This is a genomic window from Bradyrhizobium sp. MI1.7 (assembly GCF_055811795.1).
The window spans coordinates 1-56,827 of the sequence record NZ_JBVVPO010000004.1 but is presented as its reverse complement, the minus strand read 5'-3'; the positions used below and the strand labels follow the sequence as shown (position 1 = coordinate 56,827).

The 56,827-nt window shown below is 65.3% G+C and carries 52 protein-coding genes, 1 tRNA gene and 1 pseudogene (1 of these 54 cut by a window edge); 24 read left to right on the top strand and 30 right to left on the bottom strand.

Annotation, left to right across the window (positions count from 1 at the left end; genetic code table 11):
• The 6 genes in view from AC0L3X_RS06180 to AC0L3X_RS06155 are tightly spaced (at most 31 nt apart) and all read right to left on the bottom strand, a layout consistent with a single transcriptional unit that may run on beyond the window.
• Nucleotides 1-300, bottom strand: partial view of a ribulose bisphosphate carboxylase small subunit gene (locus tag AC0L3X_RS06180; RefSeq protein ID WP_063984961.1) — the 5' portion only. It extends 108 nt beyond the left edge of the window; only the first 300 of its 408 coding nucleotides appear in the window; the start codon lies at nt 298-300; the stop codon falls past the left edge of the window.
• A gap of 11 nt (nt 301-311) precedes the next feature.
• The gene (locus tag AC0L3X_RS06175) at nt 312-1,772 is read right to left on the bottom strand and encodes a form I ribulose bisphosphate carboxylase large subunit (protein ID WP_063984962.1); all 1,461 of its coding nucleotides are present in this window, start codon (nt 1,770-1,772) and stop codon (nt 312-314) included.
• Between the two features lie 31 nt (nt 1,773-1,803).
• On the bottom strand, nt 1,804-2,889 hold the full coding sequence (gene fba / locus AC0L3X_RS06170) for a class II fructose-bisphosphate aldolase (protein WP_063984963.1): 1,086 nt from the start codon (nt 2,887-2,889) through the stop codon (nt 1,804-1,806).
• Nucleotides 2,890-2,903: 14 nt separating this feature from the next.
• Nucleotides 2,904-4,925: a transketolase gene (gene tkt, locus AC0L3X_RS06165; protein ID WP_063984964.1), complete on the bottom strand. Its 2,022-nt coding sequence runs from the start codon at nt 4,923-4,925 to the stop codon at nt 2,904-2,906.
• A gap of 16 nt (nt 4,926-4,941) precedes the next feature.
• Nucleotides 4,942-5,817, bottom strand: a complete 876-nt coding sequence (locus tag AC0L3X_RS06160; RefSeq protein WP_063984965.1) for a phosphoribulokinase — start codon at nt 5,815-5,817, stop codon at nt 4,942-4,944.
• A gap of 12 nt (nt 5,818-5,829) precedes the next feature.
• Nucleotides 5,830-6,867 carry a class 1 fructose-bisphosphatase gene (locus AC0L3X_RS06155; protein WP_063984966.1) on the bottom strand — a complete coding sequence of 346 codons (1,038 nt, stop codon included), beginning with the start codon at nt 6,865-6,867 and terminating at the stop codon, nt 5,830-5,832.
• 119 nt (nt 6,868-6,986) lie between these two features.
• Between AC0L3X_RS06155 and AC0L3X_RS06150 the strand changes: the two genes are divergently transcribed.
• The gene (locus AC0L3X_RS06150; RefSeq protein WP_063984967.1) at nt 6,987-7,964 is read left to right on the top strand and encodes a LysR family transcriptional regulator; all 978 of its coding nucleotides are present in this window, start codon (nt 6,987-6,989) and stop codon (nt 7,962-7,964) included.
• 386 nt (nt 7,965-8,350) lie between these two features.
• Nucleotides 8,351-10,741, top strand: a complete 2,391-nt coding sequence (locus tag AC0L3X_RS06145) for a TonB-dependent receptor (RefSeq protein ID WP_473316308.1) — start codon at nt 8,351-8,353, stop codon at nt 10,739-10,741.
• A gap of 83 nt (nt 10,742-10,824) precedes the next feature.
• Here the strand turns inward: AC0L3X_RS06145 and AC0L3X_RS06140 are convergent, their stop codons facing one another.
• From AC0L3X_RS06140 to AC0L3X_RS06115, 6 genes and pseudogenes are all read right to left on the bottom strand, one after another.
• Nucleotides 10,825-11,025 carry a hypothetical protein gene (locus AC0L3X_RS06140; RefSeq protein ID WP_014497279.1) on the bottom strand — a complete coding sequence of 67 codons (201 nt, stop codon included), beginning with the start codon at nt 11,023-11,025 and terminating at the stop codon, nt 10,825-10,827.
• Between the two features lie 139 nt (nt 11,026-11,164).
• Complete coding sequence (locus AC0L3X_RS06135; RefSeq protein ID WP_063984969.1) at nt 11,165-11,584, bottom strand: hypothetical protein; 420 nt, start codon at nt 11,582-11,584, stop codon at nt 11,165-11,167.
• Nucleotides 11,585-11,724: 140 nt separating this feature from the next.
• A complete protein-coding gene (locus AC0L3X_RS06130; RefSeq protein WP_231144373.1) occupies nt 11,725-12,918 on the bottom strand; it encodes an MFS transporter in 1,194 nt (397 codons plus the stop codon).
• 51 nt (nt 12,919-12,969) lie between these two features.
• On the bottom strand, nt 12,970-13,590 hold the full coding sequence (locus AC0L3X_RS06125) for a TetR/AcrR family transcriptional regulator (protein ID WP_063984971.1): 621 nt from the start codon (nt 13,588-13,590) through the stop codon (nt 12,970-12,972).
• A gap of 1,108 nt (nt 13,591-14,698) precedes the next feature.
• Nucleotides 14,699-14,903, bottom strand: a pseudogene (locus AC0L3X_RS06120) (SOS response-associated peptidase); the annotation flags it as partial.
• Between the two features lie 807 nt (nt 14,904-15,710).
• A complete protein-coding gene (locus AC0L3X_RS06115) occupies nt 15,711-16,040 on the bottom strand; it encodes a helix-turn-helix domain-containing protein (protein WP_063984986.1) in 330 nt (109 codons plus the stop codon).
• Nucleotides 16,041-17,025: 985 nt separating this feature from the next.
• Between AC0L3X_RS06115 and AC0L3X_RS06110 the strand changes: the two genes are divergently transcribed.
• Both AC0L3X_RS06110 and AC0L3X_RS06105 read left to right on the top strand, forming a co-directional pair.
• On the top strand, nt 17,026-17,460 hold the full coding sequence (locus AC0L3X_RS06110; RefSeq protein WP_063984987.1) for a YybH family protein: 435 nt from the start codon (nt 17,026-17,028) through the stop codon (nt 17,458-17,460).
• Between the two features lie 464 nt (nt 17,461-17,924).
• Entirely contained in the window at nt 17,925-18,104 is a 180-nt protein-coding gene (locus AC0L3X_RS06105) for a hypothetical protein (RefSeq protein WP_371496182.1), read from the top strand.
• Between the two features lie 300 nt (nt 18,105-18,404).
• On the opposite strand, the gene AC0L3X_RS06100 is transcribed toward AC0L3X_RS06105, so the two are convergent.
• The gene (locus AC0L3X_RS06100; protein WP_063984989.1) at nt 18,405-18,620 is read right to left on the bottom strand and encodes a hypothetical protein; all 216 of its coding nucleotides are present in this window, start codon (nt 18,618-18,620) and stop codon (nt 18,405-18,407) included.
• Between the two features lie 122 nt (nt 18,621-18,742).
• Here AC0L3X_RS06100 and AC0L3X_RS06095 point away from each other — a divergent pair, with 122 nt between their 5' ends.
• Complete coding sequence (locus tag AC0L3X_RS06095; protein ID WP_063984990.1) at nt 18,743-19,069, top strand: hypothetical protein; 327 nt, start codon at nt 18,743-18,745, stop codon at nt 19,067-19,069.
• Nucleotides 19,070-19,254: 185 nt separating this feature from the next.
• Here AC0L3X_RS06095 and AC0L3X_RS06090 read toward each other — a convergent pair.
• A tRNA-Pro gene (locus AC0L3X_RS06090) sits at nt 19,255-19,331 on the bottom strand.
• A gap of 68 nt (nt 19,332-19,399) precedes the next feature.
• Here AC0L3X_RS06090 and AC0L3X_RS06085 point away from each other — a divergent pair.
• From AC0L3X_RS06085 to AC0L3X_RS06060, 6 genes are all read left to right on the top strand, one after another.
• On the top strand, nt 19,400-20,389 hold the full coding sequence (locus AC0L3X_RS06085; RefSeq protein ID WP_063985075.1) for an L-threonylcarbamoyladenylate synthase: 990 nt from the start codon (nt 19,400-19,402) through the stop codon (nt 20,387-20,389).
• A 78-nt stretch (nt 20,390-20,467) separates the two neighbouring features.
• A complete protein-coding gene (locus AC0L3X_RS06080) occupies nt 20,468-21,895 on the top strand; it encodes an FAD-binding oxidoreductase (protein WP_063985076.1) in 1,428 nt (475 codons plus the stop codon).
• Nucleotides 21,892-22,332: a GNAT family acetyltransferase gene (locus AC0L3X_RS06075; protein ID WP_063985077.1), complete on the top strand. Its 441-nt coding sequence runs from the start codon at nt 21,892-21,894 to the stop codon at nt 22,330-22,332. Before AC0L3X_RS06080 ends, AC0L3X_RS06075 begins: the two co-directional genes overlap by 4 nt.
• Before the next feature lie 13 nt (nt 22,333-22,345).
• A complete protein-coding gene (locus AC0L3X_RS06070; RefSeq protein ID WP_063985078.1) occupies nt 22,346-22,927 on the top strand; it encodes an NUDIX hydrolase in 582 nt (193 codons plus the stop codon).
• Between the two features lie 280 nt (nt 22,928-23,207).
• Complete coding sequence (locus tag AC0L3X_RS06065) at nt 23,208-24,137, top strand: glycine reductase (RefSeq protein ID WP_063985080.1); 930 nt, start codon at nt 23,208-23,210, stop codon at nt 24,135-24,137.
• 36 nt (nt 24,138-24,173) lie between these two features.
• Nucleotides 24,174-25,367: a CaiB/BaiF CoA transferase family protein gene (locus AC0L3X_RS06060; protein ID WP_063985081.1), complete on the top strand. Its 1,194-nt coding sequence runs from the start codon at nt 24,174-24,176 to the stop codon at nt 25,365-25,367.
• A 108-nt stretch (nt 25,368-25,475) separates the two neighbouring features.
• Here the strand turns inward: AC0L3X_RS06060 and AC0L3X_RS06055 are convergent, their stop codons facing one another.
• Nucleotides 25,476-26,240 carry an SOS response-associated peptidase gene (locus AC0L3X_RS06055; protein ID WP_063985082.1) on the bottom strand — a complete coding sequence of 255 codons (765 nt, stop codon included), beginning with the start codon at nt 26,238-26,240 and terminating at the stop codon, nt 25,476-25,478.
• A gap of 63 nt (nt 26,241-26,303) precedes the next feature.
• On the opposite strand from AC0L3X_RS06055, the gene AC0L3X_RS06050 reads away from it, so the two are divergent.
• From AC0L3X_RS06050 to AC0L3X_RS06035, 4 genes are all read left to right on the top strand, one after another.
• Entirely contained in the window at nt 26,304-26,804 is a 501-nt protein-coding gene (locus tag AC0L3X_RS06050) for a hypothetical protein (protein WP_014497302.1), read from the top strand.
• 30 nt (nt 26,805-26,834) lie between these two features.
• Nucleotides 26,835-27,269 (top strand): NUDIX hydrolase, encoded by a 435-nt coding sequence (locus tag AC0L3X_RS06045; RefSeq protein WP_063985083.1) that lies wholly within the window; start codon nt 26,835-26,837, stop codon nt 27,267-27,269.
• Nucleotides 27,270-27,316: 47 nt separating this feature from the next.
• Nucleotides 27,317-27,694, top strand: coding sequence for a TIGR02301 family protein (locus AC0L3X_RS06040; RefSeq protein ID WP_011085347.1), 378 nt, complete (start codon nt 27,317-27,319; stop codon nt 27,692-27,694).
• 276 nt (nt 27,695-27,970) lie between these two features.
• Nucleotides 27,971-28,237: a hypothetical protein gene (locus AC0L3X_RS06035; RefSeq protein WP_014497305.1), complete on the top strand. Its 267-nt coding sequence runs from the start codon at nt 27,971-27,973 to the stop codon at nt 28,235-28,237.
• A gap of 196 nt (nt 28,238-28,433) precedes the next feature.
• On the opposite strand, the gene AC0L3X_RS06030 is transcribed toward AC0L3X_RS06035, so the two are convergent.
• The 5 genes from AC0L3X_RS06030 to AC0L3X_RS06010 form a co-directional block, all read right to left on the bottom strand.
• A complete protein-coding gene (locus tag AC0L3X_RS06030) occupies nt 28,434-28,754 on the bottom strand; it encodes a cupredoxin domain-containing protein (protein ID WP_063985084.1) in 321 nt (106 codons plus the stop codon).
• Nucleotides 28,755-28,764: 10 nt separating this feature from the next.
• The gene (locus tag AC0L3X_RS06025) at nt 28,765-29,298 is read right to left on the bottom strand and encodes a DUF4142 domain-containing protein (protein ID WP_063985085.1); all 534 of its coding nucleotides are present in this window, start codon (nt 29,296-29,298) and stop codon (nt 28,765-28,767) included.
• Nucleotides 29,299-29,386: 88 nt separating this feature from the next.
• Nucleotides 29,387-30,076: an RNA polymerase sigma factor gene (locus AC0L3X_RS06020; protein ID WP_063985086.1), complete on the bottom strand. Its 690-nt coding sequence runs from the start codon at nt 30,074-30,076 to the stop codon at nt 29,387-29,389.
• A 233-nt stretch (nt 30,077-30,309) separates the two neighbouring features.
• Entirely contained in the window at nt 30,310-31,179 is an 870-nt protein-coding gene (locus AC0L3X_RS06015; protein ID WP_063985087.1) for a sulfurtransferase, read from the bottom strand.
• A gap of 165 nt (nt 31,180-31,344) precedes the next feature.
• A complete protein-coding gene (locus tag AC0L3X_RS06010) occupies nt 31,345-32,679 on the bottom strand; it encodes a dihydroorotase (protein ID WP_063985088.1) in 1,335 nt (444 codons plus the stop codon).
• Between the two features lie 101 nt (nt 32,680-32,780).
• Here AC0L3X_RS06010 and ygfZ point away from each other — a divergent pair, with 101 nt between their 5' ends.
• The 6 genes from ygfZ to AC0L3X_RS05980 all read left to right on the top strand — a co-directional run bounded on the left by ygfZ (nt 32,781) and on the right by AC0L3X_RS05980 (nt 39,322).
• The gene (gene ygfZ / locus AC0L3X_RS06005) at nt 32,781-33,656 is read left to right on the top strand and encodes a CAF17-like 4Fe-4S cluster assembly/insertion protein YgfZ (protein WP_028158166.1); all 876 of its coding nucleotides are present in this window, start codon (nt 32,781-32,783) and stop codon (nt 33,654-33,656) included.
• Nucleotides 33,653-34,279: a DNA-3-methyladenine glycosylase I gene (locus AC0L3X_RS06000; RefSeq protein WP_063985089.1), complete on the top strand. Its 627-nt coding sequence runs from the start codon at nt 33,653-33,655 to the stop codon at nt 34,277-34,279. Before ygfZ ends, AC0L3X_RS06000 begins: the two co-directional genes overlap by 4 nt.
• The gene (locus tag AC0L3X_RS05995) at nt 34,276-34,890 is read left to right on the top strand and encodes a YfbR-like 5'-deoxynucleotidase (protein WP_063985090.1); all 615 of its coding nucleotides are present in this window, start codon (nt 34,276-34,278) and stop codon (nt 34,888-34,890) included. Before AC0L3X_RS06000 ends, AC0L3X_RS05995 begins: the two co-directional genes overlap by 4 nt.
• Before the next feature lie 144 nt (nt 34,891-35,034).
• The gene (locus tag AC0L3X_RS05990) at nt 35,035-35,541 is read left to right on the top strand and encodes a tyrosine phosphatase family protein (protein ID WP_028152156.1); all 507 of its coding nucleotides are present in this window, start codon (nt 35,035-35,037) and stop codon (nt 35,539-35,541) included.
• Between the two features lie 19 nt (nt 35,542-35,560).
• Nucleotides 35,561-36,529 (top strand): NUDIX hydrolase, encoded by a 969-nt coding sequence (locus AC0L3X_RS05985; protein ID WP_063985091.1) that lies wholly within the window; start codon nt 35,561-35,563, stop codon nt 36,527-36,529.
• Nucleotides 36,530-36,580: 51 nt separating this feature from the next.
• Nucleotides 36,581-39,322, top strand: a complete 2,742-nt coding sequence (locus AC0L3X_RS05980; RefSeq protein ID WP_231144355.1) for a DUF2339 domain-containing protein — start codon at nt 36,581-36,583, stop codon at nt 39,320-39,322.
• A 3-nt stretch (nt 39,323-39,325) separates the two neighbouring features.
• Here the strand turns inward: AC0L3X_RS05980 and AC0L3X_RS05975 are convergent, their stop codons facing one another.
• The 8 genes from AC0L3X_RS05975 to AC0L3X_RS05940 form a co-directional block, all read right to left on the bottom strand.
• Nucleotides 39,326-41,014, bottom strand: coding sequence for a methyl-accepting chemotaxis protein (locus AC0L3X_RS05975; protein WP_354131721.1), 1,689 nt, complete (start codon nt 41,012-41,014; stop codon nt 39,326-39,328).
• A 284-nt stretch (nt 41,015-41,298) separates the two neighbouring features.
• A complete protein-coding gene (locus AC0L3X_RS05970; protein WP_473316306.1) occupies nt 41,299-43,269 on the bottom strand; it encodes a methyl-accepting chemotaxis protein in 1,971 nt (656 codons plus the stop codon).
• Between the two features lie 204 nt (nt 43,270-43,473).
• Nucleotides 43,474-45,180 (bottom strand): methyl-accepting chemotaxis protein, encoded by a 1,707-nt coding sequence (locus AC0L3X_RS05965; protein ID WP_063985094.1) that lies wholly within the window; start codon nt 45,178-45,180, stop codon nt 43,474-43,476.
• Between the two features lie 179 nt (nt 45,181-45,359).
• A complete protein-coding gene (locus AC0L3X_RS05960; protein WP_063986624.1) occupies nt 45,360-47,102 on the bottom strand; it encodes a methyl-accepting chemotaxis protein in 1,743 nt (580 codons plus the stop codon).
• A gap of 224 nt (nt 47,103-47,326) precedes the next feature.
• Complete coding sequence (locus AC0L3X_RS05955; protein ID WP_028152150.1) at nt 47,327-47,560, bottom strand: DUF6894 family protein; 234 nt, start codon at nt 47,558-47,560, stop codon at nt 47,327-47,329.
• Nucleotides 47,561-47,714: 154 nt separating this feature from the next.
• A complete protein-coding gene (locus AC0L3X_RS05950) occupies nt 47,715-48,314 on the bottom strand; it encodes a hypothetical protein (protein WP_063985095.1) in 600 nt (199 codons plus the stop codon).
• Nucleotides 48,315-48,426: 112 nt separating this feature from the next.
• Nucleotides 48,427-49,413, bottom strand: coding sequence for an acrylyl-CoA reductase (NADPH) (gene acuI, locus AC0L3X_RS05945; RefSeq protein ID WP_063985096.1), 987 nt, complete (start codon nt 49,411-49,413; stop codon nt 48,427-48,429).
• Nucleotides 49,414-49,454: 41 nt separating this feature from the next.
• On the bottom strand, nt 49,455-50,708 hold the full coding sequence (locus AC0L3X_RS05940; protein WP_063985097.1) for an MFS transporter: 1,254 nt from the start codon (nt 50,706-50,708) through the stop codon (nt 49,455-49,457).
• Between the two features lie 320 nt (nt 50,709-51,028).
• Here AC0L3X_RS05940 and nadA point away from each other — a divergent pair, with 320 nt between their 5' ends.
• The 3 genes from nadA to nadC are packed head-to-tail and all read left to right on the top strand — an operon-like array spanning nt 51,029 to nt 54,642.
• Nucleotides 51,029-52,135 (top strand): quinolinate synthase NadA, encoded by a 1,107-nt coding sequence (nadA, locus tag AC0L3X_RS05935; RefSeq protein WP_063985098.1) that lies wholly within the window; start codon nt 51,029-51,031, stop codon nt 52,133-52,135.
• Between the two features lie 9 nt (nt 52,136-52,144).
• On the top strand, nt 52,145-53,752 hold the full coding sequence (locus AC0L3X_RS05930) for an L-aspartate oxidase (protein ID WP_354131718.1): 1,608 nt from the start codon (nt 52,145-52,147) through the stop codon (nt 53,750-53,752).
• A gap of 11 nt (nt 53,753-53,763) precedes the next feature.
• Complete coding sequence (gene nadC / locus AC0L3X_RS05925; protein WP_063986625.1) at nt 53,764-54,642, top strand: carboxylating nicotinate-nucleotide diphosphorylase; 879 nt, start codon at nt 53,764-53,766, stop codon at nt 54,640-54,642.
• 107 nt (nt 54,643-54,749) lie between these two features.
• Here nadC and AC0L3X_RS05920 read toward each other — a convergent pair whose 3' ends face one another.
• Together AC0L3X_RS05920 and AC0L3X_RS05915 are read right to left on the bottom strand one after the other, a co-directional pair.
• Complete coding sequence (locus tag AC0L3X_RS05920) at nt 54,750-56,204, bottom strand: cell wall hydrolase (RefSeq protein WP_063985100.1); 1,455 nt, start codon at nt 56,202-56,204, stop codon at nt 54,750-54,752.
• 415 nt (nt 56,205-56,619) lie between these two features.
• Nucleotides 56,620-56,827 (bottom strand): IS30 family transposase (locus tag AC0L3X_RS05915; protein WP_473316305.1); only part of this gene is annotated, 208 nt, incomplete at its 5' end.

Sequence of the window (56,827 nt, the reverse complement as noted above, 5' to 3'; positions counted from 1 at the left end):
GACGAGGAACGAGATCCGCACCGATTCCCAGCCATGGCTGGAGTCGAATCCACTGATGCGGATGTAGCGGTCGCCGTAAACCCTGCGGCATTCGGCGAGCTCCATCATCACGCCGGCGGCGTCCTGGAGGTCGAACATCGGCAGGCCCCACATCTCCCAATAGGTGTTGCGGGGATGCGGATCGTCGGTGAACTCGATATTCACCGCCCAGCCATTGGCCAGGCAATACTGCACCTGCTTGGTGATCTGGTCGTCGGTCAGATCAGGCAGGAACGAGAAGCAGCCCTGGGTCAGTTTCATGTCAAAACTCCTCAAACGGTTTCGAGCGCGGTCGGCACGAAGTCCGGCGTATCAGTGGATTGATAGTTGAAGCTGACGTCCTTCCAGACCTCGAGCGCGGCCTTTAGCGGGGTGCAGGTCTCGGCCGCCCTCGCCAGGATCTCGGGACCTTCATGGACGTAGTCGCGCCCCTCGTTGCGGGCGAGGATCATCGCCTCGAGCGCCACGCGGTTGGCGATCGCGCCAGCCGCAATGCCCATGGGATGGCCGATGGTGCCGCCGCCGAATTGCAGCACGACGTCCTCGCCTAGGAGATCGAGCAGCTGGTGCATCTGGCCGGCATGGATGCCGCCGGAGGCGACCGGCATCATCTTGTTCAGGCTCGCCCAGGACTGGTCGAAGAACAGGCCATGCTCGAGCTTGGTCGGGTTGAAGTCTTCGCGGCAGACATCGTAATAGCCGCGCGTGGTGTTGGGATCGCCTTCGAGCTTGCCGACCACCGTGCCGGCGTGGATGTGGTCGACGCCGGCGAGCCGCATCCACTTCGCGATGACGCGGAACGACACGCCGTGGCTCTTCTGCCGCGTATAGGTCGAGTGACCGGCGCGATGCAGATGCAGGATCATGTCGTTGCGCCGTGCCCATTTCGCCATGGACTGGATCGCGGTGTAGCCGATCACGAGATCGATCATGACGATGCACGACCCGAGCTCTTTGGCGAACTCTGCGCGCTCGTACATGTCCTCCATCGTCCCCGCGGTGATGTTTAGGTACGTGCCCTTGACCTCGCCGGACGCCGCCTGCGCGCGATTCACGGCCTCCATGCAATAGAGGAAGCGGTCACGCCAATGCATGAAGGGCTGCGAGTTGATGTTCTCGTCGTCCTTGGTGAAGTCGAGCCCGCCCTTGAGCGCCTCGTAGACCACGCGGCCATAGTTGCGCCCGGACAAGCCGAGCTTCGGCTTCACCGTCGCGCCCAGCAGCGGCCGGCCGAACTTGTCGAGCCGCTCACGCTCGACCACGATGCCGGTCGCCGGCCCCTGGAACGTCTTCACATAGGCGACCGGGAAGCGCATGTCCTCCAGACGCAGCGCCTTCAGCGGCTTGAAGCCGAACACGTTGCCGATGATCGAGGCCGACAGGTTGGCGATCGAACCCGGCTCGAACAGGTCGAGGTCGTAGGCGATGTAGGCGAAGTACGAGCCCGGCGTGCCGGGCACCGGATCGACACGGTAGCACTTTGCGCGATACTTCTCCGCAGCGGTCAGGCGATCGGTCCACACCACCGTCCAGGTCGCGGTCGAGGATTCGCCGGCAACCGCCGCTGACGCCTCGATGGGGTCCACGCCCTCCTGCGGCGTCACGCGGAACAGCGCGATGACATCGGTGTCCTTCGGCGTGTAGTCGGGCTCCCAATAGCCCATGCGCGCGTATTCCATCGTGCCCGATCGATAGCGCTCTTTGCCCCGGACGGTTCCTGCGTGTGCATTCATGGCTCTCTCCTGCTCTTCTCTCTCTGAATGATTAGGCGGCGACCGACTCGCGGGCGCCGATGCGCGGGTCGAGCTCGCCGGCGCGATAGCGCCGCGCCATCTCGCTCAAGGGAATGACCTTGATCTTGCTGGCGTGGCCCGCGGTGCCGAACTGCTCGAAGCGATCGCGGCAGAGCTCGCGCATCGCATCCATCGCAGGCTTGAGGAATTTGCGCGGATCGAACTCCGAGCGCGTTTGCGCGGCGACCTTGCGGAACACCGCGGTCATCGCGAGGCGACAGTCGGTGTCGATGTTGACCTTTCGCACACCGCTCTTGATGCCGCGGACGATCTCCTCCACCGGCACGCCCCAGGTCTGCGGCATCTCGCCGCCGAACTGATTGAACATGTCCTGGAGCGGCTGCGGCACCGAGGAGGAGCCGTGCATCACGAGATGCGTATTCGGCAGGCGGCGGTGAATCTCCTCGACCACCCGCATCGCCAGGATGTCGCCATCAGGCTTGCGGCTGAACTTGTAGGCGCCGTGGGACGTGCCCATCGCGATCGCGAGCGCATCGACCTTGGTGGCGCGGACGAAGTCGACGGCTTGGTCGGGATCGGTGAGGAGCTGGTCGTGGCTGACCTTGCCCTCGACGCCGTGGCCGTCCTCCTGCTCGCCGCCGCCATGCTCGAGCGAGCCGAGCACGCCGAGCTCGCCTTCGACGGAGGCGCCCACCCAATGCGCGAGATCGACGACGCGGCGGGTGATGTCGACATTGTAGTCGTAATCGGCGGCGGTCTTGGCGTCGGCCTTGAGCGAGCCGTCCATCATGACGGAGGTGAAGCCGTGGGCGATGGCGGAGGCGCAGGTCGCCTCGTCATTGCCGTGGTCCTGGTGCATGCAGAGCGGAATGTCCGGATAGGTCCGCTCCAGCGCGTCGATCATGTGCGAGAGCATGAGATCGCCGGCATAGCTGCGCGCGCCGCGCGAGGCCTGGATGATCACGGGCGCATCGACCTCGGCCGCGGCCTGCATGATCGCAATACCCTGCTCCATGTTGTTGATGTTGAACGCCGGCACCGCGTAGCCGTGGTTGGCGGCGTGATCGAGCAGCTGACGAAGGGTGATACGGGCCACGAAAGTTCCTCCTGTTATGGCTTGCCGGCGCGGGTGATCGTCCGCCGGGCGGCTTCGGCAACGCTTTGCGGCGTGATGCCGAATTCGCGGTAGAGCACGGGCGCCGGCGCAGAGGCGCCGAAGCCGCGCATGCCGACGAACTCGCCGTCAGTGCCGATCCAGCGATGCCAATCGCCGGCGACTGCGGCCTCGATGCCGACGCGCGGGGCAGTGCCGAGCACACAGGCGCGGTAGTCCTCCGGCTGCTCCTCGAACAGCGCGAAGCATGGCGCGGAGACCACGGCGGCGCGGATATGTTCCGTCGCGAGCAGGCGAGCGGCTTCCAGCGCGATCGAGACTTCGGAGCCGGTCGCCATCAACGTGACGTCGCGACCGCCGTCCGGCGAGACGATGAGGTAGGCGCCGCGCGCGACACGGTTCCTGCCGCGCACGTCGCTGCGGAATGTCGGCAGCGCCTGACGCGACAGACACAGCACGGAGGGGCGATCTTCCGCCTCGAGCGCGCAGTCCCAGGCTTCCAGCGTCTCGACCGCGTCGGCGGGGCGGAACACCAGAAGATTCGGGATGACGCGCAGCGCCGCGAGATGCTCGACGGGCTGATGCGTGGGACCGTCCTCGCCAAGACCGATGGAGTCGTGGGTCATCACATGGATGACGCGCAGCCGCATCAGGGCCGCAAGACGGATCGCCGGCCGGCTGTAGTCGGAGAAGGCGAGAAAGGTGCCGCCATAGGGGATGAATCCGCCATGCAACGCGAGGCCATTCATCGCGGCGGCCATGCCGTGCTCGCGGATGCCGTAGTGGATGTAGCCGCCGGCGAACGCCCCACGCGTCACCGGAGTCTGCGCTTTGGCGTGCGTGAGGTTCGAATGCGTCAGGTCCGCCGAGCCGCCGACCAGTCCGGGAATTGTCCCGGCAATGCCGTCGAGCACCTGTTGCGAGGCTTGCCGCGTCGCCAGCTTCGGACGCTCGCTGGCAAAGCGCTCGCGCAATTTCGCCGAGGCCTGGGCATAGGCCTCCGGCAGGGCAACGGCCTTGCCCTCGATGAACAGCTCGCGCTGCGCGGCCGTCGCGCATTCGTAGCGGTCGAGCCAGGCAAGACGCTCGACCTGCCCGCGCTGTCCGATCATCCGCCATGCCTTGAGGATCGGGATCGGGACCACGAAAGGCTGATAGTCCCAGCCGAGCGTCCGCCGCGCCGCCGCTGTTTGCTCGGTGCCGAGCGGCGCACCATGCGCCTTCTCGGTGCCCTGACGGTCCGGCGCGCCATAGCCGATGATGGTACGGCAGGCGATCAGCGACGGTCTTGTGCTCTCACGCTCTTCGGCAATCGCCTGCGCAACCGCTTCGGGGTCATGGCCGTCGACACGGCGGACCGACCAGCCGGACGCCGCAAAGCGCGCGAGCTGATCATCGGAAGTGGCCAGCGAGGTCGGCCCGTCGATGGAGATGCCGTTGTCGTCGAACAGCACAATCAAACGGCCGAGCTGGAGATGACCGGCGAGCGAGATCGCCTCCTGGCTGATGCCTTCCATCAGGCAGCCGTCGCCCGCGATCACATAGGTGAAGTGATCGACCAGGCCGTCGCCGTGCCGTGCATTGGCCATGCGCTCGGCGAGCGCCATGCCGACAGCGGTCGCAATCCCCTGCCCCAGCGGCCCGGTCGTGGTCTCGACACCCGGCGTGTGGCCGTATTCCGGATGCCCCGGCGTCTTCGAGCCCCACTGCCGGAACGCCTTGATGTCGTCCAGGCTGACGTCGCCGCCGGTGAGATGCAGCAGCGCATAGAGCAGCATCGAACCGTGGCCCGCCGACAGCACGAAGCGGTCGCGATCCGGCCAATTCGGGTGAGCCGAGTCGAATTTCAGGAACCGCGAGAACAGCACGGTTGCGACGTCGGCCATGCCCATGGGCAGGCCGGGATGGCCGGACTGCGAGGTCTCGATCGCATCGACCGCGAGGAAGCGGACGGCATTGGCGAGATCGTTGTGCGCGACTGCCGTGATGTCGGCTTCAGCGTGGACGGAGATGTTCATCGGATTCTCTCCCTGTTCACTTCAGATTTCGCTTGCGCTCGATCAGCTGCATGATCAGCGGCGTCAGGATCAGCTGCATCGCCAGATCGAGCTTCGCGCCTGGACACACGATGGAGTTCGCGCGGGACATCCAGCTGTGGGGAAGCATCGACAGCAGATAGGGGAAGTCGATGCCGCGCGGATTCTTGAAGCGGATCACGACCATCGATTCGTCCGGCGTCGGGATCCAGCGCGCGATGAACGGATTGGAGGTGTCCACCGTCGGCACGCGCTGGAAGTTGATGTCGGTCTCGGTGAATTGCGGGCAGATGTAGTGGATGTAGTCGGGCATCCGCCGCAGGATGGTGTCGGTGACGGCCTCGGTCGAATAGCCGCGGGCGCTGCGGTCGCGGTGCAGCTTCTGGATCCATTCGAGATTGATGACCGGCACGACGCCGATCTTGAGATCGGCGTAGCGCGCGACATTGACCTTGTCGGTGACGACGGCGCCGTGCAGGCCCTCGTAGAACAACAGGTCCGAATTTTCCGGCAGCCGCTCCCACTCGGTGAAGGTCCCGGGCGCCGTACCATGCAGTGCGGACTCCTCGGCATCATGGACATAGTGCCGCGTCGTCGCGGTGCCGGTCTCGCCATAGTCGCGGAAGGCACGCTCCAGCTCCTCGAACAGGTTGGTCTCGGGGCTGAAATGGCTGAAATGCTTGTTGCCGCGTTCGGCCTCCTGCGCCATCTGCGTGCGCATCTCGGCACGATCATAGCGATGGAAGGCGTCGCCCTCGATGTAGACGGCGTTGACCTTCTCGCGGAAGAAGATCTGCTCGAACGTCTTCTTGACCGAGGTGGTGCCGGCGCCGGAGGAGCCGGTGATGGAGATGATCGGATGCTTCCTGGACATGGGTCGCCTCGCTCACAGCCGGAAGAAGCCGCGCCGCGCGAACAGCGGTGCGGAGATGCTGGCGACCAGCAGCGGATCGCAATGCAGTTCCTCGACGCGCTGCACCTCGTTGCTCGAGCCCATGATCAGCGGCACGCGCTGGTGCAGGCTCTGCGCCGATAGCTCGAGGATGCGCTCGCGCCCGGTCGTGGCGGAGCCGCCGGCCTGTTCGATGATCATGGCCATCGGGTGCGCCTCGTAGGTGAGGCGCAAGCGGCCGTCGCCATAGCCGGGGCGCGCGTCCGAGGGATAGAGGAACACGCCGCCGCGGGTGAGTATTCGGTAGGCCTCCGCAACCAGCGAGCCGATCCAGCGCATGTTGAAATTGTGGTTGGCGGGCCCTTCGACGCCGGCAAGACATTCGTCGACGAAGGCGCGGACCGGCGTATCCCAGTGGCGGCGGTTCGACGCATTGATCGCGAATTCTTCGCACGTCTCGGAGATCTGCACGGCGCTGCGCGCGAGGCGGAAGCAGCCCGCCCTGCGGTCGAGCGTGAAGATGTCGACGCCGTCGCCGAGCGTCAGCACCAGTGAGGTCTGCGGCCCATAGGTGACGAACCCCGCGGCAAGCTGCGCCGAGCCGCGCTGATGGAAGGCGAGAGCCAGGTCATCCGGGGCAGGCAGGATCGAGAAGATCGTGCCGACGGTCATGTTGATGTCGATGTTGGAGGAGCCGTCGAGCGGATCGATCGCGACGCAGATTTTTGCCTCGCGGTCGCCGATTTGCGGCTCGCGCATCTCCTCCGACGCGAGCGCCGCGATCGGCAGTCTGCTGAGACAGCGGCGCAGGATCGCATCGGCCTGGAGGTCGAGGTCGCGCTGGAGATCGCCGTCGCTGTTGCGGCCGGTGGTCAGGCCCGATGCGTCCGCGGAATCGCCGGTGGCGATGAGGTCGGCGATCTCGATCGCCGCCGCCGCGATGGCATCGACTGCGGCTGCCACGGCCAGCGCATGCGGCGCCGTCTCGGAATACCGTTGAAGGTGGTCGTCCAACCTGAGTTGCCCGGTCATCTGCGTCCATCCCCTTGCGGGCGCCGCTTCCAGTTCCCTCCCCGCTGGAGGTCGGTGCGGTCGGTCCCAACACGAGGAGATTGACAGGGGCGGCTTAATAAGGAAAATTTCTATTCATAATGAGTGCCAAAGAATTTTCTTATAATGGCCCCGGCCACGCAGCGGCCCAGCTCCGGCATCTGACGATCCGGCAGCTGCGCTCGCTTGCGGCGCTCTCGGCGAAGGGCAGCGTCACTGCGGCCTCGAGCCAGCTCGGCCTGACCCAGCCAGCCGTCACCCAGCAGCTCCGGCAGCTCCAGGACCTCGCCGGCCTGCCGCTGGTGCAGCGGACCGGCGACGGCATGCTGCTGACGGAGGCAGGCAAGGAGGTGCTGACGCTCGCCGAACGCGTCGAGGCCGCGATCATGGACTGCCAGGGCGCGCTCGATCTGCTCGCTGGACGGACCGGCGGCACGGTGCATCTCGGCGCGGTCTCGACCGCGAAATACTTCGTGCCGCATGCGATCGCGGCGTTCTCGAAGCGGCATCCGAAGATCGAGATCAAGCTCACGATCGGCAATCGCGAGGAGATCCGCGAGGCCATGCACGGCTACGATCTCGATTTCGCCGTGATGGGTCGGCCACCGGCCGACGTCAGCGTCGACGTGCGTCAGCTCGGGCGCAATCCGCACATCATCGTCGCGCGCAAGGGGCACTGGCTGGGGAAGGATTCCGGCCTCAACCTGACCGACCTCGTGCACGAGACCTTCCTCACCCGCGAGCCGGGATCAGGGACGCGCACGCTGATGGAAGGCATGTTCCAGAGATCGGATCTCGAGCCGATCATCGGCATGGAGATGAGCAGCAACGAGACCATCAAGCAGGCCGTCATCGCCGGGCTCGGCATCGCCTTCATCTCGGCCCACACGGTGGCGCATGAGCTCGCCGAAGGTCGTCTCATCGTGCTCGATGTCGCGGGCCTTCCGATCGTCCGGCAATGGTACGTGATCCGCCGCAGCGACAAGGTGCTGCTGCCACCGGCGCAGGCGATGTTCGATTTCCTGGGCTCCGAGGGCTCGAACTATTTGCCCGACGTGCCCGAGTTCGGCGGGCAATAGCCTGCCGATACTCACCCCATCAGCTTCATCGCGATCGTCGCGGCCAGAACGACGATGATCTGGAGCAGACGCTCCGTCGTGAAGATGCGGTTGAAGGTGGTCATCGCTTGGCCCGGCCGACGTAGGAGATCTCGATCGGCGTGTTGCTAGCACACGCGGGCGCCGAGATAACTCCGTAGTCGCCACGGATCCTGCCGGTGCGCCGAAACATGTGATCGCCTGGAACCCGACAAGTTTCGAACGATTCAAATCATCCTGCGCGGAATGGCCGCGCGGTCACTTTGTTCATGCACACAGTGACTTCGCGTGCACGGATGCGCCTTGCCCCGCATCCGGCCGTGCAATGGGGAATCCGGGCGAGTTTTGAAAGAGTCGGGGAGGGCGCGATGAGCCACATCGCCGCCGCGGGAGAGCTTTTGTCTGCCGCAAGCTACATGTCCAAGCGCAATTTTTCGGGTATCGGAGGCGTGTTGACCGCGCTGATGACGTCAGCTGCGTTCTTCGCCAGTCCGCAGGCCTTTGCGCAATCCACGCCCGCGCAAGGCGTGACGATTCCATCCGTCACCGTGACCGCGCCGGACGCACAGCGCCGTACCAATCCCGCTTCGGCCGCACGCCGGTCGAGCGGCACGCGGAGCCGCCGGACGCAAACGGCACGGCGGCCGGGGACGACCGCCGCGCCACAACCCTTCCTGCCATCGCAGGACGCGCGCACCGGCACCGTCGGCTATTTCGCCAACAGCACCTCCGTCGCCACCAAGTCGAACACGCCCATCGTCAACATCCCGCAATCGCTTTCCGTCATCACCCAGCAGCAAATCCGCGACCAGAATTATCAGGGCTTGACCGATGTCACGCGCTACGTCCCGAGCGTCGCCGTCCACCAGGGCGAAGGCAATCGCGACGAGCTCGTCATCCGCGGCGTCGATTCCAGCGCCAACTTCTTCGTCAACGGCTTTCGTGACGACGTGCAATATTTCCGCGACCTGTACAACGCGCAAAGCATCGAGGTGCTGAAGGGCCCGAGCGCCCTGACCTTCGGCCGCGGCGCCGGCGGCGGCGTGCTCAACCGCACCCTCAAGGAGGCCGATGGCACCCGCATCTACCAGGCGACGGGGCAAACGGGCTCGTGGGGCGACCGGCGCGTCACGCTCGACGCGGGCCAAGCCGTCAACGACAACGTGGCGGCACGGCTGAACGTGTTCTACGAGGGCAGCGATGCCTTCCGCGACTTCAATCATCTCGAGCGCTACGGCATCAACCCGACCGTCACGCTGAAGCCCGACGACTTCACCAAGATCAAGCTGTCCTACGAATATTACCACGACGGCCGCACCGCCGATCGCGGCAATCCCTCGCAGGGCCTTCCCGGCGGCGTCACGCGATTCAATCCGACGACACCGTTCGCGCCGAACGGCAATCTTCAGACCTTCTTCGGCAGCCCCAGCCTCAACACCGCGCAGGCGACCGTGCAGACCGGCATGGCGATCATCGAGCACGACTTCCAGAACGGACTGTCGGTGCGCAACGGCACGATGGCGGCCGACTACCAGAAGTTCTACCAGAACGTCTATCCCACCGGCGGGCCGCTCGCCGGTGCCGTCAACGCAGCCGACACCGCGGTCAACCTTGGCGCCTATCAGCACACGACCAACCGCGACAACGTCTTCAACCAGACCGACTTCACCTACAAGGGCTGGACTGGGCCGATCGCGCACACGGTGGGCTTCGGCACCGAGTTCGGCCGCCAGACCGGTGTCGACATCCGCAACACCGGCGTCTTCCCGAACGGCACCAACACCATCGTGCAGAACCCGTTCGCTCCGACCTATTTCGGACCGGTCACCTTCGTCCACCACTTCACCGGCACCAACACCGATGGCGTCACGACACCGGATTCGAACAGTAAATATGCGCTCAACGTCGAGTCCGGTTACCTGCGCGACACCATCGAATTCTCACGCGCGCTCCAGCTCATCGTGGGCACGCGGTTCGACCGCCTCGAGATGTCGGCGCTGGACATGAACACCAACCTCAACCGCAACCGCACCGACAATCTGGTGTCGCCGCAAGCGGCCGTCCTCCTCAAGCCGATGGAGACGATGTCGGTCTACACCGCCTACAGCATCTCCTATTTGCCCGCGTCCGGCGACCAGTTCTCCTCGCTCAACGACGGCACGCTGATCCTCCAGCCGCAGAAGTTCGAGAACACCGAGGTCGGCATGAAGTGGAACATCAATCCGAGGCTGCTGTTCTCGACCGCGATCTACAACCTCAACCGCACCAACCAGCCGATCGCGGACGGCAACAATCCCGGCTTCTTCCTGCCCTCCGGCAGCACGCTGACGCGCGGCTTCGAGGCGAGCCTCGTCGGCTACGTCACCGAGCAATGGCAGTCCACGCTCGGTTATGCCTATACCGATGCGAAGATCACCAGCGCGACGTCGGCGACCGTGGTGCCGGGCAATCGCGTGCAGCTGGTGCCGTACAATCAGTTCGCCTGGTGGAACAAGTACCAGTTCACGCCGATGTGGGCGGCCGCGCTCGGCATCATCTATTTCGGCGATTCCTTTGCATCGTCGGATGACACGGTGAGACTGCCGAGCTTCGTGCGCTTCGATGCCGGCGTCTACGCCACGATCGATGCCAACTGGCGAGCGCAGCTCACGGTCGAGAACATCTTCAACCGCGGCTATTGGGCGTCCGCCGACGGCAACAAAAACATCTCGCCCGGCCAGGGCCGCACCGTGAGGGTCCAGGCGAGCTACCGGTTCTGACGGCTATGGCGCGAACGTCTGCGTCCCATCGCGTGTCGTTCGCGCCGTTCGTCATCGATACGAATACCTGTCATGGTTAACGATCAGGCAGCGCGCTGGACGGCGGCGTAATCCGCGCGCGCGGCGAAATAGGCTTCCAGCTCCGACAGCGCCCGCGCTTCCCACTCGCTCGCCTGCTCCAGAAGCGACCAGCTCTGGCCCGGGCGGAATGCAGCGGTCTGGCGATAGAGCGATGCGATGCCGCGATAGCGGCGCACGTTCTCAAAGATGGCGTGACCGTTCATGTTCAAAAACTCCCTCGTCATTCCCGGGGGAGAAATTGCGGCCAAATCTTTTTCGAAAAGTTAGCGGCGCGCACCAAGCTCGCGGATGGTTGCCGGACTGTTGCGCCGGCGCAACGCGCCCCTTCCGCACGAGGCGGATTTATTGCGAATTCGTTGCCGTGCTCTCGCCCGAGGGCTTCAGCCCGCCGCGGCTGATCATTGCCATCATCTCGCGGCAGAGATCGGCAAGGCCGATCAAGAGCACCGCGAGCAGGCAGAACAGGTTGATGGAATCCGCGCCCGCGCTGGAGAGCGGCATGAACTGGAAGAACGGCGGGATGAACGCCCACCACACCAGCGGAACGGTGAGCAGCGCGGCGAACACCGCCGCCGGCGCGCCCGCGACGATTCCGAGCACGAACAGGCTAGGCAGGAACGCCGCGAAATAGAGCTTGGCGCCGAGTGCGACGCAGACGCCTTGAAGCGCGGCCGACACGGCGACGACGATAAATCCGAGCAGAAACGCCTGCCACGACCATGGCCGTACCCGCGGTACGCCAACCAGTCCCGCACGCCTCATCAGCCTCCCCCTGCCGCCCGTTAACCGGGCTCGCTTGCGACCAAAGTACTACAGCCGCAGGGAAACCGCGAGACGGAAATCGCACGGTGCCGGGCTGCGTATCCAGGGCTTGGTAAACGGCCGCGGGCACGATCGTACCGCTACTCTGTCGCCGCATAGAGCAGGCCCGCGACGGGCAGAGCAAGGCCAATGGCCGACGCCAGCGTCCAGCCGCCTTGCGCGAAGGCCCAGGCGCCAACCGCAGAGCCGGCAGCGCCGGCGGCGAAGAACGTCGCCATATAGAGGCCGTTGAGACGGCTGCGGTGCTCATGCCCGAGCGCGAAGATGGCGCGGAAGCCCAGCACGACGTTCCCCTGGACACCGATATCGATAGCGATCGCGGCCACGACCAGGCAGGCGAGATTCAGCGTCGAGCCGGCCGCACCGACATAGGTCACCAGGAAGCCGGCGGCCGCGAGCAGCATGGCGACCAGCGTCGCGATGCGGCTATGGCCGCGATCGGCGAGCCGTCCCGCGATTGGCGCGGCGAACACGCCGGCGACGCCGGCGAGCGCGAACAGCGCGATGCCGCGCTGGGAGAAGCCGAATTCACTGGCGAGCTGGAGTGGCGCCACCGTCCAGAACAGGGTGAAGGCACCGAACAGGCTCGCCTGATAGAGCGCGCGGCGCCGGAGCAGCGGCGTGGTCCGCGCCAGATGCGGCATCGACAGCAGCAGCGTGCCGTAATGCATGCGCGCGACCGGCTTGCGCTTGGGCAACGTCGTCCACAACACCGCCGCGAGCACGATCATCAGCGCGGCGGACATGAAGAACACCGCGTGCCATGACAGCGCTGCCGTGACAAAGCTCGACACCGGCCGCGCCAGCATGATGCCCAGCATCAATCCGGTCGAGACATTGCCGACGACGCGGCCGCGAATGGCTTCCGGCGCAAGGTGTGCAGCGTAGGGAATGATGATCTGCACGGCGACCGAGCCGAGGCCGATGAACAGCGCGGCGATCAGGAACGGCAGCGCGTGGGTGGCGAACGCGGCGGCCAGAAGCGCCGCGGCGCCGAGCGTGATGACAGAGCAGATCAGCGCGCGGTTCTCGACGAGGTCGCCGAGCGGCACGATGAAGAGAAGCCCCACGCCGTAGCCGATCTGCGTCATGGTGACGATCAGCCCGGCCGCCGCATGCGAGAGGCCGAGCGCGGCGCTGATCGGGGCGATCAGCGGCTGGGCGTAGTAGATGTTGGCGGCGACCATGCCGCAGGCCGCGGCAAGCACGAAGGTCAGTCGCTGCGACACCGCATCCGGCCCGGGTGCGGTCTCGATCGTGGCATTCATCGTCATTCCAACAGACTCCAGATATCGGGAATGATCATTCCCTAATATGACACAAATTCAGTCGAGCAGTTTCATCGCGACGCCGACCAGGCGCTCGCCGTCGAGCGGCAGGCGCGCCTTGCCGACGACGCGCATTCCCTGCGTGATGCAGATCATCAGCCGCGCGGTGTCGTCGGTCGCAACATGGGCGGGAATCGAGCCATCGGCCTGGCCCTCGCGAATGAGGCCGGCGATGAAGGCCTCGTTGGTCTCGAGCTGGGCGTTGACGCGGGCACGGACGTCCGGATCGAGCGCGGCGAGCTCGACCGCGCCGCCGACCACGATGCAGCCGCGACGGCCCTCGATCCCCTGGGAGTGCTCGACATAGGACAGCAACATATGGCGCAGTCGCTCGCGACCGTTGGCGCCGCGCGCCGCCGCGCTGCGGGTCTGCTCCCGGCGCACCGCGGCATAGCGCTCGAAAGCGGCCAGGAACACGGCCTGCTTGTCGCGAAACGCCTTGTAGACACTGCCGGTGGCAAGCCGCATCGCGGCTGTCAGGTCGCCGATCGAGGTGGCATGATAGCCCCGCTCGCAAAATACGCGTACGGCGCGGTCGAGCGCGGTGTCCATGTCGAATTCCCGGGGACGGCCGGGTGGACGGGCAGCAGGCTGGGGACGGCGCGCGGCTTTTTGCATTGCGGGATAATAGGGAATGATTGTTCCCGAATCAAGGCACGGAGTTGTGAATGGGGGGTGGATGGAAGGCACGCTCTCTCCGCATCGTCATTGCGAGCGTAGCGACTTGTCCGCCGAAGCTTCAGCGAAGGCGGAAGCAATCCAGAATCCCTCCGCGGAAAGGCTCTGGATTGCTTCGCTGCGCCCGCAATGACGGAGCAAGGGGCATCGGCGTCGTCCTCCAAGTACCCCTGTCGTTCCCCGCGACCCGGCTACGCCAAGGCTTCGCCGGGGCTGAGGTCCAGGGCCGCCGAAGCTTTAGCGTAGGCGGCAAGCGGGGGAATCCTGTACGCCGCGGCCTCTCGGCTCAATCACAGCCGTCTCTGGAATACTGGATCGCCCGGTCAAGCCGGGCGACGACAGCGAGTGCCTGGTCGCAGACACGCCTTCGCATCCTCGCGGCATGTTTCGCCCGAGTTTTGCCTGGTCACTCCACCCTCGAAGCCAAGAGGGCGCAGGGAAGGCCGGGTGCTGACCTCGCACCCGCGGTCCGCTGCGCGAAGATGGTGCGCAGGGAAACCGCACAGCAGCAGGTGGTGCCAATCACTCGGCCTTCCCTGCGCGATGGTTGGACGGCTTATGCCGTGCTCTCCCGGGAGCCGAATTCCTTCTGGCCTCCCTCACGCCTGCGAAAGTCACCAGCACCGCGCCGGTTGACGCGACTGCCGCATTCGCAAAGCACTTGACCGTAGCAACGACGGCCAGGACCACACGGTTTTGCCGTACGCACGGCCCGCCATTTCGCCGCAGTTTTTCCAGCCCTGTCGACGGAGCCGGAAACTTACAGACGAGACGAACCTGACAGCGCCGCTCATCCGGCACGAAGTTTTGGGCTCACGGAGAGCAATCCGCCCTGCCCTTGACCTCTCGCGCCCGACGCTGTCGCGTCCACCGCAAGCCCGACTCGCGACAGTGACGACACAAGATCGCCCCTCTTGGTGAGCCGGGATGGGCGACACATACGCCAATTCCGAATTTCGGTAAAGTGGAATATTCTTGCAAGCGCAACTTGACACCGGCGCAGATCGGAATGACCCGGTGTTTTGCCCGACGGCCGGGGTCAGCGGGGCGTGACTGGCAGCACGCCTGTGCGAAGTGGCGGCGGCATGCCCCACCGCATCAACACCATCCTGCGTCTGTGTTGCGGACGACCGGCGCAGGATAGTCGGGAAACACGCCGGGCATCGGTGCGAGGTTGCCGACGTATCGGTTGGCGACGCGAAACAGTGCGGCGACGCAGCTTGGTTCGTCGCGATGCTGTAGAGGTTGCACATGCGGTTCGCGGGCTAACGCTTTTTAAAGTCCGTTAGCTTGCGCAGGTAGTAGCCTTGTCGCTGAACGGCGAGCTTAATGTTCTCACTGACGCTCGCTACTTTTTTCTTCTTATGCCATCTGCCTGACGCGTCGGGAAGCGGAATTGGCAAACCATTTCGCACAACCAACAGATCTCGCCTGGTGTTAAGATACACATCGAACATTCTAAGGCCCCCAGCCGATTGTCAGAGTATCGCGGGGAGCAGAAATAGCAAACAACTCCGCCCGGCCTACGATGGACTAGCACGCCGCTACAGATTGCGGTGGATGGCGTGCCGGCACGCCGGCACAACGGAGGCGACGTAGGACCTGTGTCGCGACTTGAGCGGCGGTCATCATGTGTCGTCATCCAGTGGCGGCTCACCTCACTTGTCGGCCATCTCCTGTTAGACCTTGGCAATCTCTGTGCGCACCTCGAACACACATGCTCGATGGCGCGCCGGGCCGCAAGATCGCTACGTCGCGCACCGTGCAGGATAGATGCCATCAAAACGGTGCCAGCAATGCCGCTTTAGCCACACTTACCGGTGAGGACCTGATCTTGAAACGTAGGAGAGTACGTCATTCCGCTGACCGATCAGTCGCGAAATTATGTTGGCGAACTGAACGAGAGAAAAAATTGCGAGGAATTCCAAAATCATTTCGAAAAGCCTCCGGGTTCGAAAATTCGCTGTCGTAAAACACGCCCCAGCCCGGAGACCGCAAATCTAAAACTGTTTGTTGCGGCGTAAACGCAAAATGGAACAGTTCAACGAAGAAACAATAAATCAGTTGCCTTTCGGCAACAGCATGAGGAGATTGCAGCGTTCTCGAAAACACGCTGTCATTGCCGCGCCGTGCGCAGCATCGGCTTCACTGCGCGACGATTGCCGCCGCTCGCGCCGCAGGTATCGCAGATAAGCGACGCGGCTCTGATCGAGCGGGAAGCCGTCACCTTGCCGCTGGATTACGCCTTCGGCTTCGAGCTTGCCGATGTAGGTCCGGCTGCAATCGAGGTGCTGCGCCAGCGCCGACGCGCTGACGGTCTCGGCGCTTCTGGATCGCGGTCGAGGAACAGGCTTGGCGACGGGCGCGACGGTTTCGGTCATCAGCGTCATTCCTGCTGCATCGCAGCGGGATAGCTCACTTTCGCTTCCGGCGGCAGAGCGGACCATATCCAGATTTGCTGCTGGTCGACCTTGGGCGCGATTGCGCCTAACCGGACCTTGCCATGCGGTCTTGAACTCATTCGTTGACGAGGGCGTGTATTGCCCCGTGACCCAAATCCCTTATGTTTATTCGTAGCAGTGATCGGAGCCGGCCCATGTTTCCGTTAATTGTTGCTGCAATCCTTTATCTCAGCCTCATCTCTGCGTGCGGGCACTATACTGCGAACTATGCCGAACAGAGGGGACGCTCTAGGGCCGCCTGGTTACATCTGGGGCGGATTGCTTTATCCACTCCCCTACATTGCGTTGGCACTCTTACCGCCAGTCCGCCGGGAGACGCCGGTCTAAGTCCGCCTCGCTTGGCGGCTTTTCTTGAGTGTCGCCTTTGGGCCCATCGCGTCATTTCGCTGCAAAGCGCTCGCTGCTCGCTATCGGCGCATAGCGAACGTTCCGGCGTCCCCTGCAACTGCAACCACGCATTTTCTCGCACCAGATATTCTCAATAGGTGCGGTGGCGCGGTCCCCGCGTTTCTTTTTGCCCTCTGAAGAACCCTGACGACCGATTGCGGAGGGACCGCCCATCCTTCGACGGTCGCCGCCAGCCATTGCGGGCATCACGTCATCACCACGACACGGTGCGAGCCATCGACGATGCCGCGTTCGGGGCCGACATTCGCTGGCTTTCTGACCCAAAACAACCGTAGGCATTATTCCGAGAACCGTGTAGCCTCCCCGCACCGTCACGCTCTTTGCTTGCCGGAAGCTGCTGCCCACAAAACGGAGAAACGCCGAACTCTCCGCTTCTCTTCAAATTGCAGCCTTGGTGCCATTGGCAGGCGCGATCTTCAGAACCAGCCATTCACAGATCACCAGCGTGCGCGTCGCATAGGCGCGCCCGACTGGCGGACACGATCAGATCAAAGAGGGCAAAGTCATGAGCAAAAGCTTATCGCTGCTGCTGGTGCTGTTGTTCGTCACTATCGGCCATGCGCGGGCGGACCCGCTCAATGAGGACATGACGAAACTCAATGCGCAATGGGATGCAGCGATCAACGATCCAAATTTCGATGCCTTGCTGCCAATGTATGCCACCGATGCCAGTCTAATCCCGCCCGGCGCACCGCCCGTTTCGGGTGCGACTGCGATACGCGACTTCTTTGCCAAAAGGGGAACGAGCGTCAGAAATCACAAGCTTGAACTTGTTGAGGTTTTGCCAATGGGGAACTACGCATACGTGACCTCCCGCTTCAAAGCTTCCTTGGTCAAAGGCGAGGAAACGACCAAGCTGTCCGGAAGCACCGTTAAGCTTTACGAACACCAGTCCAACGGCGAATGGAAGGTTAAGTCCCACATTTTCGTTCGGGAATAGCCAGCCAAACATTACGAGCCGAATGAGCCGGGATGGGCTACACATACGCCATTTCCGAAATTCGGTAAAGTGGAATATTTGGCGCGATTGGGTTGACAGCAAAGCGAAACACCCGGGCATGCCACCGTCATTCCGGAGCGCGGCGAAGCGGCGAGCTATGATGCGCAATTGCGCATCTGAGATCCCATGTCGCCGCGCAACTGCGGCCCGATGGATTCCGGGCTCAATGCTGCACATCGCCCCGGAATGACGAAGGGGAGAGTGTCACCGCTTCGGCCGCCCGGCAGGCCTTCGCCCTCAGCCGACGCGCTGGCACTCTCCTTGCTGCTCGCCCGCCAATCCCTCAGACCCGCAGTGGGTCTGTTTCATAGTGAGGCGATCCCATGCAATCGACGTCCCGTTTCGAAGCGACCATCCCGACACAGCTCCACGTCCTGATCTCCGATCTGCGTTGGCGCACGCAAATGCTCGACGCCGACATTCAGGAGGAAGAGCGGAGGGCCGGAATCTCCGATCCAAACAATCTCGCCTACCCGATGCTCGCGCAGAACCTGAGAGCCCGGCGCGACAATCTCCAGGTGAGCATCGCGATCCTGGAAAGCCGCATCGAAAAGCGATCAACCGAGTGGCCGAGCGCCGCCTGACGCGGATCGTGCCGGGCCCGACCAGGCACCGCGACGGCATCTACAGAAGGGCGCGGGCGATGGGCGATAGCCCTGTCCGCGCCGGTCAACGCGCAGGAACCCGCGTTGCCCTTTTGCAACGGTTCCCCGCCGTCTGAAGCCGGACAAAAGAAACTCCCATTCCAGCCACGAACCCCGCTCACAACGCCGTGAGACTAGCAGGGGAACTACGATGCGTGCACAGCGCGTTTGGAAAGTGAATGGGGCCGCCAGCATCGGGCAGCTCCAATCGAGACTGGATGACCTGAACAAGCGTCTCGGTCAGCTCGAAAGCCAGCATCCGGCGAACTGGAGGCTCGAAGAACTGAGATCCAGCGCGCTGAGCCTGTCGCGCGAGATCGACGACATCCGCTGCGCCGAGGCGACGGCGGCCTTGAGCGAGCTCTTGCGGAAGTAGAGCTTCGGGCGATTCGAGCGACGCGCAAGGAACCAACCTTCCTCGACGCCATTGCCATGCTGAGCATGGAGCAGAATCATGACCAGGCACCTGACGCGAGCCCATCTCGCGCGCGGGGTGGCCGGCGCGGTGTCCACGCTGGTCCTGTGCGCGACGGCAGCATTCACCATCGCGCACCACTTCGCGCTGTGAGGGATTTTGCATGACATCCGATCCCGAGGAGTCGGTGAGGCTGCAAGGTTTTGGTGAGATGACGTTGCGCACTGCTGTCGCGACGCTGATGGCGCTGGCGCCGCGCGAGCGATCCGACGCCGCCATCTTCCGTGTCCGCGACGACGTGCGTTTGGCCTCGAGCGAGATCGCCGAACTTGCCTCGGACTGGGGCATGACACCGATGGCTGAAGTCAGGTCTCCAAGCCTCGTCCCGGAGCAGCACTGGCCGGACATCGTTCGCGGCATGGTGCGCGAGGCGCCACTGCCGGCACTGATGGTGGCGTTCCTGGTGGGCGTGCTGGTGGCGCGGCGGTAGTCTACTGACCTACTGTCCAGCATCGGACCATCGGCCGGCGAATGTAGAGCCATGCCGCCGCGGCAGATGCCCCTGCCCAACCAAATCGGCCGTGGACCCGCCCCGAAAATCGTTGCAAAAAGGCACTCCCGAGGCGCTGGCGGCCGGTCCGCCAAGCCTCTGGAAAACGTCGACTTTTGGAAGAATGGTCGGAGTGGCAGGATTCGAACCTGCGACCCCTGCGTCCCGAACGCAGTGCTCTACCGGGCTGAGCCACACTCCGACAAGAAGGCGGCTTATAGCGTCGGGTTTGACGCACCGCAAGCGGCCGGCATGAGGAATTTTGTCCCTGTGAAAACGGGTCTTGAAACGCTGATTTTACCGGCCGGCGCGGCCGGCGCGGAAGCTGCCGCCCGGATTTTGGCCGCCGGCGGGCTGGTCGCGTTTCCGACCGAGACGGTCTACGGGCTCGGGGCGGACGCCGCCAATGCCACCGCGATCGCCCATCTTTACGCCGCCAAGGGGCGGCCGGCCTTCAACCCGCTGATCGCCCATGTCGCCGATCTCGCCGCCGCGCGCCGGATCGGGCGGTTCGACGCGCGTGCGTTGAGGCTTGCGGAAGCGTTCTGGCCGGGGCCCCTGACGCTCGTGGTCCCGAAAACGGACGACTGTCCGGTGGCCGAGTTGGCCACCGCCGGGCTCGACACGGTCGCGATCCGCATTCCCGCCCATCCGGTGGCGGAGGCGATCCTGCGCGCCTTCGGCGGGGCCGTGGTGGCGCCGTCGGCCAACATCTCCGGCCATGTCTCGCCGACACTGGCAGCCCATGTCGAAAGCGACCTTGCCGGGCGGATCGACCTGATCGTCGACGGCGGACCTGTTACGGTCGGCGTCGAATCGACCATCGTCGGCTGTTTCGACGCCCCGATGCTGCTGCGCCCCGGCGGGCTGTCGCGCGAGCGGATCGAGGCCGTGCTCGGCGCGCCGCTGGCGCGGCCGCCTGTAGAGGCCGAGAGCGACGACAGCCAGCCGCTGGCGCCGGGCATGCTGGCCTCGCACTACGCGCCGCGCGCCAGCGTGCGGCTCAATGCGCGTGATGTGGCCGCGGGCGAAGCGCTGCTCGCGTTCGGCCCCGATCGCCTGCCGGGCCTGGAGGCCGCCGCCGCTGTCATGAATTTGTCGCCCGCGGCTGATCTCGATGAAGCCGCCACCAATCTGTTCGGCTATCTTCGCGCCCTCGATGCGACGAGCCCGCGAGCGATCGCGGTGATGGCGGTGCCGGAAGAAGGACTTGGCGAGGCCATCAACGACCGGCTGCGCCGGGCCGCGGTCGCCCGATAGCGCATGATCCGGAAAAGTATGCAGCGGTTTTCCGATAAGATCATGCGCAAGAGATAAGAGCGAAGAAGAGACAAGAGCATGAACGTCAATAAATCTGCCACCCCGCCGCTTGCGCCAGAGCTGATCGAACAATTCCGCAAGATCGTCGGCGACCGACATGCCATCACCGACGCGGCCGACATCGAGGCCTACGTTACCGAGGAGCGCAACCTGTTTCACGGCCGCTCGCCGCTGGTCCTGCGCCCGGGCTCGACGGCGGAGGTCTCGGCGATCTGCAAGCTCGCCTCCGCGCACGGAATCGCGCTGGTGCCGCAGGGCGGCAACACCGGGCTCGTCGGCGGCCAGACGCCCCACAACGGCGAAGTGGTGGTGTCGCTGCGCCGGCTCGACAAGATCCGCGAGGTCGACACCGCCTCCAACACCATGACCTGCGAGGCCGGCGTCGTGCTCCAGGTCGCGCAGCAGAAGGCGGCCGACGTGGACCGGCTGTTTCCACTCTCGCTCGGCGCCGAAGGAAGCTGCACCATCGGCGGCAATCTCTCGACCAATGCCGGCGGCACCGCCGCGCTCGCCTATGGCGTGGCGCGCGAGATGGCGCTGGGGCTCGAGGTGGTGCTCGCCGACGGTCGCGTGCTCAACGTGTTGTCGAAGCTGAAGAAGGACAACACCGGCTACAATCTGCACAACCTCTTCATCGGCGCGGAAGGCACGCTCGGCATCATCACCGCGGCCACGCTCAAGCTGTTTCCGAAGCCGCGGGCGGTCGAGACCGCGTTCGTCGGGCTAAAATCGCCGGCGGCGGCGCTGAAGCTGCTGACCATCGCGCAAGGCGAAGCTGCGAACGCGCTGACGAGCTTCGAGTTGCTGTCGGAGATGGCGGTCGACTTCTCGGTCCGCCACGGCATCGACGTGCGCGATCCGCTCGAAGCAAAACATCCCTGGTACGTGCTGATGGAATTGTCCTCGCCCGGCGATGATGCCCGCACGCCGCTGGAGACGATCCTGACGCGCGCCATGGAAGACGAGATCGTCGACGACGCCGTGATCGCGGCCAACCTCACCCAGCGCAACGGCTTCTGGAAGCTGCGCGAGGAAATGTCGTCGGCGCAGAAGCCGGAGGGCGGCTCGATCAAGCATGACATCTCCGTGCCGGTCGCCGCCGTGCCCGCCTTCATCGACGAAGCCAATGCCGCCGTCGTGAAACTGATCCCCGGCGCACGGCCGGTGCCGTTCGGCCATCTCGGCGACGGCAATCTGCATTACAATGTCAGCGAGCCCATCGGCGCCAACACCGCGGACTATCTGGCGCGCTGGCATGAGATGAATGCGGTCGTGTTCGAGATCGTGCTGCGCATGGGCGGCTCGATCTCGGCCGAGCACGGCATCGGCGTGCTCAAGCGCGACGAACTGCCCGAGGTGAAGGACAAGACCGCGATCGAGCTGATGCGCGCGATCAAGGCGATGCTGGATCCGCAGGGCATCATGAATCCGGGGAAGGTGCTGTGAGCGTCTCCCTTACGATCGATGCGATCGATGATGCCGATGTCGAGCCCGTCGTCGCGCTGTGGCAACGCTGCGGCCTGACGCGCCCCTGGAACGATCCGCATGCCGACATCGCGCTGGCGCGGCGGCGCGACAATTCGACCGTTCTGATCGGCCGCGATGGCGGCACGATCGTCGCCACCGCCATGGTCGGCCATGACGGCCATCGCGGCTGGGTCTATTACGTCGCGGTCGATCCCGATGGGCGCAAACGCGGTTATGGCCGCGTCATCATGGCCGCGGCCGAGGACTGGCTGCGCCAGGCCGGCATTTTGAAGCTGCAGCTGCTGGTCCGCCGCGAGAACGCGCAAGCCAATGCGTTCTACCAGTCGCTGGGTTTCGAGGAATCGACCTCGGTGATGTTCCAGAAGTGGCTCGACGGCCGCGCTTCCACAACGTAGCCGGAAAACAGCAATGACCGTATCCGACCGCGTCCGCATCAAGGACGTCCGCGTGCTCTCGGACGGCTGGACCACGCTGAAGACCACGACGTTCGAGTACCGGCGCGCCAATGGCGAGTGGCAGACGCAGCACCGGGAAACCTATGAGCGCGACAACGCCGCCGCCGTGCTGCCGTATAATCGCGCACGGCGTACGGTGATCCTGGTACGCCAGTTCCGCCTGCCGGCCTTTATCCGCGGCTACGACGATCTCCTGATCGAAGCGGCCGCCGGCGTGCTGGACGATGCCTCCCCCGAGGTGCGCATCCGCGCCGAGGCCGAGGAGGAGACCGGCTATCGCCTGCACCACGTCCACAAAGTGTTCGAGGCCTTCATGAGCCCCGGCGCCATCACCGAGAAGCTGCATTTCTTCGTCGCCGAATACGAGCCGGAGATGCGGGTCAGCGACGGCGGCGGCCTCGAGCACGAAGGCGAGGACATCGAGGTGCTGGAGCTCTCGATCGACGAGGCCTTGGCAATGATCGCGGACGGCCGCATCATCGACGCCAAGGCGATCATGCTGCTGCAGTACGCGGCGCTGCATATTTTCAGGTGAGTTACGCTTTCTTCCTTCTCCCCCTGTGGGAGAAGGTGGCGCGAAGCGCCGGATGAGGGGTACGCGTCCGCAAATTCAGAAAGAGCGGACTCGCGGAGAGATACCCCTCACCCGTCTCGCCGCCCCGCGGCGAGCCACCCTCTCCCGCAAGGGGAGAGGGGAAGACAGCGCAATCGGCTCCACTAAGCCTGCAATTCTGCCCTGCGCCGCCCCGCCCCGGTTGAGCAACACCAAAACTATCTCTAGTCTGGCGCGAACCAAGAACCAGGAGACGCGCCCCATGTCCGCTTCGCGCGACGACGAATTCGGCTTTGCGCCCGACTACGACTCCCCCGTCCCCTATATGCAGCGCACGCGCGAATATTACACCGCGATCGGCTACACCACGCCGTATCGCTGGGCGCATTACACGCAGGCGCCGTTCCAGCCGCTGAAGAAACCGTTGGCAAAATCGCGCGTGACGATCATCACCACGGCCGCGCCTTACGATCCCACCAAGGGCGACCAGGGGCCGGGCGCGGCGTATAATGGCGGGGCGAAATTCTACCAGGTCTATGACGGCGACACCTCGAAGCAGCACGATCTGCGCATCTCGCACATCGGCTACGACCGCAAGCACACCACGGCGACCGACAACGGCACCTGGTTTCCGCTGCCGCAGCTCTTGAAGGCATCTGCCGTAGGCCGCATCGGCGAGGTGAGCCAGCGTTTCTTCGGCGCGCCGACCAACCGGAGCCATCGCGTCACGCTCGACACCGACGCGCCGGAAATCCTGGCGCGCTGCCTCGCTGACAAGGTCGATGTCGCCGTGCTGGTGCCGAACTGCCCGGTCTGCCACCAGACCACCGCACTGGTGGCGCGGCATCTCGAGGCCAACGGCATTCCGACCGTGGTGATGGGCTGCGCCAAGGACATCATCGAGCATGCCGCCGTGCCGCGCTTCTTGTTCTCGGATTTCCCGCTCGGCAATTCCGCCGGCAAGCCACACGACGTCGCCTCGCAGGCACAGACGCTGGAGCTCGCGCTGACGCTGCTGGAAAGCGCGAGCGGTCCGCAAACCACGATGCAGTCGCCGCTGCGCTGGAGCGAGGACGCCTCCTGGAAGCTCGACTACAACAACGTCGCACAGCTCTCGCCTGAAGAGCTGGCGCGCCGCCGCGCCGAATTCGACAAGCAGAAGGAGATCGCGCGCGGCAACCGCGCCGCCTGACGTCCTCCGACAACAACAAACTAAGGGGAGAGCGACGTGACGCGACCGTTCGAGGGCGTGAAGATCCTGGACTTCACGCAGGTGCTGGCCGGCCCCTATGCGAGCTACCAGCTCGCGCTTCTGGGGGCCGACGTGATCAAGGTCGAACGGCGCGAGGGCGAGGACATGCGCCGCACACCGCTCAGCCGCGAATGGGCCGAGCGCGGACTCGCGCCGGCGTTCCAGGCCATCAACGGCAACAAGCGCAGCCTGACGCTCGATTTGCAAAAGCCCGACGCGATCGCGATCGTGAAGAAGCTCGTGGCGCAAGTCGACGTCGTCATGGAGAACTTTCGCCCGGGCGTGATGGACAAGCTCGGCATCGGCTACGAGGCACTCTCCGCGATCAATCCAAAGCTGATCTATTGCGCCGTGTCCGGCTTCGGCCAGACCGGCCCGGACCGCCTGAGGCCCGGCTATGACGGCAAGATGCAGGCGCTGTCGGGCATCATGGCGATCACGGGACATCCCGAGACGGGGCCAACGCGCGCGGGTTTTGCGGTGTGCGACGTGCTGTCGGGCGCGACGGCCGCGTTCGGCGTGTCGAGCGCGCTGTACCAGCGCGACCGTACCGGCAAGGGACAGCTGATTGACGTCTCGATGCTTGAGGCGACGATGGCGTTTCTCTCGGGGCAGATCGCGGACTGGTCGGTCGCCGGCCATCGCCAGCAGCTGTCGGGCAACCAGGCCGTCAGCCGTCGGACCACGGCAAATCTGTTCAGATGCGGCGACGGCCACATCCTGCTCGCCGTCAACAACGAGAAGCAGTACCGCGCGCTGATGTCCGCGCTCGGCCGCGAGGACACGCTGTCAGACCCGCGCTTCGCCGACTGGTTCGCGCGCAACGAGAACGAGGGCGCATTGCGCGCCATCATCGAGGAGGCGCTGGCGGCCAGGCCTGCGCGCGAGTGGGAGACAATCCTGGAAGATGCCGGCGCGCCCTGCGCCAGCATCTGGAAGGTCGAGGAGGTCATCGATCATCCGCAAATCAAGGCGCGCGGCGCGATCCAGGAGCTGGATACGCCCTACGGCCGCCTGCGCTTTGCCGGCAGCGGCTTCAAGCTCGGCCATGGCGGCGGCCGGCTGGACCGGATGGCGCCGGAATTGGGTGCGGATACGGATGCGGTGCTGGGCGAGCTGGGGTTCGATGCAGCGGAGATCGCGGCGCTCAGGGCAAAAGAGATCGTGTAGATTGCGTAGGGTGGGCAAAGGCGCAACGCGCCGTGCCCACCGTCTACCCACTTGCTTGAAACACGATGGTGGGCACGCTTCGCTTTGCCCACCCTACGGCACCGCCGCCTAAAACAACGACCCCTGCCCGTCATCTGACGAGCTAGCAGCGACCTTCCGGGCCGCCTTCTTCGGTTTCGCCGCCTCAGCTTCCGCCTCCATCTCCTCCGCGCTGATCGGCAACACGAGCTGATCGTCGTCATTGGCGACGCGGTTGACGCGGGTGGAGACCGGGTGCCAGGCGAATTCACCGATGCGCGGGGTGGACATCAGCGGCAACACGGCATCGACATCGTCGCCGCGGCTGTCGAGCCAGCGCTCGAAATCGCGCGGGCTGATGGTGACGGGCACGCGGTCATGCAGCGCGGCGAGATCCTCGCCCGCCGCCGCCGTGACGATCGCGACGGTGTCGAGCTCCTCACCGTTCGGCCCGACCCAGGTCTCGAATACCGCAGCAAAGCCGAGCGGCTCGCTATCGGCGCGGTGGATGAAGAAGGGCTGCTTGCGGCCACCCTCCGCCTTCCATTCATAATAGCCGTCGGCCGGGATCAGGCCGCGGCGCCTCCGAATCGCGTTCTTGAAGGCGGGCTTTTCCAGCACCGTCTCGGAGCGCGCGTTGATCAGGAGCGTAAATCCCTTGGGATCCTTGACCCAGCTCGGCAACAATCCCCAGCGCATCAAGCGGAAATGGCGCGCGCCATTCTCGAGCAGCACGACCGGAATCGGTTGTGTCGGCGCGACGTTGTACCGTGACGGGAAATTCGGCTGCTCGATGTAGCCGAACAGTTGCCGTAAAGCCGCGGGGGCCGAAGTTATGACGAAGCGTCCACACATCCTTGGGGGCCTATATAGGGTCCGTTCAGGTCCTTTTAACCCCGAACGTTAACACTGCGGCAGATGAGCTCAACGGCCTCCCAACCCGCGCGGACGCATGTACAGACGGGCCCCGAGGCCGCCGCCTGGGCCGAGCGGCTGCGCGTGGCCAACATCAACCCGCGAACCGGGCTTGCCACCGACTATCTCAACCATTTCAATGAAGCCGTGATGCTGCTGGAAATGGTCCCGGACATGCCGGAATGCGCCGAAGATTTTTTGACCTGGTCGCCGCTGTCCTATGCCGAGCATTTCACCGCGTCGAATTTCAAGGCACGGGATCTGGCCATCGAAGCCTATGAGAAGGCCGATCCGAATGTGCGCGCCCAGTTCGACCACATCACTGATACCATGACCTCGATCCTGACAGCGGTCGGCTCGGCCATGCGCGAGGTCGAGAAGGACACGACCCGCGTCCGCCTCGCCGAGCAGGCCACGCTCTGGGTCAAGCCGCTGATCGCGGCCTGCGGCGGCATCATCAATGGCGGCGCGGAAGCCGACGTCGACACCATCATGGCGAATTGAGCCAAGGGCTGTTGAAGGGTTGTTGAAGATATGTCTGCGGTCATCCAGCCCACCCACCCCCAGATCGCGGTCAGCGCCGCCATCTTCCGCGACGGCAAGGTACTTCTGACCCGCCGCGCCCGCTCGCCCGCCAAGGGGTTCTATTCGCTGCCCGGCGGCCGGGTCGAGTTCGGCGAATCGCTGCACCAGGCGCTGGCGCGCGAGGTCGACGAGGAGACCGGGCTCGCCATCGAGATCATTGGCCTCGCCGGCTGGCGCGAGGTGTTGCCGGCCGCAGCCGGCGCCGGCCATTACCTGATCATGTCCTTTGCCGCCCGCTGGGTGGCCAAGGAGCCGGCTCTCAACGACGAGCTCGACGATTACCGCTGGATCGCCCCCGACGCCCTGGCGAGCCTCGGCGACCTCAAGCTGACCGGGGGGCTGGAGGAGGTCATCCTGTCGGCCGCCGGGCTGATCGGGCCCTGACCGCCCCGTCTTGCGTCCTCCGCTCCGAGGGGGCATACACCCCGCCGATGTCCACGCGATTTCTGGCCATTTTTGCCCTGATTCTCGCCTGCGCCTCCGTGCCCACAAGGGCCCAGGACGTGGCGGCGCCGTTTGACGCCGATTTGCAGCGGCTGGCGGAGATTTTGGGCGGCCTGCACTATCTGCGCGGCATCTGCGGGTCCAACGAGGGCAACAAATGGCGCAGCGAGATGCAGGCGCTGATCGATGCCGAAACCCCCTCGGGCGAGCGCCGCACCCGTATGATCGCCGGCTTCAACCGCGGCTATAACGGCTTCCAGCAGACCTATCGGAGCTGCACGCCGGCCGCGACGGTGGCGATCCGCCGCTATATCGAGGAAGGCTCGAAGATCTCGCGCGATCTCACGGCGCGTTACGCGAACTGAGCGCATCTCCTCATCCTGAGGAGCGCGCTCTTCGCGCGCGTCTCGAAGGATGCAAGGCCCCGCTGCCGCAGCACGGCCTCTATGGTTCGAGACGGCGCTAACGCGCCTCCTCACATGAGGGTTTGGCTGTCGAACGCGCATCTGGAACCCTGTCATCGACTTTGTTCACAGCCGTTAACCGTTCCTAAAGATGTGGCCTAGCGGGCGTTAATACGCGTGCTACACCTTTCGTACAGCGCATCGCCGTGGATCGCGCCCCAGCCCTGATCGAGTTTCATGAGCCATTCAGTGTCCTACGCCCCCGCCCGCGCGCCGCTGCCCGATCACGAGCAGAAACAGGCCGCGCTGAGCTATCTCAACGAGGCCTGGGCCGAAGCGCGCCATGATGGCGTCGACGGCGACTGCCTGGCGCAGGCGAGCCTGTTTGCGGCATTCGCCGAGCTCGTCGGTACCTACGGCGAGGATGCGGTGGCGAAATTCGTCGAGGGCTTTCCGGGCCGCATCCGCAACGGCGAATTCTCGGTCACTCTCGCAAGGCAGTAAGCTTCTTGCGAAAAATGACCCCGCCACACGGGCGGGGCCAGTCTACGGATGAATGACTTGGCGAACGGGATCTGGCGAACAGGTTCGCGAAGTCTGCCGCGTTTATCGCACGGAAGCCGCCTCCCCCAGACAAGCATTAGTCTCGCGATGACCGGGAGATATTCCCACTACGATCGGGAATGCACTCCCTCCTCCCTCACGGCGCGACCTTGAGCGTCGCTTTCATGTTGGGATGATAGCGGCAGTAATAGTCGACAATTCCCGCCTTCTTCAGAACAAACGTTGCCGACTTCTTCGGTGGCAGCATCACGTCGAAATCGCCGCTCTTCGCCGTGGCGGTGTGCGCGAACACGTCCTTGTTGATCCATTCGATGGTATCGCCGACCTTCGCGGACGTTTCGGCCGGTGAAACCACGAGATTGTCCATTATGATCTGCATGGTCGCGGCGCGCGCCGGGACGACGATCGACAGCAAGACGACCGCAAGCGCGATCGAAGCGAGGTGTCGCGGCTTCATCCCACACCCCCTATTTCAGCTCGGCCGCGACATGCTCGGCGTGCTGCTGGTGGCCCTGAAAAATCTTCAGGCCGGTCTGCAACAGGCTCTTGAGCTCGGCATTGCCGGCGGACGGGATGAGCTGGGTTTCCAGCGCGCCGTTGACCGCCTTGTGGTAGGCGACCTCGTTCGCGACATAGGCCTTGTCGAAGGCCGCGCCGCTCAGCTTGTCGAGCTCAGCCAGCTTGTCGCTCGCCTGCTTCGACAGCGTCTTGCTGGTATCGTTGTCTTCAGGCGTAACGTTCAGCTTCTTGACCAGCGCCAGCGCCTGCTTGTTGACCGCCTCGTGGTCGCGCAGCATGTCCTCGGCAAACGCCTTGACGTCCTTGTTCTTGGCCTTTTTCTGCGCCTGCTTGGCCGCGTTGATGTCGATCACGCCCGCGGTGTAGGCGATGTGAGCGATCTGCGGATCGGTGGGCTTGTCGGCTGCGCTCGCGCCTTGCAGTAGCGCCGGGCTCGACAACAGAATTGCCGCGGCGATCGCCGCGCTCCATCGGGTGAACATGTTTGAAACTCCTGTGCTGCCGGAGGGTTTGCCGGCGTTGCTTCACAGGCATTGGATGGGATTTTCGCGCAAACGTTCCCGAAAAACTTCAGCCGCCGCTGCCGAGCCGCTTCAGCACCGATACGGTCAGCCGCTCGCAGCGCCACCCGGCAAACGGGAACGCATCCATCATAACCGGACCGATCTCCTTCTCGACGTTCTCGCGCAACATGGTGCGCGCACGGTGCAGCCGCGTCTTCACGGTCTCGGGCTTGACGCCGAGCAGATCGGCGGTCTCCTCGATGTTCATCCCCTCCATGACGCGCGCGACGAAGACCATGCGGAACACATCCGGCAGTTCGTCGATTGCGCGTTCGACGACGCGCTGGATTTCACGTTGGGCCATGGTCCTTTCCGGATCGCCTGCGGGAGAAACGGGAAATTTTATGATCTGCGCGTCGAGCGCCCCTTCCGGCAGCGCGCTGAGCTCGACATGCGGCTTGCGGCTTCGCGCCCGGCCAAGCGCCTCGTTGATGGCAATGCGCGACAGCCAGGTCGACAGCCCGGACTCGCCGCGAAAGTCGTCCAGATGGGTAAAGGCCCGGACATAGGTTTCCTGCACCACGTCCTCGGCTTCGCTGTCGCTGCGCAGGATACCGCGCGCTAGACGGTAGAGCCTGCGGTTGTTGGCCTGCATGATCTCGCGCAACGCGGCCTCGTCACGGCCCCGCGCGCGATCGACCAGTTCGGCTTCCGATGCTCTAGCGCCGGCGGACAGGCCGGCTGCGGTCCGCTGCATGGTGGTCACCTGTTTCCATTCGTTCCGGACATTGGATGCAGGCCAGCGATAAAGGTTCCCGACTTTCTTACCCTCCCCTGGAGGGGGAGGGTCGATCGCGCGCAGCGCGAGCGGGGTGGGGTGACAGTCTATACCTTTGAGGCGGTGCCCGAGTGGAGAGATCACCCCACCCCGCTTCACCTCTCGCTTCGCTCGACGTGAAGCGACCCTCCCCCTTCAGGGGAGGGTAAGAGCTAATCCGTCTCGATCGGCAGTGCCGGATCCCTCGCCCATTCGCCCATGGAGGCATCGTACAGCGTCAGCTTGTCGTAGCCGAGCTGTGTCAGCATGAGCAGGTCGATCGTCGCCGAGATGCCGCCGCCGCAATAGCAGATCACATTCTTGTCGCGCGTAACGCCCTGGGCCGCGAACTTCGCTTCGGCGTCGGCAAGCGTCGTCAGTGTCTTGTCGGCCTTGGCAAGCGTGGCCGCGGGCACGTTGACGCTGCCGGGCACGCGGCCGGGCCGGCCGTAGCGGCTCGGCTCGAGGCCCTGATGAAATTGCGGCCCGAGCGCGTTGACGATCACGGTCGAGGGATCGCAGATCCGCGCCTTCACGGTGGTCTTGTCGACGAAGAAGCCCGCGTGCGACGCGGCCTTGAAGGTCGTGGCGGGATAGCCCTTCGGCGCGCCCGTCTCGACCGGCCGCCCCTCGTCCTTCCATTTGTCAAAACCGCCGTCGAGCACGCGCGCATCGACGCCGAGCGAGCGCAGCATCCACCAGAACCGCGTCGACCACATCATGGTGCCGATGCTGTAGAGCACGATGGTCTTGGATGCGTCAGCGCCGTGGCGACCGAAGGCGGCCTCTAGCTGGGGCACGCCAGCCATCATGAAGAGCTGTTGCGCGGAGGTGTCGGAGAACTCGCCTTGCAGGTCGAGGAAATCCGCGCCGGGGATGTGGCCGGCCGCGAACGTCTTGTCGCCGGGCACCGCGCGATAGGGCACATCGCTACCGGGCGGCACCGGCTCGTTATAGGTCGTGCAGTCGTAGAGGCGGAGGTTGGGATCGCCGAGAATCGCGGCGAGTTGCACAGTGGTGATGAGGGGCGTCGGTTGGGACATTGCTCTCTCCCAATTTGAGTCTACGCTTCCTGGCACTCTGTCATTGCCCGCGAAGGCGGGCAATCCAGTATTCCAGAGGCGGCGGTGATCGAACCGAGAAGCCGCGGCGTACTGGATGCCCCGCCTCCGCGGGGCATGACAGCGGAGCGAGAAGCGGGCCGCCCTCTACTGCTTCAGCGTCTCCAGAAACCGCACCGGCTCGCCCTGCGAGGCCGTCACCAGTTCGCCCTGCCACATCACGCGGCGGCCGCGGATGAAGGTGCCGACGGGCCAGCCGGTGACGCGGACGCCGTCATAAGGCGTCCAGCCGGCTTTGGACGCCACCCATTTGTTGGTGATGGTCTCGCTGCGCTTGAGATCTACGATCGTGAAATCGGCGTCGTAGCCTGCGGCAATGCGGCCCTTGCAGGCCATGTTGTAGAGACGCGCGGGGCCGGCGCTGGTGAGGTCGACGAAGCGCGCCAGCGACAGGCGGCCGGCGTTGACGTGGTCGAGCATGAGCGGCACCAGCGTTTGCACGCCGGTCATGCCGGAGGGCGAGGCCGGATAGGTCTTCGACTTCTCTTCCAGCGTATGCGGGGCATGGTCGGAGCCGAGCACGTCGATGATGCCCTGCTCGATGCCGCGCCAGATGCCGGCGCGGTGATCGGCCCCGCGCACCGGCGGGTTCATCTGCGCCAGCGTGCCGAGCCGCTCGTAGCATTCGGGTGCGACCAACGTCAGATGATGCGGCGTCGCCTCGCAGGAAGCGACGTCCTTGTGGTCGCGCAGGAACTCGATCTCTTCCTTGGTCGATATGTGCAGCACGTGGATGCGCTTGCCGGTCTCGTGCGCGAGCTTGACCAATCGCTGCGTCGCCATCAGCGCCGCGGTCTCGTCGCGCCAGACCGGATGCGAACGCGGATCGCCCTCGATGCGCAGCGACTTGCGGTCGTTGAGGCGGTATTCGTCTTCGGCGTGGAAGGCGGCGCGGCGGCGGATCACCTGGAAGATGCGGCGCAGGCTCTCGTCGTCCTCCACCAGCAGCGCGCCGGTCGACGAGCCGATGAACACCTTGACGCCCGCACAGCCGGGCGCGCGCTCCAGCACCGGCAGATCCTGCACGTTCTCGCGGGTGCCGCCGATGAAGAAGGCGAAATCGCAGTGCATGCGATGATGGGCACGCTTCACCTTGTCGGTGAAGGTAGCCTCCGTCACGGTCAACGGCGCCGTGTTCGGCATCTCGAACACGGCGGTGACGCCGCCCATCACGGCGCTGCGCGACCCTGTCTCGAGGTCTTCCTTCTGCTCCAGCCCGGGCTCGCGGAAATGCACCTGGGTGTCCATCACGCCCGGCAGGATGTGGAGGCCCTTGCAGTCGATCACCTCAGCGGCGGAGGCCTGCGAGAGCGGGCCCAGCTCCGCGATGCGGCCGTTGGTGATGCCGATATCGCGAACACCCTCGCCGTCCTGGTTGACGACGGTGCCGCCTTTGAGGATCACATCGAAGCGCTGGGTCATGGCTGAAGGCCTCTCTCATCCCCAAGCGCGGGGCTTGAGGTCTTGTCGTTTATGCCTTGCGGGCTTACGTTCCGGAGCAACATGTCGCAAGAGATTTTCACATGAAATCAGCGTTTCTTCCCGACCGGAGCGTGGTCAAGGTCGCGGGCGAGGACGCGCGCAACTTCCTCAACGGCCTGATCACGACCGATCTCGACAGGCTGAAGCCGGGCCTGGGGCGATTCGGTGCGCTGCTGACGCCGCAGGGCAAGATCATCGTGGATTTCCTGATCACAGAGGTGCCCGCAGGCCATGGCGGCGGGTTCCTGATCGACTGTCCGAAGGCGCTGGCCGAGGGCCTCGCCACCAAGCTGAAATTCTACAAGCTGCGCGCCAAGGTCACGGTGGAAAACCTCGATCTCGGCGTGCTCGCGGCCTGGGACGGCCAGCTTGCGGCGCAGCCGGACCTTGCGTTCGCCGATCCGCGCAATGATGCGCTCGGCACTCGCATCCTGATCCCCGAAGATCTCAAACAGAAGCTGTCCGATCTCATCGGCGCCGAGCTGGTCGATGCCGCCGAATACGAGGCCCATCGCATCGCGCTCGGCGTGCCGCGCGGCGGGCTCGATTTCATGTACAGCGATGCGTTCCCGCACGAGACCAACATGGACCGTCTTGCCGGCGTCGATTTCGACAAGGGCTGCTATGTCGGCCAGGAGGTCGTCTCGCGCATGCAGCATCGCGGCACCGCGCGCACCCGCAGCGTCAAGGTGCTGCTCGACGACCTCTCGCCGGAGGCCGGCGTCAGTGTTATGGCCGGCGACAAGCCGGTCGGCACGATGGGCTCGTCCGCACAGGGCAAGGGCATCGCGCTGGTACGCATCGACCGCGTTGCGGACGCGCTCGATGCCGGCCAGCCGCTCACCGCCGGCGGCCTCGCCGTGAGGCTCGCCGAACCCGACGTCGTCCGCATTCCCCTGAAGCAGCCCATCGCATGAGCCGAGCCCCCCGCCTGCATCCCGACGGAAAGACCCGCTGCCCCTGGCCCGGCGAAGACCCGCTCTATGTCGCCTATCACGACACCGAATGGGGCGTGCCGGAATATGACGACCGTGCGCTCTACGAAAAGCTGATCCTCGACGGCTTCCAGGCCGGCCTCTCCTGGATCACGATCCTGCGCAAGCGGGACAATTTCCGCAAAGCCTTCGATGATTTTCAGCCGGAGAAGATCGCGCGCTACAACGACAAGAAGGTGCACGCGCTGATGAACGATGCCGGCATCGTGCGCAACCGCGCCAAGATCGACGGCGCGATCCTGAGCGCGAAATCATATCTCGACATCATGGAGAAGGGCCCGGGCTTCTCGAAGCTGTTGTGGGACTTCATGGACGGCCGGCCCAAGGTCAACAATTTCAAGACCACTGCGAGCGTGCCGGCCTCGACGCCGCTGTCGACGCAGATCTCCAAGGAACTGTCCTCGCGCGGTTTCAAATTCGTCGGTCCGACCATCGTCTACGCCTTCATGGAGGCGACCGGCATGGTCAACGACCATCTCGTCGACTGCCATTGTCACGCGAGCTGCGGCAAGACGCAGCGCAAGCCGCGCCTCAAGGCCAAATGACCGCGAAGAAAACGGCACGCGACGTGGCATCCCGCGCCTGGCAACGCATGCTGTCGGGCCGGCGGCTCGATCTGCTCGATCCCTCTCCGCTCGATGTCGAGATCGCCGACATCGCGCATGGGCTGGCGCGCGTGGCGCGCTGGAACGGGCAGACCACCGGCGCGCACATCTTCTCGGTCGCGCAGCATACGCTTCTGGTGGAGACCGTGATGCGGCACGAGATGCCGCGCGTCGACGAGCGCATGCGGCTCGCCGCCCTGCTGCACGATGCGCCCGAATACGTGATCGGCGACATGATCTCGCCGTTCAAGGCCGTGCTCGACGGCCACTACAAGGCGGTGGAGAAGCGCCTGCTCGGCGCCATCCACATCCGCTTCGGCCTGCCGCCGGCGCTGCCCGAGGAGATCACGCAAGCCATCAAGGCCGCCGATCGCGGGGCGGCCTATCTGGAGGCAACCGAGCTTGCCGGCTTCAGCGAAAGCGAGGCGAAGCGCCTGTTCGGCAGGGACCCCAGCCTCTCCGACAGCGTCCGGCGCGACTACCTCACGCCCTGGACCGCGGCGCGGGCCGAGAAGCAGTTTCTGGAGCGGTTCAACGCGGTGTTCGCGTAGCATCATCCCTTCGTAGGGTGGGCAAAGCGAAGCGTGCCCACCAAACTAGCCGCGGTGTGCGCGGTGCGAAACGGTGGGCACGGCGCGATGCGCCTTTGCCCACCCTACGAGCGCTCGCTATAATCAGCGGCAAAAAGGTCCGCCATGATCCACGTCTGTTCCCTCGCCGCCCTTCCCGAAACCGTCCGCCTCACCAGGGCCAGCCATGTGCTGACCGTCATGGCCAATGTCGAGCAGGTGGCACGTCCGGTGTCGGTGCTGCCGGCCAACCATCTCAAGGTGTCGATGGACGACATCACCGAGGAGATGGACGGCTTCACCGCACCATCCGAAGCTCATATCGACCAGGTGCTGAATTTCGTACGCGGCTGGGACCGCAGCGCGCCGCTGGTGGTGCATTGCTATGCCGGCATCAGCCGCTCCACTGCGAGCGCCTTTGCGGCCGTCTGCGCCCTCAATCCGGATCGCGACGAGATCGAGATCGCCAAGAAGATCCGCGCGGCCTCCCCGATCGCCTCGCCGAACCGCCGCATCGTCGGTCTTGCCGACCGCGCGCTCGGACGCAACGGCCGCATGCTGCGCGCGCTCGACGAGATGGGCCCGGGCGCCATGATGGTCGAGGGCCGCCCCTTCGTGATCGAGCTCGAATGACAACTGCGACATCAGCCGCATGAGCGACACGCAGCTGACGCCGATCGAGATCGGCCTGACCGCGGCGATCGTCGCGATCGAGGATCATGAGCCGCTGATCCTCACCGCGCACAGCAGTGATGGGCTGGCGGGCCTGCCGTTCGGGCCGTTCGATGCGCCCAGCCATCGCACGTTCGAGATCGGCCTGCGCGCCTGGGTCGAGGCGCAGGCGGGCTTGCGGCTCGGCTATGTCGAGCAGCTCTACACGTTCGGCGATCGTGGCCGTCATGCCGAGGCCGGCGACACCGGTGCGCATATGGTGTCGATCGGCTATCTGGCGCTGACGCGCGCGGTGGGCGGCGAGCTCGCAGCGACCGGCGCGAGCTTCGAACCGTGGTATCGCTTCCTCCCCTGGGAAGACTGGCGCGAGGAGCCGCCTGCGATCATCGCCCGTGACATCATTCCGGCGCTGACGCTATGGGCCGAGGAGGAGACGCCGGAGACCACACGCGCGCTGCCGCGCCGGGATCGCGTGCGGTTCTATTTCGGCCTCGACGGCGCGCCCTGGGACGAGGAGCGCGTGCTCGACCGCTACGAGCTCTTGTACGAGGCCGGGCTGATCGAGGAGGCGCGGCGCGACGGCCGTCCTGCGGCATTGGCGCGCAAGCAGCTTCCCGCGCTCGGCACCTCCATGCGGTTCGATCACCGCCGGATTCTCGCGACAGCGATCGCGCGGCTGCGTGCAAAACTGAAGTATCGTCCTGTGGTGTTTGAACTTTTGACCGCGGAGTTCACACTCACTGAACTGCAGTACACGGTGGAGGCGATCTCCGGCCGGCACCTGCACAAACAAAATTTCCGCCGCCTGGTCGAAACCGAAGCCTTGGTCGAACCGACCGGGGTGATGTCGACACAGACCGGCGGACGGCCGGCGGCGCTCTACCGCTTCCGCCGCGACGTGCTCCAGGAACGACCCGCGCCGGGCTTGCGCGTACGCTCCCGGCGCTAGATCCTAGGATTTGCGTGACCGGCCCCTGCCCGCCGGTTGCCTGGAGGCTTCATGTCCGACGGCCCGTTTGACGTCTTTGCGCTGATCATTGCGATCATCGCTGTCCTGATCGCGATCAAGGCCTCCAGCCAGGCGGCCGAGCTGCGCCGCCGGCTGGCCTCGCTCGAAGAGATGTTTTACGCGCAGCGGCAGGTGCAGCCGCCGCCGCTGATGCCCACGCAGGTGCAGGCCGAGGCGCCCGCGACGACGGCCGCCGAGCCGCCGCCGCTCGCGCCCGAAGTCGAGGCAGCACCGCCTCCGCTCGTCACCGAAGAGGTTTCACCGCGGCCGCTCGCAGCGAGCACCGAAGCCGATGCACCGCCGCCGCTTGCGGCGAACACCGAGGCCTACGCACCGCCGCCTTTGCCCGCGCCGGCACCCGGCTTCGAGGAACGGCTCGGCACGCGCTGGGTGGTCTGGATCGGCGGCCTCGCGCTCGCGCTCGGCGGCTTCTTCATGGTGCGCTATTCGATCGAGGCAGGTCTCGTCGGCCCCGGCGTGCGCGTGTTCCTCGGCGGGCTGTTCGCAGCCGCGCTGCTGGGCGCCGGCGAATGGTCGCGGCGCAAGGAGAGCATCTCCAACATCGCGGCGCTGCCTATCGCCAACATCCCCGCGATCCTCACCGCGGCCGGAACGGCCGTGGCGTTCGCGACCATCTACGCGGCCTATGCGCTCTATGGCTTCCTCGTGCCCGCCACCGCTTTCGTGCTGCTCGGCATCGTCGCGATGGGCACGCTCGCCGCGGCACTGTTGCATGGGCCCGCACTCGCGGGCCTCGGCGTGGTCGGCGCGTTCGTGACGCCGATCCTCGTCTCCAGCGGCAAGCCGGATTATTGGGCGCTCTATATTTATCTTGCGATCGTCACCGCCGCGAGCTTCGGCCTCGCGCGCATCCGGCTGTGGCGCTGGCTCGCGGTGACCACCATCGCCTTCGCCGTGCTCTGGATCTTCCCGGGTCTCGATACCAGCGAGCTGCAGGTCGCGCCGCACACCTTCCATGCGATCGCGGGCTTCGTGCTCGCCGCCCTCCTCGTGGTCTGCGGCTTCATGTTCGGCCCGACCATCGAGGACGGCGAGATCGAGCCGGTGTCGTCGAGCTCGCTTGGCGCCTATCTGTTCGGCGCGATGCTGATCGTGCTGTCGAGCGCGCATGCGGACCTTGCGCTGATCGCGTTCACGCTTCTCGTCGGCGCGACGCTGTTCGTCGCCTGGCGTGCGCCGGCGGCGACCGGCGCACTGGGCGCGGCCGCGGCAACCGTCTTCATCGTGTTCGCCGAATGGGCGGTGCGCGCCAATCCCGACATGCTGGTGCTGCCGGGCGGCCCGATCCCCGGCGTCGGACCGGTCGCCACCGACGGTTCGGTGACGCTGCATCTGGTGATGGCCGCGATCTTCGCTGCCGGCTTCGGCATCGCAGGCTTCCTCGCGCAGGGCCGCTCGAACTCGGCGGTCATTCCGGTGGTGTGGTCTGCGGCCGCCGTCGCGACGCCGATCGCGATCCTCGTTGCGCTCTACGCGCGCGTCGCCCATCTCGACCGCTCGATCCCGTTCGCGATCCTCGCGGTGCTGCTCGCCGCCGCCTTTGGCGCTGCGACCGAAGCGCTGGCGCGCCGCGAAGATCGGCCGGGCACTGCGACCTCTGTCGCGCTGTTCGCGACCGGCACGCTCGGCGCGCTGGCGCTGGCGCTGACCTTCGCCCTCGAAAAGGGCTGGCTCACCATCGCGCTGGCGCTGATGTCGCTCGGCACGGCCTGGATCTCGCTGCAGCGGCCGATCCCGGTCCTGCGCCGGCTCGCCGCCATCTTTGCCGCGATCGTGACCGCGCGCATCGGCTATGATCCGCGCATCGTCGGCGATGCCGTCGGCACCACGCCGATCTTCAATTGGCTGTTGTGGGGCTACGGCCTGCCGGCGGCCTCGTTCTGGGGCGCGAGCATCTTCCTGCGCCGCCGCGGTGACGATCCGCCGCTGCGCATCGTGGAGGCCGCCGCGATCCTGTTCACCGCGCTGCTCGCCTTCATGGAGATCCGGCATCTCGCCACCGGCGGCCGCATGACGTCGCCGCCCTCGCTGCTCGAATTTGCCCTGCAAGTCTGCGTCGCGCTCGCCATGGCGATCGGGCTGGAGCGGCTGCGGCTGAGGAGCCACAGCATCGTTCACAATGTCGGCGCGGTCGCGCTCACCGCGATCGCCGGGCTCATCAGCGTGTTCGGCCTGCTGATCCTGGAGAATCCGTGGCTGCTCTCCAGCGTCGATGTCGGCGGTCTCGTCTTCAACCTGCTGCTGCTCGGCTACGCTCTCCCGGCGGTGCTGATGCTGCTGCTGTCCTATGCGGTGGCCGGACATCGCCCCGTCGCCTATGCGAACACGATTGCCGGCGCTGCGCTGGTGTTCGCGCTCACCTATTTGACGCTGGAGATCCGCCGCTTCTATCACGGCCCGGTCCTGCTCTACGGCGCCACCACGGGCGCGGAGCAATACACCTATTCGATCGGCTGGCTCGGCTTCGGTGTGGTGCTGCTCGGCGTCGGCATTCTCGTCAACTCCGAGCGGGCACGGCTGGCGTCGGCCGCGGTGATCGCGCTGACGATCCTGAAGGCCTTCGTGATCGACATGTCGACGCTGACAGGCGTCTACCGCGCGCTGTCGTTCATGTGCCTCGGCATCGTGCTGGTCGCGATCGGGTGGCTCTACCAGCGCATCCTGTTCCGGCGGCAGATAGCACCGCCGCCGGCTCCGCAGGCGAGCACTTGAGGATCAAGCCGCGCGGACCGACTCCAGGAACTGCGCGACCTCGACTTTGAGCCGCGTGCTGTCGGTCGCCAGCGATTTCGCCGCCGACAGCACCTCCGTCGACGCCGAGCCGGTCTCGATCGCACCACGCTGCACGTCCGTGATGTTCATCGAGACCTCCTGCGTACCGACCGAAGCCTGCTGCACGTTGCGCGAGATCTCCTGCGTGGCCGCGCCCTGTTCCTCGACGGCGGCTGCGATGGCCGCCGCCACCTCGGACAGCCGCTCGATGGTGCCGCCGATCTCCTGGATGGCGCTGACAGATTCCTGCGTCGCGGACTGGATCCCGGAGACCTGCGCCCCGATCTCGCCGGTCGCTTTCGCGGTCTGCTCGGCCAGCGCCTTGACCTCGGAGGCGACGACCGCGAAGCCGCGGCCGGCTTCACCGGCACGCGCCGCCTCGATGGTGGCGTTGAGCGCCAGCAGGTTGGTCTGACCGGCGATGGTGTTGATCAGCTCGACCACGGCGCCGATACGCGATGCCGCCTGAGACAGCGCATTGACGCGGTCGTTGGTCCGCGTGGCCTGCTCGACGGCCTCTGCGGCCATCCGCGCCGAATCCTGCACGCGGCGGCTGATCTCGGTGATGGAGGACGACAGCTCCTCCGATGCGGACGCAACCGCCTGGACGTTGGTCGAGGCTTCCTCGGACGCCGCGGCGACCACGGTCGCAAGCTCCTGCCCGCGCTGCGCGGTGCTGCTCAGCGTGGTCGCGGAGGCCTCGAGCTCGGTCGAGGCCGACGACACGGTGCCGACGACCTCGCCGATCATGGCCTCGAACTTGCGGGTGATGGCGTCGACGCGGCGGCCGCGTTCGATCTTGGCCTCGGCGTCGGCCGCGGCGACTTCGTCGGCGGCCTTCTTGGCGATCAACGCCTCCTTGAAGATCTGGAGCGCATCCGCCATCGAGCCGATCTCGGTCTTCTCGCCGCGATGCGGCACCTCGGCGGAGAGGTCGCCTTCGCCAAGCGACTGCATCGGATGGATGATCGAGGCAATCCCGCGAGAAAAGTCACGCACGAGATAATAGGCGGCACCGATCGCGATCACGACCGAGAACACGATGATGCCGACCAACACGCGGAAGATCGTGGCGTAGCTGTCGGCCGCCTGCTTCGTCTCCAGCTCGGCGCCCCGGTTGTTCATCTCGATGCCCTTCTGGAGCAGCGGGTCGGCGGCCTGGGCCATCTTCGCGACCTTGGTCTGCAACAGCTCGTTGGCATCGGCCGGGAAGCGACCGACGCCCTTGCGCGACAGCGCCATGACGTCCTGCACCCCGTTCAGGTACTCGGCCCATGCCTTGCTCCACTGCTCATAGAGCGAACGCTCCTCGGCTGAGGTGATCAGCGGCTCGTAGACCTTGCGGGTCTGGTCGATGCGCGCCTGCAGCGAGGCGAGGCGCTTCTCGGCGGCTTCCTTGCCCTCGGCGGTGTCCTGCATCAGGTGCAGGCGCAGCGCGACGCGCAGCTCGTTGATATCGGCGCGAAGCGAGCCGAGCGCACGCACGCTCGGCAGCCAGCTCTCCGCGATCTCGACGGTGTGGGAATTGATACTCTGCATGGTGCCGATCGCCATCACGCCGACGCCGGCGAGCGACAGCACGAGGACCGACAACACGGTCAGAAGCTTGAACACGATCGACAACTTCGACATCACAGCAAATCCCGATGAGACCTAGCAACGCGCAAATCACCTGCGCCGCCATCGTCACGACGGACGACAGGGCGGAAGTCAGTTCAACAATGCTGGCTGATTTTTATCCCGTAAGATTGCGCTCATAGTTGCAAACAGGCGTTAACAGGAACCTACGTGAAACTACGGAATTCGCTGTCGCCGCCGTTATATGTTCCGCAATTATTGGTTGCAGCGCAGCAGACATCGCGCGACGCCACACCGGCGCACCGCGATGCGCGGCTCGAACGGAGCAACTGACGACCTCAGGCCGCCCGGACCGACTCCAGGAAGCGCGCGACCTCGCTCTTAAGCCGGTTGCTCTCCTGAGACAGCGATTGTGCTGCCGAATGCACCTGGGCCGACGCAGCCCCGGTCTCGCCTGCGCCGCGCTGGACGTTGCCGATATTGGCGGAGACCTCCGAGGTGCCGTGCGCGGCATGCTGGATGTTGCGGGAGATCTCCTGCGTCGCGGCGCCCTGCTCCTCCACCGCTGCGGCGATGGCCGAGGAAATTTCCGACATCCGCGCGATGGTGTCGCCGATCTCCTTGATCGCACCGACCGAATCCTGCGTCGCGGTCTGGATCGCGCCGATGTGCTGGCTGATCTCGCCCGTGGCCTTCGCGGTCTGCTCAGCGAGCGCCTTCACTTCGGTCGCGACCACCGCGAAGCCCTTGCCGGCCTCGCCCGCACGTGCCGCCTCGATCGTGGCATTCAGCGCCAGCAGATTGGTCTGGCTGGCGATCGTGTTGATCAGCTCGACCACGTCGCCGATACGCCCTGCCGCCTTGGTCAGCTCCGCGACGCGCGCGTTGGTGCGCTGGGCCTGCTCCACCGCGACGTCGGCGACGCGGGCCGATTCCTGCACCTGGCGGCTGATCTCCGAGATCGATGTGGTCATCTCCTCGCTCGCGGACGACACCGACTGCACGTTCGCGGACGCCTCCTCCGAGGCCGCCGCCACCGCCGTGGCGAGCCCGTTGCCGCGCTCGGCGGCCTGGGTCAGCGTATTGGAGGACGCCTCGAGCTCGGTTGCCGCCGACGACACCGTGTCGATGATCTCGCCGACCGCGCCTTCAAACCCGTCGGCGAGGCGGTGCATGTCCGCCTTGCGCCGTTCGCGCCCGCGCGCGTCAGCCTCGGCCTGCTCCGCACGCAGCCGCTCGGCCTCCGCCATGTTGGTCCTGAACACCTCGACCGCACCGGCCATCTCGCCAATCTCGTCCTTGCGCCCGACGCCGGGGACGGAGATCGAAAGCTCGCCGCGCGCCAGCCGCGTCATCGCGCCGACCATGCCGGACAATGCCTTCGAGATCGAGCGCTCCAGCACGAAGCCGACCACGGCGAGCACGACGACGGTGAGCGCGAAGGCGATCATCATCCACAGGCGCACGGCATCGCGCGTTGCGGCTTCCGCGGCGTCGGCCTGCTTGTACATGGCGTCGACGGCGGTTCGCACCTCGACCATGGAGGGTTCGAGCTCGCGGAACGTCTTCATCATGCTGGCGTCCAGCGCAGCGCTCTGCTGCGCGGTCTCGGCCCAGGCCGCGAACTCGGACTGGTACTTCTGGAGCTTGGCCGTGATGTCGTTCATCACCGCCGTCGGGACTGCGACCACCTCGATCGCCTTGGAGAATTCGATCGCGGCCTTCTTCACCTCGGCGATGTATTTGGGGTCGCGCCGCAGCATGAAGTCCTTCTCGTGCCGGCGCATCATCAGCATCCAGCTCGTCGTCCTGGGATCGTCGATCTCCTTGAGCTTCACCTCGATGTCGTGCACGGCGGCGCGGAGCGAGCCGGACAGGCCAAGCGTCTCGTTCAGCCCGAGTCTGGTCTCGGCCACGACAAGCGCCTTGAAATCCTCGGCATAGCGTTTGAAGCCGTCATGTGCCTGCCTGGTCTTGTCGGACAGCGCGCTCATGCCGCCGGCCGCCATCAACCGCTCGACCTGGTCGAAATCGCGGTTGATCGGTCCCATCAGCTCGGCATGGGCCTTGGCGTAGCTTTCGTTGCGACGCTGCTGAAAATTCTTCTCGTTGCGGCGCGCCTCCAGCATCTCGATCGTGAGCTGCTTGTTGAGGTCAGCGATCGCGCGGGCGCGGTTGGCAACGGTGCGGGAGGCGTCCTGAGAGAGGCTGCCGATCTCGTAGATCGCGCCGAAGACGACGAGGCCGACAAGGCCGAAGAGTCCGATCGCCATGACCTTGTGGGTGAGGCGAATGGAGAAGCCGCTCATTGAATGTGCTCCGATACGTTCGATACGCAATACAGGGAGGGCGACTCGGCACCCGAATATTGCGAGATCATGACTGCATCGGTTTTCCGGAAGGTTAACCGTGCAGACCTTCTCACCGCGGCATCGGCTGTGGACGCATGCGAACCGCCACGCGTCCTCGCGCGGCGGTTGCAATCGGCGAATGATGGGTGAGGACGGGCGCCCTCAGGCGGCGCGCACCGTGGTGAGGAACTTGCCGACCTCGAGCTTGAGGCGGTTGCTGTCGCCGGACAGCGACTGCGCAGCCGAAAGCACCTGCGACGACGCCGAGCCGGTCTCGCTCGCGCCGCGCTGCACGTCGGTGATGTTGGACGACACTTGATGGGTGCCTTCCGCCGCCTGTTGCACGTTGCGGGAGATTTCCTGCGTCGCCGCGCCCTGCTCCTCCACCGCCGCCGCGATCGCCGAAGAGATCTCCGACAGGCGTTCGATGGTGTCGCTGATGTCCTTGATGGCGCCGACCGACTCCTGGGTAGCAGACTGGATGCCGGAAATCTGCTGGCCGATCTCGCCGGTCGCCTTCGCGGTCTGCTCGGCAAGCGCCTTCACTTCGGAAGCGACGACGGCGAAGCCACGGCCAGCTTCGCCGGCACGCGCAGCCTCGATCGTGGCGTTGAGCGCCAGCAGGTTGGTCTGGCCGGCGATGGTGTTGATCAGCTCGACGACGTCGCCGATCCGCGTTGCCGCCTTCGACAGTTCGCTGACACGTTCGGTCGTGGTGCGGGCCTGGCCGACGGCTTCGCTCGCCACGCGCGCGGATTCCTGCACCTGGCGGCTGATCTCGGTGATCGACGACGACAGCTCTTCCGTTGCCGAGGCCACCGACTGCACGTTGGCGGAGGCTTCCTCAGAGGCCGAAGCGACCACGGTCGCGAGCTGCTGCGCGTGCTCCGCGGTCGAGGTCAGCGTCGTCGCGGAAGCCTCGAGCTCGGTCGAGGCCGAGCTCACGGTCTCGATCACCTCGCCGACCGCGGTTTCAAACTGATCGGCAAGCCGGAGCATGTCCTGGCGACGCTGCGCCGCGCTGCGCTGCTCCATCTCCTTCTGCTCGGCTTCCATCCGAATCTTGGCAAGGCCGTTCTCCCGGAACACTTCCGCGGTCTTGGCGACTTCGCCGACCTCGTCCTTGCGATCAAGGCCGGCGATCTCGACCTGATAGCGGCCGGCGGCAAGCTCCTGGAGCACACCGACGATCATGCGGATCGGCCGCGCGATGCCGTACTGACCGATGATGAAGCCCAACGCGCCGCCGATGACGACACCGAGGCCTGCGAGGATGATCAGGAAGCGTGACGTCGATTCATACTGCTCGCGCGCTTCCTTGCTCTTCTCCTCGACGCGCGTATTCAGCCGATCGGCGAGTTCGCGGATCTTGCCTTGAAGGTTCTCCGCAGCGGTCCTGCTCTTCATCGCGATGTCGCGCAGCTTGTCTGCGCTGTCGCTGAGCTTCGCCGACTTCTCGGCATCGACGGCCGCGAGCGTCGTGTCCATCTGGCTCTTGTAGGCCGAGAACGCCTCGCGCACGCCCGGGAGCAGCGTCTTGGCCTTCTCGTCCGGGGTCTGGCTGACCTCGTCGAAACGCTCCTGATACTGCTTGAGCTGGGCGTTGATGACATCACGCGCGGCGAGGCGATTGTCGTCACGCGGATCGAGCGCACTGCGGAATTCAGCGCGGTTCAGCGCGATGACGTTCTGGTTGGCGCGCGCGGCGAGCAAGGCCCGCTTGGCCGCGGTCGACATCACGTCGGCCTTTTCGCTGAGATCGCTGAGGGCGGAGACGCCAATCCAGGCGATCGCGGCACCGATCCCGCACAGCAGGAGGACGATCCCGAGGATCTTGCTCAGGATGCGGAAGCGGCCGAGAAAATGCATGACTGGAACCCTTTATGGACGTTGCCGCTCAAGCGGCTGAATTCCCATGAACTTCGTCCAAAACCATTCCGCTTCCCTTAACCACGTTTGCCGTAGAAACACGGAGCTTTCACCGCGATCGACGCCGCTCTTGCATTCCGAGAGTTGCGCAGGGAGCAAGGCTCTCCCTGCGGTTTTGGTCAGGCCGCGCGAACGGTACCCAGGAACTTGCCGACTTCGAGCTTGAGGCGATTGCTGTCGCCGGACAGCGACTGCGCCGCCGCCAACACCTGCGAGGACGCCGAGCCGGTCTCGCTTGCGCCGCGCTGCACGTCGGTGATGTTGGACGACACTTGATGGGTGCCTTCCGCGGCCTGCTGCACGTTGCGAGAGATTTCCTGCGTCGCGGCGCCCTGCTCTTCGACCGCAGCCGCGATCGCCGAGGAGATCTCCGACAGCTTCTCGATGGTGTCGCTGATGTCCCTGATGGCGCCGACCGAATGCTCGGTCGCGGCCTGAATGCTGGCGATCTGCTGGCCGATCTCGCCGGTCGCCTTCGCGGTCTGCTCGGCGAGCGCCTTGACTTCGGAGGCGACCACGGCAAATCCGCGGCCCGCTTCGCCGGCGCGCGCGGCCTCGATCGTGGCGTTGAGCGCCAGCAGATTAGTCTGGCCGGCGATGGTGTTGATCAGTTCCACGACGTCGCCGATCCGCGTCGCCGCCTTCGACAGTTCGCTGACACGGTCGGTCGTGGTGCGGGCCTGGCCGACCGCCTCGCTGGCGACGCGCGCAGATTCCTGCACCTGGCGGCTGATCTCGGTGATCGACGACGACAGCTCCTCCGTTGCCGACGCCACCGACTGCACGTTGGTGGAGGCCTCTTCGGAAGCCGCCGCGACCACGGTGGTGAGCTGCTGCGTGCGCTCCGCGGTCGAGGTGAGCGTGGTGGCGGATGCTTCAAGCTCCGTGGAAGCCGACGACACCGTACCGACGATCTCGCCGACGGCGCCTTCGAAGCTGTCGGCGAGCTTGCGCATCTCGGACTTGCGCTGCTCGGCCGCGAGCTGATCCTGCCGCGACTTGGCTTCCGCGTCCTCCCGCGCCTTCTGTTCGGACACGATCTTGAATTTTTCGACGGCACCGGCGACTTCGCCGACCTCGTCCTTGCGGCCGAGGCCCGGCAGCACCACGGAGAAATCGCCGCCGGCGAGCTTCTCCATCGCCGCCGTCAATGCGCGCATGGGCCGCGCAATGCTGAAGACGGAGAAGATGCACGCCCCGATCAGAACCAGCGCGACCAGCACGCCGGCGACGAACGAGGTCCGCGCGACGGACGCGGCCTCAGCTTCGGCTTCGGCGCGGGCTTCGGAACTCTTCTGCTTGGCAAAGTTGATGATCTCGTTGGTCAGCTCCGATATCTCTTCGTTGATCGGCGCCAGCATCTCCTTGCGGATGCGGTCGACCTCGGCCACGAGCTTTGCGAGCGGTGCTGCCGCCTCGCCGTCCTTCTTCGCGCTCAGGGCGAGCTCCTGCTTGCGGATCGCTTCGATCTGCTGTTGCCCCTTGCTGAAATTGCCGACCAACACGACCAGGCGGTCGATCCGCTTGTGATTCTCCGGCGAGCGCGACAGCTTCGCCATCTCGTCCGCGAATTTCAGGGCCGCGGTCTGCCGATCGTTGAAATAGGTGACGGCCTTCTGCAACTCGGCCGGCGACGTGGAGCTCAGGATGTCACGAATGCCGATCTGCATCCCGCGGACCGACGCTTTGGCTTCCGCGGCGCTTTGCGCGATCGACTGCTGCCCCGATGCCCCATTGCTGAGCTTCTGAACCGCAGCGTCGCCGTTCATCTGGAGGACGATCATCAGCGCGACGAGCGCGATGGTGAGTGCCGAGGTCACAGCGAGCTTGGTGCCAATTCGCAGGTTCTGAATGAACATCATCGACATAATCCCCGGATACGCATTGCCGCGCCGACGCGCGTGAACAGTCCGGGAAGGCTAACCGCGAGGTTACTCATTAACGTTAAGGGTGGCCGCGGCAGCCTGGGTAGAAATACTGAAATCGTGCTTAAACTACTGCAGTTGCGCACTTTTCACGTGCAATGAAACGGAACTCGCGGATTTGCACGCGCTGGCGTCCGTTAACGGTTGCCCGTTCGCGGTCATCAGCACACGGTCTCACCGACCAGGCTGACGCGGAAGACCGGCTTCTTGTTCTCGTCGAGCAGCTCCATGCTCCACTTCGCGTTCGGCTTCAGGTTGCGCGCGATGCTGCCGAGCAGGTTGGCGCAGACCTCGCTCATCTCGGCCCAGGCGGCGGCGCGATCCTCGAACTCGTACGGCTGGTCGGCGGCGCCGGAATAACGACCGGTGCTGATGCGAAAGAAATACAACGACATCGTAGAATCCTTGCACCCCCCGGCCCTGCGCAAACTGGGACGCGAGTCGCTACCAAGGCATGAAAGCCGCCGTCCGTATGACTACGGCGCGGCGGCTTGGTGACCGATGAATATTTTCAACGACAAAATGCGCGGGCGGTCCCGCGCAGCCAGCTCACTGGGTCGAGCGGCGCAATTCCAGCGGAGCGTCGTTCCTGGCTGGCTCCGATTTGGCTTCGGACTTCACCGGCTCGAGCCGGCTGCTCTCGACACGCGGCGTCTCGACGCGCGCGGCGACTTCAGTGTTGGACGCAGCGACCGAACCGGTGCGCTCCGAAGAGCGCAGCGAACGCGGACGCGCCACGGCGCGGGCCATCAGCATCTGATTGCCGCCCTGGTGGTGGAAGTCGCAATAGGCGAAGCCCATGCCCGACACCGAGCCCCGGAAGCTGCGATCGTCGGTCTTTTCCAGGTTGAAACAGGGCTCGAACGGAATGCCCTTGATCGAGGCGCAAACGTTCTGCCCACGGATCTGGAGCGTGTTGCCGGGCAGGCGGAGATGCTTCACCGGGCCTGCGCCCGAGAACTGCACCGCGCCGGCGGCGCCGAGATCGTCCAGGATGCGGCCTGCGCCGCGGGTGCCGTCGAAACAAGTGAAGGCGAACACCTTACCGGCAACGAAGCGGCGCGCCTCGTCGGCGTTCATGCTTCCTGCAATGGCCGGCGCAAACGTCGCTGCCGCCGTGACAGCCCCCAACACAATACGCGCAAGCATGCTCAACTCCGAACCAACCCCAGCGCGGGCGATGCCTTATCTCTTTACCCGCTGCTTACCATACTAACCAAGGCAACATTGAAGCAGCTTGGTTGGTAAAGTCTGAACGCCGTTAGACAATTTTTACCACGATGCGGCCGCGGACCTGGCCGGCAAGGATTTTCGCGCCCCATTCCGAAACTTCCTCGAGCGGAATTTCATGAGTAATTTCAGATAGTTTTGTCCGATCCAGATCCGAGGCCAGACGCTGCCAGGCGGCTTTCCGCGGCTCGATCGGGCACATCACGGAATCGATGCCGAGAAGGCACACCCCGCGCAAAATGAAGGGTGCGACAGAAGACGGCAGGTCCATGCCGGCCGCCAGGCCGCACGCCGCGACCGCGCCGCCATACTTCGTCATCGACAGGAGATTCGCGAGCGTGGTCGAGCCGACGCTGTCGACGCCGCCGGCCCAGCGCTCCTTGGCGAGGGGCTTGGCCGCCGCCGACAATTCATTGCGGTCGATGATCTCGGCCGCACCGATCTCTTTCAAATAGTCGGCTTCCGAGGCGCGGCCGGTCGAGGCGATGACGTGATAACCGAGCTTCGAGAGCACGGCGGTGGCGACCGAGCCGACGCCGCCGGCCGCGCCCGTCACCACCACAGGGCCGCTCTTCGGCGACAGGCCGTGCTTCTCCAGCGCCAGCACAGACAGCATCGCGGTGAAGCCGGCGGTGCCGATCGCCATGGCGTCACGCGCCGACAGGCCCTGCGGCAAGGCGACCAGCCAGTCGCCCTTGACCCGCGCCTTCTCGGCATAGGCGCCGAGATGGGTCTCGCCCATGCCCCAACCGGTGCAGACGACCTTGTCGCCCGCCTTCCATTGCGGATGGGCGGAGGTTTCAACCGTGCCGGCGAAATCGATGCCGGCGATCATCGGGAAGCGGCGCACCACCGGCGCCTTGCCGGTGAGCGCGAGGCCGTCCTTGTAGTTCAGCGTCGACCATTCCACGCGGACCGTGACATCACCGTCCATCAGTTCGGCGTCGTCGAACTGCGTGAGTGCGGCGGTGGTGCCCTTGTCCGCCTTGTCGATCCGGATCGCCTTGAATGTGGCCACGACTGAACTCCCTGGACTTGTTTCAGGGGATGTTTAGCCGATCAGGCAGGCTGCGCAACCGCTCGCTGAACCGGTTTCTCCACGATCGGAAGATTGATCAGCGCGGAGAGCACGCCGAACAGGATCGAGAGCCACCAGATCGGCGTATAGGAACCGAACTTTTCGAACACGATGCCGCCGAGCCAGACGCCGAGGAAGCCGCCGACCTGATGGCTGACGAAGGCAAAGCCATAGAGCGTGGCGAGCCAGCGCGTGCCGAACATCAGCGCCACTAGCGCCGAGGTCGGCGGCACCGTCGACAGCCAGGTCAGACCGGAGACCGCGCCGAATGCGATCGCCGAGAACGGCGTGATCGGGAACGAGATGAAGGCGAGCGTCGCAAGCGCGCGCGTGAAATAGATCGCGGAGAGGATGTAGCGCTTCGGCAGCGAGTTCTGGAGATAGCCGACGCTCAGCGATCCCATGATGTTGAACAGGCCGATCGCCGCGATCACCCAGCCGCCGGTTTGAGTCGAGATGCCGCGATCGACCAGGAACGCCGGCAGATGCACGGTGATGAAGGCGAGCTGGAAGCCGCAGGTGAAGAAGCCGAGCACCAGCAACACATAGGAGCGATGGCCGAAGGCTTCGGCGAGCGCTTTCGTAAAGGTCTGCTCATCCGCCGGCGCCGCGTTGGCCGTGGTTGCGACCGGCGGCGTCGAGAGCGCCAGCGACAACGGGATGATCAGCAGCATCAGGAAGCCGAACACGGTGAGCGCCTGCTGCCAGCCGAAATTGTCGATCAGTGCGACGCCGATCGGCGCGAACAGGAATTGGCCGAACGAGCCCGCCGCAGTGCCGGCACCGAGCGCAAGGCCGCGCTTCTCCGCCGGCAACAGCTTGGTGAAGGCCGACAGCACCAAGTTGAACGAACAGCCGGCGAGACCGAAGCCGACCATGACGCCCGCGCCGAGATTCAGCGACAGCGGCGTCGAGGAATAGCGCATCAGCAATAGGCCGCCGGCGTAAAGCAGCGCGCCGACGCACATCACCCGGAATAGGCCGAAGCGATCGGCGACGGCGCCGGCAAGGGGCTGGCCCAATCCCCACAGCAAATTCTGGAAAGCGATCGCGAGACCGAACACGTCGCGGCCCCAGGCGAATTCGTGGCTCATCGGCTGCACGAAGAACCCGAGCGCCGAGCGCGGCCCGAAGCCGAGCATGCCGATCGCACAGCCGCAGAGAATGATGATCGCCGGGGTGCGCCAGGAGGAGGAACGCGAGTCCGGACCGAGTTCGCCCGCTTGAGTGGACATGGGTTCCTCATCAGTCACTGGCGGATCCGGGATAGGCAACCGCGAGTCACGCGTTTAATGCAGATGCATGAAGATCCCAAGTCAAAAATGATTGCGTTCCACGAAGGGCTGCCCATCGCGGCCCTCTCCGACGCGCCGAGCGCGATTTGACGGGAATGTGTGCGGCCGGGGCTAGCGGCCAGCTCGGGCGCGTGTTATCTTTGATTTACTCAGATTGAGTATATGTGAGCTCTAGCGAAACCCACCGGCCCTCTCGGCCGGATTTCTCAGACCCTATATATACTCGCATTGAGCATAATTAGCATTCACGGGAGGCTTCGATGCCCATCACTGGAATTTACGGCCCCGACGACTTTGCCAACCGGCCGCAGGGCCAAGTCCCCGCCCCTCCGCGCGCCATAGCAGCGCGAACCGGCCCCGCGCTGCCGAAGCCCTCACTGGAATGGACTGCGGACGTCGAGCGGGCCACTGCGCCGCTCTATGAGCGCGTGAAGCACGTGATCCCCCCGATCGAGTGGCCGCTGATGGCGCCGACGATCAAGGCAATCAACGAGCTGAAGCAGGCCCGGGGCGCGGTCATCCTCGCGCACAACTATCAGGCGCCGGAGATCTTTCATTGCGTCGCCGACATCGGCGGCGACTCGCTTCAGCTCGCGGTCGAAGCAACCAAGGTGAAGGCCGACATCATCGTGCAATGCGGCGTGCACTTCATGGCGGAGACGTCAAAGCTGCTCAACCCGGACAAGATGGTGCTGATCCCGGATAGCCGCGCCGGCTGCTCGCTCGCGGACAGCATCACGGGCGCGGACGTTCGCCTGCTCCGCGAAAAATTTCCGGGCGTACCGGTCGTCGCCTATGTCAACACCTCCGCAGAGGTGAAGGCGGAGGTCGACATCTGCTGCACCTCGTCGAACGCGGTGCAAGTGGTCGAGAGCCTGAACGCACCGACCGTGATCTTCCTGCCCGATCGCTACCTTGCAACGTATGTCGCCTCGAAGACCGACGTGAAGATCATCGCCTGGAAGGGTGCCTGCGAGGTGCACGAACGCTTTACCGGCGAGGAGCTGCGCGCCTATCGCGAGGCCGACCCGTCGGTGCAGATCATCGCGCATCCCGAATGTCCGCCTGATGTGCTGGCGGAAGCCGACTTCACCGGCTCGACCGCGCACATGATCAACTGGGTGCGCGAGCGGCGGCCGCGGCGACTCGTCATGATCACGGAATGCTCGATGGCCGACAATGTCCGCGCCGAGCTGCCTGATGTGGAGATGCTTCGCCCCTGCAATCTCTGCCCGCACATGAAGCGCATCACGCTCGCCAACATTCTGGACAGCCTGCTCACGCTTGGCGAGCAGGTCACGATCGACCCCGCGCTCGCGGAACGCGCGCGGCGCTCGGTCGAGCGGATGATCAATCTGAAGAATTGAGAGTGAAGCATGCAAGACAACATCCACAATCTCACCCGCAGCACCGATGACGTCGTCATCGTCGGCGGTGGCCTCGCCGGACTCTTTTGTGCACTGAAGCTCGCGCCGCGGCCGGTAACGCTGATCTCGGCCGCCCCGCTCGGACAGGGCGCGTCGTCCGCATGGGCGCAAGGCGGCATCGCAGCGGCCGTGGCTGAAGGCGATAGCCCGGAGGCGCACGCCGCTGACACCATCGCCGTCGGCGGCGGTCTTGTCGACGAGGCGGTCGCACTCGGGATCGCGCGCGAGGCCGCGCCACGAATCCATGACCTGCTCGCCTATGGCGTGCCGTTCGACCGCGACCTCGAAGGCCAGCTCGCGGTCGGCCGCGAGGCCGCGCATTCGGCGCGGCGCATCGTGCATGTGCGCGGCGACGGGGCCGGAGCCGCGATCATTGCGGCGCTGAGCGAGGCCGTGCGCCGCACGCCGTCGATCCGACTGATCGAAGGTCTCGTCGCCGAAGCGCTGTTGACCGAGGACGGCGCGGTCACGGGTATTCAATTGCGCGAGGCCGGCAATCCCGCTGCACGTCCGCTCCTGCTTGCCTCTCGCGCGGTGGTGCTGGCGACCGGTGGCCTCGGCCATCTCTATGCCGTCACCACCAACCCGACTGAGGCCAGCGGCTCCGGCCTTGCGATCGCCGCGCGCGCCGGCGCCGTGATCGCCGATCCCGAGTTCGTGCAGTTCCACCCCACCGCCATCATGGTCGGCCGCGATCCGGCGCCGCTGGCAACGGAGGCGCTGCGCGGCGAAGGCGCGACGCTGATCAACGGCGATGGCGAACGTTTCATGACGGCGCTCCATCCGCTCGCAGAGCTCGCGCCGCGCGACATCGTGGCGCGCGGCGTATTCGCCGAGATCGCGGCCGGCCGCGGCGCCTTCCTCGATGCCCGGCAGGCGCTCGGCACACGCTTCGCCGACAAATTTCCGACCGTGCATGCAAGCTGCATCGCGGCCGGCATCGATCCCGCCACGCAGGCCATCCCGATCGCGCCGGCCGCGCATTACCACATGGGCGGTATCGCGGTGGACGAGCGCGGCCGCAGCTCGATCGACGGGCTCTGGGCCGGCGGCGAAGTGTCCTCCACTGGCGCGCATGGCGCCAACCGGCTGGCGTCGAATTCGCTGCTGGAGGCCGTGGCCTACGCCGCCCGCATCGCCGACGACATCGCCGGCCGCGCGATCCCCTCACCTGCCCGCCTTCCCGATGCGTTGGTGACGTCGCGCGGCGGCACGCCGGACGCTGCCGACGTGAAGCGGTTGCGAACGATGATGAGCGCGCATGTCGGCGTGATCCGCAACAGTGATGGGCTTGCGGAGGCCGTGCGCAACTTCGCCGCAGTCGAACGCGGGCCCGCAAGCATCGCTCTCCGCAACATGGCGGCATCAGCCCTGCTCGTCGCGGCTTCCGCGTGGAGGCGGCGCGAAAGCCGCGGCGCGCATTTCCGCTCCGACCATCCGGCGGATGTCCCCACGCTGGCACAGAGAACGATGACGACGCTCACGGAGGCACGTGAGATCGCGGAGCGCCTGAGCGAGCGTCCGCTGCCACGCACCGCCCGACCGATGATCGCCTGATGGAGTTCCCCATGATCACCCCGACGTCACTGCTCTATCCCGACGCCTTCCTGTCGCCGCTTGCGATCGACGAGGCCGTGCATCGCGCGCTCGACGAGGATCTCGGCCGCGCCGGCGACATCACCTCGCTTGCGACGATCCCGGAGGCGACCAAGGCGCAGGCCGTCCTGGTCGCCCGCCAGTCCGGCGTGATCGCCGGCCTGCCGCTGGCGCTGGCGACGCTGCAAAAGCTCTCGCCCGACATCGACGTGCGCGCGCATGTCCGCGACGCCGCACGGGTTGCCCGCGGCCAGCACGTGCTGACGATCACGGGCCCGGCGCGCGCCATCCTCACGGCGGAGCGGACCGCGTTGAATTTCGTCGGCCGGCTGTCGGGCGTCGCGACGCTCACGGCCGACTACGTCGCGCAGACCGAAGGCACGACAATGCGCATCTGCTGCACGCGCAAGACCACGCCGGGATTGCGTGCGCTGGAGAAATACGCCGTGCGCTGCGGCGGCGGCTTCAACCACCGCTTCGGGCTCGACGATGCGATCCTGATCAAGGACAACCACATCGCGGTCGCCGGCGGCATCGGTGCGGTGCTGGAGCGCGCCCGCGCCCATGCCGGTCATCTCGTCAAGATCGAGATCGAGGTCGATACGCTCGCGCAATTGCGCGAGGTGCTCGGCACCGGGCTCGCCGATGCCGTGCTGCTCGACAACATGGACCTTGCGACGCTGCGCGAGGCGGTGCGGCTCAACGAGGGGCGCCTCGAGCTGGAGGCATCCGGCGGCGTCACGCTGGACTCGATCGCGGCCATCGCGGCGACCGGCGTCGACTACGTCTCATCCGGCGCGCTGACACATTCGGCGCCGAATTTCGACTGTGCGCTGGATATCGAGGCGTGAGCCACACCGTCGTGGCCGGGTTGTCCCGGCCATCCACGCCTCGCCTCGCAACACAAAGAACGTGGATGCCCGGGACAAGCCCGGGCATGACGAACTTCCGTGAATGATTACCTTCGCTCGCTCACGCCCATCTCGGCGGAGCTCTTGGCTTCCTGGGCGAGCTCGGCAGAGAGCGCGGCGGTCTGGGCCGGGGTGCCCCAGCTCGGTTCTTCGCTGCCGTCGCCCCAGGCGCGCGGGCGATAGAAGGTGTGGACGCCGGTCTTGTACATCTTCTTCATCTCGGCGACCCAGGACGGACGCACCCAGTAGGCGTGGTAGTGCGTGGACTTGCCCACTTCGGGCAGCCAGATCTGGCCGTCGAGCATCGCCTTCGAAATCTTTTTCGCGCGCTCCCACATCTCGGGCTCGCGGATCACGTCGGCATTGTTGTCGCAGGCGAAGGTGAACTGACACGCCAAATGGCGGTGCTTGTTCTGATAGACCGCGCCGCACACGGTGTCCGGATATTTGCCGGAGAAGACGCGGTTCATCACGACTTGCGCAACCGCCATCTGGCCGCGCACGGCCTCGCCGCGCGATTCGAAATAGACGGCTTCGGCGAGACACTTCTCGGCCTTTGCGCGCGACTTGTCGTCGAGCGCGAGCCGCTCCGCCGGCGATCTGGCGCGCTGGTTGTCGGCGTTGACCTCGCCCTTCGGCGCGACGCTCTCGCCGCTTTCGATGTCCCTGGCGATCTCGGCCGACGGCGGCGACAGCGCGGCCGTCACCTTCATGTCAGGATCGGGCATCACGATCAGCGGCTCGGCGCCGGGCTGCCAGCTCTCGATGCTCTCGAGATTGCCGCCGAGCGAGGAGCTCCCGAAAAACAGGTTCGAGGTCTTGACGCGGAAGGGATCGCGCGGCGCCACGTCTGGAAGGGTCGCCTGCTTCAGCGCCTCGAGCGGCTGGACTGCGAACGCGCGCGCCGCGTCACTGGCTTGTGGCGGATTGGCATATTGCGGCAGCGGCGGCGCACGCAGCGCTTCCTGAAGCTCAGGATCGAGCGCCGCCGCGGACTCCGGCGACATGATTTGTGGCAACGCGGCGGTTTTGGCGCCGAACACCGAGCTGTTCGATGTCGCGGGATCTTGCAGCGCCGGCGCGGCCGATGGTGCGCTCGTCTCGGGAACCTGCGTGGGTGTGACGCTTGCGAGGCGATCCCCCTTCATGGAGCGATCGACCTTGGGAAAATCGGCGGCCTGGTAGCGCGGCGGCGCCTGAAGCGCAGGATTGCGGCTGATCGCGCCGGTGACGTCGCGACCATCGAGGCTCGCGAGGCGAACCATCGCGCTCTGCGGAAGCGACGTGCCGATCGGACGGGAAAAGCTGTAGGTGGCGAGCTGGATCGAGGACGCGGCAGAGAACACCTGCTTCTGCCAGCGCTCGGCGACGCCGGGCTGCCGCGCCAGCAACGACGCGATATCCTGATAACCGGTCTCTCTCGGCATCAATGCGAAGATGCAGAGACCGATTCCGAAGGACGCGAACCGCGCGCCCTTCGGATGGTTACGCAACACTGACATCGACACGCTCACGCTACGCTTACGCCAGAAAAATCGAACCGCAGTACGTCCGTACAATTCGATCTTTATCGTCAATATCCAATTTAGGTTGCCGGGGCGTTAATCGGCGTTGCGCGTGCGGCACACTCAAGCGATTGCAGGTGTTTTCACGGGCAATGATGCACGTTGGTAAACGCCGCCTCTCGTAAAGCGGTAAACATTCGGTCAACGCGAATGGTGAAGGAACTCTTGCGCGCGCGTCTCATTACGGGACGCGGGGGGCTCCATCGTTTACGGGAACCACGTCCCGCAAACACCGCTGTCATGCCCCGGCTTGACCGGGGCATCCAGTACGCCGCGGCTTCTCGATTCAATCACTGTTGTCTCGGAATACTGGGCGGATTCAAACGGTCGTCGCAACACCAGTTGTTTTCACTCATAACAGCAATTCGTCAAGCGCCTCCGCCGGCGTTTTCCAGCCTAGTGTCTTTCTCGGACGGGCATTGAGGGCCGCTGCCACAGCGGATATCTCGTCGGCGCTATGGATGCTGAGGTCTGTGCCTTTCGGGAAGTACTGTCGCAGCAACCCGTTGGTGTTCTCGTTAGTACCGCGCTGCCAAGGGCTTTGCGGGTCGCAGAAGTAG

Coding starts and splice junctions, on each gene's coding strand:
- AC0L3X_RS06135 (WP_063984969.1), bottom strand. CDS start 11,584: ATGAGGCGTGCGGGACTGGTTGGCGTACCGCGGGTACGGCCATGGTCG.
- AC0L3X_RS06150 (WP_063984967.1), top strand. CDS start 6,987: ATGAGTGCCAAAGAATTTTCTTATAATGGCCCCGGCCACGCAGCGGCC.
- nadA (WP_063985098.1), top strand. CDS start 51,029: ATGCCCATCACTGGAATTTACGGCCCCGACGACTTTGCCAACCGGCCG.
- AC0L3X_RS06025 (WP_063985085.1), bottom strand. CDS start 29,298: ATGTTCACCCGATGGAGCGCGGCGATCGCCGCGGCAATTCTGTTGTCG.
- AC0L3X_RS05995 (WP_063985090.1), top strand. CDS start 34,276: ATGACCGCGAAGAAAACGGCACGCGACGTGGCATCCCGCGCCTGGCAA.
- tkt (WP_063984964.1), bottom strand. CDS start 4,925: ATGAACATCTCCGTCCACGCTGAAGCCGACATCACGGCAGTCGCGCAC.
- AC0L3X_RS05930 (WP_354131718.1), top strand. CDS start 52,145: ATGCAAGACAACATCCACAATCTCACCCGCAGCACCGATGACGTCGTC.
- AC0L3X_RS06035 (WP_014497305.1), top strand. CDS start 27,971: ATGAGCCATTCAGTGTCCTACGCCCCCGCCCGCGCGCCGCTGCCCGAT.
- AC0L3X_RS06125 (WP_063984971.1), bottom strand. CDS start 13,590: ATGCAAAAAGCCGCGCGCCGTCCCCAGCCTGCTGCCCGTCCACCCGGC.
- AC0L3X_RS06115 (WP_063984986.1), bottom strand. CDS start 16,040: ATGACGCTGATGACCGAAACCGTCGCGCCCGTCGCCAAGCCTGTTCCT.
- AC0L3X_RS05965 (WP_063985094.1), bottom strand. CDS start 45,180: ATGCATTTTCTCGGCCGCTTCCGCATCCTGAGCAAGATCCTCGGGATC.
- AC0L3X_RS05990 (WP_028152156.1), top strand. CDS start 35,035: ATGATCCACGTCTGTTCCCTCGCCGCCCTTCCCGAAACCGTCCGCCTC.
- AC0L3X_RS06020 (WP_063985086.1), bottom strand. CDS start 30,076: ATGCAGCGGACCGCAGCCGGCCTGTCCGCCGGCGCTAGAGCATCGGAA.
- AC0L3X_RS05985 (WP_063985091.1), top strand. CDS start 35,561: ATGAGCGACACGCAGCTGACGCCGATCGAGATCGGCCTGACCGCGGCG.
- AC0L3X_RS06055 (WP_063985082.1), bottom strand. CDS start 26,240: ATGTGTGGACGCTTCGTCATAACTTCGGCCCCCGCGGCTTTACGGCAA.
- AC0L3X_RS05980 (WP_231144355.1), top strand. CDS start 36,581: ATGTCCGACGGCCCGTTTGACGTCTTTGCGCTGATCATTGCGATCATC.
- AC0L3X_RS06000 (WP_063985089.1), top strand. CDS start 33,653: ATGAGCCGAGCCCCCCGCCTGCATCCCGACGGAAAGACCCGCTGCCCC.
- AC0L3X_RS06160 (WP_063984965.1), bottom strand. CDS start 5,817: ATGTCCAGGAAGCATCCGATCATCTCCATCACCGGCTCCTCCGGCGCC.
- AC0L3X_RS06105 (WP_371496182.1), top strand. CDS start 17,925: ATGCTCGACGCCGACATTCAGGAGGAAGAGCGGAGGGCCGGAATCTCC.
- AC0L3X_RS05955 (WP_028152150.1), bottom strand. CDS start 47,560: ATGTCGTTGTATTTCTTTCGCATCAGCACCGGTCGTTATTCCGGCGCC.
- AC0L3X_RS06080 (WP_063985076.1), top strand. CDS start 20,468: ATGAACGTCAATAAATCTGCCACCCCGCCGCTTGCGCCAGAGCTGATC.
- AC0L3X_RS05970 (WP_473316306.1), bottom strand. CDS start 43,269: ATGAGCGGCTTCTCCATTCGCCTCACCCACAAGGTCATGGCGATCGGA.
- AC0L3X_RS06030 (WP_063985084.1), bottom strand. CDS start 28,754: ATGAAGCCGCGACACCTCGCTTCGATCGCGCTTGCGGTCGTCTTGCTG.
- AC0L3X_RS05940 (WP_063985097.1), bottom strand. CDS start 50,708: ATGTCCACTCAAGCGGGCGAACTCGGTCCGGACTCGCGTTCCTCCTCC.
- AC0L3X_RS06145 (WP_473316308.1), top strand. CDS start 8,351: ATGAGCCACATCGCCGCCGCGGGAGAGCTTTTGTCTGCCGCAAGCTAC.
- AC0L3X_RS06100 (WP_063984989.1), bottom strand. CDS start 18,620: ATGATTCTGCTCCATGCTCAGCATGGCAATGGCGTCGAGGAAGGTTGG.
- AC0L3X_RS06095 (WP_063984990.1), top strand. CDS start 18,743: ATGACATCCGATCCCGAGGAGTCGGTGAGGCTGCAAGGTTTTGGTGAG.
- AC0L3X_RS06045 (WP_063985083.1), top strand. CDS start 26,835: ATGTCTGCGGTCATCCAGCCCACCCACCCCCAGATCGCGGTCAGCGCC.
- AC0L3X_RS06130 (WP_231144373.1), bottom strand. CDS start 12,918: ATGACGATGAATGCCACGATCGAGACCGCACCCGGGCCGGATGCGGTG.
- AC0L3X_RS05975 (WP_354131721.1), bottom strand. CDS start 41,014: ATGTCGAAGTTGTCGATCGTGTTCAAGCTTCTGACCGTGTTGTCGGTC.
- AC0L3X_RS05920 (WP_063985100.1), bottom strand. CDS start 56,204: ATGTCAGTGTTGCGTAACCATCCGAAGGGCGCGCGGTTCGCGTCCTTC.
- nadC (WP_063986625.1), top strand. CDS start 53,764: ATGATCACCCCGACGTCACTGCTCTATCCCGACGCCTTCCTGTCGCCG.
- AC0L3X_RS05950 (WP_063985095.1), bottom strand. CDS start 48,314: ATGCTTGCGCGTATTGTGTTGGGGGCTGTCACGGCGGCAGCGACGTTT.
- AC0L3X_RS06070 (WP_063985078.1), top strand. CDS start 22,346: ATGACCGTATCCGACCGCGTCCGCATCAAGGACGTCCGCGTGCTCTCG.
- AC0L3X_RS06110 (WP_063984987.1), top strand. CDS start 17,026: ATGAGCAAAAGCTTATCGCTGCTGCTGGTGCTGTTGTTCGTCACTATC.
- AC0L3X_RS06050 (WP_014497302.1), top strand. CDS start 26,304: ATGAGCTCAACGGCCTCCCAACCCGCGCGGACGCATGTACAGACGGGC.
- AC0L3X_RS06140 (WP_014497279.1), bottom strand. CDS start 11,025: ATGAACGGTCACGCCATCTTTGAGAACGTGCGCCGCTATCGCGGCATC.
- AC0L3X_RS06010 (WP_063985088.1), bottom strand. CDS start 32,679: ATGACCCAGCGCTTCGATGTGATCCTCAAAGGCGGCACCGTCGTCAAC.
- AC0L3X_RS06175 (WP_063984962.1), bottom strand. CDS start 1,772: ATGAATGCACACGCAGGAACCGTCCGGGGCAAAGAGCGCTATCGATCG.
- AC0L3X_RS06155 (WP_063984966.1), bottom strand. CDS start 6,867: ATGACCGGGCAACTCAGGTTGGACGACCACCTTCAACGGTATTCCGAG.
- AC0L3X_RS05960 (WP_063986624.1), bottom strand. CDS start 47,102: ATGATGTTCATTCAGAACCTGCGAATTGGCACCAAGCTCGCTGTGACC.
- AC0L3X_RS06040 (WP_011085347.1), top strand. CDS start 27,317: ATGTCCACGCGATTTCTGGCCATTTTTGCCCTGATTCTCGCCTGCGCC.
- ygfZ (WP_028158166.1), top strand. CDS start 32,781: ATGAAATCAGCGTTTCTTCCCGACCGGAGCGTGGTCAAGGTCGCGGGC.
- AC0L3X_RS06065 (WP_063985080.1), top strand. CDS start 23,208: ATGTCCGCTTCGCGCGACGACGAATTCGGCTTTGCGCCCGACTACGAC.
- AC0L3X_RS06015 (WP_063985087.1), bottom strand. CDS start 31,179: ATGTCCCAACCGACGCCCCTCATCACCACTGTGCAACTCGCCGCGATT.